General features: G+C 44.6%; 55 protein-coding genes (2 of these 55 running past the window's edge). 28 read left to right on the top strand and 27 right to left on the bottom strand.

Annotated elements, in window-relative coordinates:
- A protein-coding gene (locus DV872_RS02695) for a glycoside hydrolase family 18 protein (protein WP_114628305.1) crosses the window boundary here: on the bottom strand, positions 1-786 show its 5' portion. The gene continues 276 nt to the left of window position 1, outside the view; the window shows 786 of its 1,062 coding nt (coding positions 1-786); it begins with the start codon at positions 784-786; the stop codon falls past the left edge of the window.
- Between the two features lie 130 nt (positions 787-916).
- Between DV872_RS02695 and DV872_RS02700 the strand changes: the two genes are divergently transcribed.
- The 3 genes from DV872_RS02700 to DV872_RS02710 are packed head-to-tail and all read left to right on the top strand — an operon-like array spanning position 917 to position 3,997.
- Positions 917-1,252, top strand: a complete 336-nt coding sequence (locus tag DV872_RS02700; protein ID WP_114628306.1) for an arsenate reductase family protein — start codon at positions 917-919, stop codon at positions 1,250-1,252.
- Positions 1,242-2,036 (top strand): MBL fold metallo-hydrolase, encoded by a 795-nt coding sequence (locus DV872_RS02705; RefSeq protein ID WP_158546799.1) that lies wholly within the window; start codon positions 1,242-1,244, stop codon positions 2,034-2,036. The genes DV872_RS02700 and DV872_RS02705 overlap by 11 nt, the downstream gene beginning before the upstream one ends.
- A gap of 14 nt (positions 2,037-2,050) precedes the next feature.
- A complete protein-coding gene (locus tag DV872_RS02710; protein WP_114628308.1) occupies positions 2,051-3,997 on the top strand; it encodes a hypothetical protein in 1,947 nt (648 codons plus the stop codon).
- On the opposite strand, the gene DV872_RS02715 is transcribed toward DV872_RS02710, so the two are convergent.
- Positions 3,990-4,961: a bifunctional oligoribonuclease/PAP phosphatase NrnA gene (locus DV872_RS02715; protein WP_114628309.1), complete on the bottom strand. Its 972-nt coding sequence runs from the start codon at positions 4,959-4,961 to the stop codon at positions 3,990-3,992. The two genes, DV872_RS02710 and DV872_RS02715, sit on opposite strands and share 8 nt — an antisense overlap.
- Positions 4,962-5,041: 80 nt before the next feature.
- Here DV872_RS02715 and ylqF point away from each other — a divergent pair, with 80 nt between their 5' ends.
- Entirely contained in the window at positions 5,042-5,944 is a 903-nt protein-coding gene (gene ylqF, locus DV872_RS02720) for a ribosome biogenesis GTPase YlqF (RefSeq protein WP_114628310.1), read from the top strand.
- Here ylqF and DV872_RS02725 read toward each other — a convergent pair.
- The 4 genes from DV872_RS02725 to DV872_RS02740 form a co-directional block, all read right to left on the bottom strand.
- Complete coding sequence (locus DV872_RS02725; RefSeq protein ID WP_114628311.1) at positions 5,925-6,938, bottom strand: hypothetical protein; 1,014 nt, start codon at positions 6,936-6,938, stop codon at positions 5,925-5,927. The two genes, ylqF and DV872_RS02725, sit on opposite strands and share 20 nt — an antisense overlap.
- A gap of 142 nt (positions 6,939-7,080) precedes the next feature.
- The gene (gene ilvN / locus DV872_RS02730) at positions 7,081-7,587 is read right to left on the bottom strand and encodes an acetolactate synthase small subunit (RefSeq protein WP_114628312.1); all 507 of its coding nucleotides are present in this window, start codon (positions 7,585-7,587) and stop codon (positions 7,081-7,083) included.
- A complete protein-coding gene (gene ilvB, locus DV872_RS02735; protein ID WP_114628313.1) occupies positions 7,587-9,302 on the bottom strand; it encodes a biosynthetic-type acetolactate synthase large subunit in 1,716 nt (571 codons plus the stop codon). Before ilvB ends, ilvN begins: the two co-directional genes overlap by 1 nt.
- 135 nt (positions 9,303-9,437) lie before the next feature.
- On the bottom strand, positions 9,438-10,775 hold the full coding sequence (locus DV872_RS02740; protein WP_114628314.1) for a glycoside hydrolase family 3 protein: 1,338 nt from the start codon (positions 10,773-10,775) through the stop codon (positions 9,438-9,440).
- Between the two features lie 121 nt (positions 10,776-10,896).
- Here DV872_RS02740 and DV872_RS02745 point away from each other — a divergent pair, with 121 nt between their 5' ends.
- Entirely contained in the window at positions 10,897-11,946 is a 1,050-nt protein-coding gene (locus DV872_RS02745; RefSeq protein ID WP_114628315.1) for a 3-deoxy-7-phosphoheptulonate synthase, read from the top strand.
- 121 nt (positions 11,947-12,067) lie between these two features.
- On the top strand, positions 12,068-13,579 hold the full coding sequence (locus tag DV872_RS02750) for a M23 family metallopeptidase (RefSeq protein ID WP_158546800.1): 1,512 nt from the start codon (positions 12,068-12,070) through the stop codon (positions 13,577-13,579).
- A gap of 58 nt (positions 13,580-13,637) precedes the next feature.
- On the opposite strand, the gene DV872_RS02755 is transcribed toward DV872_RS02750, so the two are convergent.
- The 6 genes from DV872_RS02755 to DV872_RS02780 all read right to left on the bottom strand — a co-directional run bounded on the left by DV872_RS02755 (position 13,638) and on the right by DV872_RS02780 (position 18,772).
- The gene (locus DV872_RS02755) at positions 13,638-14,204 is read right to left on the bottom strand and encodes a YkgJ family cysteine cluster protein (RefSeq protein WP_233516407.1); all 567 of its coding nucleotides are present in this window, start codon (positions 14,202-14,204) and stop codon (positions 13,638-13,640) included.
- Positions 14,137-14,526, bottom strand: a complete 390-nt coding sequence (gene hisI, locus DV872_RS02760) for a phosphoribosyl-AMP cyclohydrolase (protein WP_114628318.1) — start codon at positions 14,524-14,526, stop codon at positions 14,137-14,139. Before hisI ends, DV872_RS02755 begins: the two co-directional genes overlap by 68 nt.
- Positions 14,523-16,046, bottom strand: a complete 1,524-nt coding sequence (locus DV872_RS02765) for a UTP--glucose-1-phosphate uridylyltransferase (RefSeq protein WP_114628319.1) — start codon at positions 16,044-16,046, stop codon at positions 14,523-14,525. The genes hisI and DV872_RS02765 overlap by 4 nt, the downstream gene beginning before the upstream one ends.
- Before the next feature lie 33 nt (positions 16,047-16,079).
- Positions 16,080-16,397, bottom strand: a complete 318-nt coding sequence (locus DV872_RS02770) for a hypothetical protein (protein WP_114628320.1) — start codon at positions 16,395-16,397, stop codon at positions 16,080-16,082.
- Between the two features lie 24 nt (positions 16,398-16,421).
- Positions 16,422-17,513 carry a hypothetical protein gene (locus tag DV872_RS02775; RefSeq protein ID WP_114628321.1) on the bottom strand — a complete coding sequence of 364 codons (1,092 nt, stop codon included), beginning with the start codon at positions 17,511-17,513 and terminating at the stop codon, positions 16,422-16,424.
- Positions 17,514-17,599: 86 nt separating this feature from the next.
- Complete coding sequence (locus DV872_RS02780; RefSeq protein ID WP_114628322.1) at positions 17,600-18,772, bottom strand: HD-GYP domain-containing protein; 1,173 nt, start codon at positions 18,770-18,772, stop codon at positions 17,600-17,602.
- Between the two features lie 77 nt (positions 18,773-18,849).
- On the opposite strand from DV872_RS02780, the gene DV872_RS02785 reads away from it, so the two are divergent.
- The 6 genes from DV872_RS02785 (at position 18,850) to tyrS (ending at position 25,911) form a co-directional block, all read left to right on the top strand.
- Positions 18,850-19,647: a hypothetical protein gene (locus tag DV872_RS02785; RefSeq protein WP_114628323.1), complete on the top strand. Its 798-nt coding sequence runs from the start codon at positions 18,850-18,852 to the stop codon at positions 19,645-19,647.
- Between the two features lie 26 nt (positions 19,648-19,673).
- Positions 19,674-20,888 carry a pyridoxal phosphate-dependent aminotransferase gene (locus DV872_RS02790; RefSeq protein ID WP_114628324.1) on the top strand — a complete coding sequence of 405 codons (1,215 nt, stop codon included), beginning with the start codon at positions 19,674-19,676 and terminating at the stop codon, positions 20,886-20,888.
- A 108-nt stretch (positions 20,889-20,996) separates the two neighbouring features.
- Positions 20,997-21,605 (top strand): hypothetical protein, encoded by a 609-nt coding sequence (locus tag DV872_RS02795; RefSeq protein ID WP_114628325.1) that lies wholly within the window; start codon positions 20,997-20,999, stop codon positions 21,603-21,605.
- A 153-nt stretch (positions 21,606-21,758) separates the two neighbouring features.
- Positions 21,759-23,234 (top strand): glutamate--tRNA ligase, encoded by a 1,476-nt coding sequence (gene gltX / locus DV872_RS02800; RefSeq protein ID WP_114628326.1) that lies wholly within the window; start codon positions 21,759-21,761, stop codon positions 23,232-23,234.
- Positions 23,235-23,237: 3 nt separating this feature from the next.
- Positions 23,238-24,623, top strand: a complete 1,386-nt coding sequence (locus tag DV872_RS02805) for a glycine--tRNA ligase (RefSeq protein WP_114628327.1) — start codon at positions 23,238-23,240, stop codon at positions 24,621-24,623.
- A gap of 40 nt (positions 24,624-24,663) precedes the next feature.
- The gene (gene tyrS / locus DV872_RS02810; protein WP_114628328.1) at positions 24,664-25,911 is read left to right on the top strand and encodes a tyrosine--tRNA ligase; all 1,248 of its coding nucleotides are present in this window, start codon (positions 24,664-24,666) and stop codon (positions 25,909-25,911) included.
- A gap of 8 nt (positions 25,912-25,919) precedes the next feature.
- Here the strand turns inward: tyrS and DV872_RS02815 are convergent, their stop codons facing one another.
- The 4 genes from DV872_RS02815 to lepB are packed head-to-tail and all read right to left on the bottom strand — an operon-like array spanning position 25,920 to position 30,860.
- On the bottom strand, positions 25,920-26,645 hold the full coding sequence (locus tag DV872_RS02815; protein WP_114628329.1) for a lipopolysaccharide assembly protein LapB: 726 nt from the start codon (positions 26,643-26,645) through the stop codon (positions 25,920-25,922).
- 50 nt (positions 26,646-26,695) lie between these two features.
- Positions 26,696-28,486: a motility associated factor glycosyltransferase family protein gene (locus tag DV872_RS02820; RefSeq protein WP_114628330.1), complete on the bottom strand. Its 1,791-nt coding sequence runs from the start codon at positions 28,484-28,486 to the stop codon at positions 26,696-26,698.
- On the bottom strand, positions 28,483-30,366 hold the full coding sequence (locus tag DV872_RS02825; protein WP_114628331.1) for a penicillin-binding protein: 1,884 nt from the start codon (positions 30,364-30,366) through the stop codon (positions 28,483-28,485). Before DV872_RS02825 ends, DV872_RS02820 begins: the two co-directional genes overlap by 4 nt.
- Positions 30,363-30,860: a signal peptidase I gene (lepB, locus tag DV872_RS02830; protein ID WP_114628332.1), complete on the bottom strand. Its 498-nt coding sequence runs from the start codon at positions 30,858-30,860 to the stop codon at positions 30,363-30,365. The genes DV872_RS02825 and lepB overlap by 4 nt, the downstream gene beginning before the upstream one ends.
- 58 nt (positions 30,861-30,918) lie before the next feature.
- Between lepB and DV872_RS02835 the strand changes: the two genes are divergently transcribed.
- Together DV872_RS02835 and DV872_RS27095 are read left to right on the top strand one after the other, a co-directional pair.
- Positions 30,919-31,980 (top strand): peptidoglycan DD-metalloendopeptidase family protein, encoded by a 1,062-nt coding sequence (locus DV872_RS02835; RefSeq protein ID WP_114628333.1) that lies wholly within the window; start codon positions 30,919-30,921, stop codon positions 31,978-31,980.
- A gap of 61 nt (positions 31,981-32,041) precedes the next feature.
- Positions 32,042-32,173 carry a hypothetical protein gene (locus tag DV872_RS27095; protein ID WP_255525772.1) on the top strand — a complete coding sequence of 44 codons (132 nt, stop codon included), beginning with the start codon at positions 32,042-32,044 and terminating at the stop codon, positions 32,171-32,173.
- A 201-nt stretch (positions 32,174-32,374) separates the two neighbouring features.
- Here DV872_RS27095 and secA read toward each other — a convergent pair whose 3' ends face one another.
- Complete coding sequence (gene secA, locus DV872_RS02840) at positions 32,375-35,113, bottom strand: preprotein translocase subunit SecA (protein WP_114628334.1); 2,739 nt, start codon at positions 35,111-35,113, stop codon at positions 32,375-32,377.
- A gap of 89 nt (positions 35,114-35,202) precedes the next feature.
- On the opposite strand from secA, the gene DV872_RS02845 reads away from it, so the two are divergent.
- The 4 genes from DV872_RS02845 (at position 35,203) to DV872_RS02860 (ending at position 37,737) form a co-directional block, all read left to right on the top strand.
- Positions 35,203-36,363 carry a hypothetical protein gene (locus DV872_RS02845; protein WP_114628335.1) on the top strand — a complete coding sequence of 387 codons (1,161 nt, stop codon included), beginning with the start codon at positions 35,203-35,205 and terminating at the stop codon, positions 36,361-36,363.
- The gene (locus DV872_RS02850) at positions 36,296-36,865 is read left to right on the top strand and encodes a hypothetical protein (protein ID WP_147283089.1); all 570 of its coding nucleotides are present in this window, start codon (positions 36,296-36,298) and stop codon (positions 36,863-36,865) included. Before DV872_RS02845 ends, DV872_RS02850 begins: the two co-directional genes overlap by 68 nt.
- Before the next feature lie 69 nt (positions 36,866-36,934).
- On the top strand, positions 36,935-37,342 hold the full coding sequence (locus tag DV872_RS02855; protein ID WP_114628337.1) for a hypothetical protein: 408 nt from the start codon (positions 36,935-36,937) through the stop codon (positions 37,340-37,342).
- Positions 37,342-37,737, top strand: coding sequence for an NUDIX domain-containing protein (locus tag DV872_RS02860; RefSeq protein ID WP_114628338.1), 396 nt, complete (start codon positions 37,342-37,344; stop codon positions 37,735-37,737). The genes DV872_RS02855 and DV872_RS02860 overlap by 1 nt, the downstream gene beginning before the upstream one ends.
- 5 nt (positions 37,738-37,742) lie before the next feature.
- Here DV872_RS02860 and DV872_RS02865 read toward each other — a convergent pair whose 3' ends face one another.
- Together DV872_RS02865 and DV872_RS02870 are read right to left on the bottom strand one after the other, a co-directional pair.
- Complete coding sequence (locus DV872_RS02865) at positions 37,743-38,162, bottom strand: hypothetical protein (RefSeq protein WP_114628339.1); 420 nt, start codon at positions 38,160-38,162, stop codon at positions 37,743-37,745.
- Complete coding sequence (locus DV872_RS02870; RefSeq protein WP_114628340.1) at positions 38,162-39,439, bottom strand: glucose-1-phosphate adenylyltransferase; 1,278 nt, start codon at positions 39,437-39,439, stop codon at positions 38,162-38,164. Before DV872_RS02870 ends, DV872_RS02865 begins: the two co-directional genes overlap by 1 nt.
- Positions 39,440-39,662: 223 nt before the next feature.
- Between DV872_RS02870 and DV872_RS02875 the strand changes: the two genes are divergently transcribed.
- From DV872_RS02875 to DV872_RS02885, 3 genes are read left to right on the top strand one after another with little or no spacing between them, the layout of a single operon-like run.
- A complete protein-coding gene (locus DV872_RS02875) occupies positions 39,663-41,963 on the top strand; it encodes a DEAD/DEAH box helicase (protein ID WP_114628341.1) in 2,301 nt (766 codons plus the stop codon).
- On the top strand, positions 41,960-43,159 hold the full coding sequence (locus DV872_RS02880) for a ribonuclease H-like domain-containing protein (RefSeq protein ID WP_114628342.1): 1,200 nt from the start codon (positions 41,960-41,962) through the stop codon (positions 43,157-43,159). The genes DV872_RS02875 and DV872_RS02880 overlap by 4 nt, the downstream gene beginning before the upstream one ends.
- Positions 43,160-43,163: 4 nt before the next feature.
- Positions 43,164-43,559, top strand: coding sequence for a hypothetical protein (locus DV872_RS02885; RefSeq protein WP_114628343.1), 396 nt, complete (start codon positions 43,164-43,166; stop codon positions 43,557-43,559).
- On the opposite strand, the gene DV872_RS02890 is transcribed toward DV872_RS02885, so the two are convergent.
- Both DV872_RS02890 and DV872_RS02895 read right to left on the bottom strand, forming a co-directional pair.
- Positions 43,556-44,326, bottom strand: a complete 771-nt coding sequence (locus DV872_RS02890; RefSeq protein WP_114628344.1) for an ankyrin repeat domain-containing protein — start codon at positions 44,324-44,326, stop codon at positions 43,556-43,558. The two genes, DV872_RS02885 and DV872_RS02890, sit on opposite strands and share 4 nt — an antisense overlap.
- Before the next feature lie 23 nt (positions 44,327-44,349).
- Complete coding sequence (locus DV872_RS02895) at positions 44,350-44,859, bottom strand: NUDIX domain-containing protein (protein WP_114628345.1); 510 nt, start codon at positions 44,857-44,859, stop codon at positions 44,350-44,352.
- Positions 44,860-44,935: 76 nt separating this feature from the next.
- Here DV872_RS02895 and DV872_RS02900 point away from each other — a divergent pair, with 76 nt between their 5' ends.
- A complete protein-coding gene (locus tag DV872_RS02900; RefSeq protein ID WP_114628346.1) occupies positions 44,936-45,505 on the top strand; it encodes a TIGR00730 family Rossman fold protein in 570 nt (189 codons plus the stop codon).
- 64 nt (positions 45,506-45,569) lie between these two features.
- Here DV872_RS02900 and DV872_RS02905 read toward each other — a convergent pair whose 3' ends face one another.
- Positions 45,570-46,772 carry a class I SAM-dependent RNA methyltransferase gene (locus DV872_RS02905; RefSeq protein ID WP_158546801.1) on the bottom strand — a complete coding sequence of 401 codons (1,203 nt, stop codon included), beginning with the start codon at positions 46,770-46,772 and terminating at the stop codon, positions 45,570-45,572.
- Positions 46,773-46,845: 73 nt separating this feature from the next.
- Here DV872_RS02905 and hrpB point away from each other — a divergent pair, with 73 nt between their 5' ends.
- A complete protein-coding gene (gene hrpB, locus DV872_RS02910; protein ID WP_114628348.1) occupies positions 46,846-49,314 on the top strand; it encodes an ATP-dependent helicase HrpB in 2,469 nt (822 codons plus the stop codon).
- A gap of 17 nt (positions 49,315-49,331) precedes the next feature.
- Here hrpB and DV872_RS02915 read toward each other — a convergent pair whose 3' ends face one another.
- Positions 49,332-49,853, bottom strand: coding sequence for a nitroreductase family protein (locus tag DV872_RS02915; protein WP_114628349.1), 522 nt, complete (start codon positions 49,851-49,853; stop codon positions 49,332-49,334).
- A gap of 190 nt (positions 49,854-50,043) precedes the next feature.
- Between DV872_RS02915 and DV872_RS02920 the strand changes: the two genes are divergently transcribed.
- Entirely contained in the window at positions 50,044-50,253 is a 210-nt protein-coding gene (locus DV872_RS02920; protein ID WP_114628350.1) for a hypothetical protein, read from the top strand.
- A gap of 29 nt (positions 50,254-50,282) precedes the next feature.
- Here the strand turns inward: DV872_RS02920 and DV872_RS02925 are convergent, their stop codons facing one another.
- The gene (locus DV872_RS02925) at positions 50,283-50,885 is read right to left on the bottom strand and encodes a peroxiredoxin (RefSeq protein ID WP_114628351.1); all 603 of its coding nucleotides are present in this window, start codon (positions 50,883-50,885) and stop codon (positions 50,283-50,285) included.
- 159 nt (positions 50,886-51,044) lie between these two features.
- Here DV872_RS02925 and DV872_RS02930 point away from each other — a divergent pair, with 159 nt between their 5' ends.
- Positions 51,045-52,427 (top strand): hypothetical protein, encoded by a 1,383-nt coding sequence (locus DV872_RS02930; RefSeq protein ID WP_114628352.1) that lies wholly within the window; start codon positions 51,045-51,047, stop codon positions 52,425-52,427.
- Complete coding sequence (locus DV872_RS02935) at positions 52,427-52,981, top strand: hypothetical protein (protein WP_114628353.1); 555 nt, start codon at positions 52,427-52,429, stop codon at positions 52,979-52,981. Before DV872_RS02930 ends, DV872_RS02935 begins: the two co-directional genes overlap by 1 nt.
- Here the strand turns inward: DV872_RS02935 and DV872_RS02940 are convergent.
- Together DV872_RS02940 and DV872_RS02945 are read right to left on the bottom strand one after the other, a co-directional pair.
- The gene (locus DV872_RS02940; RefSeq protein WP_114628354.1) at positions 52,962-54,203 is read right to left on the bottom strand and encodes a winged helix-turn-helix domain-containing protein; all 1,242 of its coding nucleotides are present in this window, start codon (positions 54,201-54,203) and stop codon (positions 52,962-52,964) included. The genes DV872_RS02935 and DV872_RS02940 overlap by 20 nt on opposite strands.
- Positions 54,190-55,134, bottom strand: a complete 945-nt coding sequence (locus DV872_RS02945) for an aldo/keto reductase (protein WP_114628355.1) — start codon at positions 55,132-55,134, stop codon at positions 54,190-54,192. The genes DV872_RS02940 and DV872_RS02945 overlap by 14 nt, the downstream gene beginning before the upstream one ends.
- Positions 55,135-55,272: 138 nt before the next feature.
- On the opposite strand from DV872_RS02945, the gene DV872_RS02950 reads away from it, so the two are divergent.
- Both DV872_RS02950 and DV872_RS02955 read left to right on the top strand, forming a co-directional pair.
- Entirely contained in the window at positions 55,273-56,025 is a 753-nt protein-coding gene (locus tag DV872_RS02950; protein ID WP_114628356.1) for a hypothetical protein, read from the top strand.
- Complete coding sequence (locus DV872_RS02955) at positions 56,022-57,257, top strand: aminotransferase class III-fold pyridoxal phosphate-dependent enzyme (RefSeq protein WP_114628357.1); 1,236 nt, start codon at positions 56,022-56,024, stop codon at positions 57,255-57,257. Before DV872_RS02950 ends, DV872_RS02955 begins: the two co-directional genes overlap by 4 nt.
- A gap of 83 nt (positions 57,258-57,340) precedes the next feature.
- Here DV872_RS02955 and DV872_RS02960 read toward each other — a convergent pair whose 3' ends face one another.
- Positions 57,341-57,671, bottom strand: the end of a protein-coding gene (locus DV872_RS02960) for a two-component system response regulator (protein ID WP_114628358.1). It continues 779 nt past the right edge of the window; only the last 331 of its 1,110 coding nucleotides appear in the window; its start codon lies off the right edge, out of view; its stop codon occupies positions 57,341-57,343.

Consider the following 57,671-nt stretch of genomic DNA (forward strand, 5'->3'; position numbering starts at 1 on the left):
CATCAGCAATTTTTCATAGGGAATGTCGTAGCGGGCCGCCATATACTCCAGGGCTTCCCGAGTACTTTCTGCCGTACTGTGGCGACCATAAAAATCATAGCTCATCAGATGAATTTCATCAGGCAGGCTGTAGGTTTCGGGGATAAGAGAACGGAAGCGGCTGACAGCAATAGTCAGTTTGGTTTCCTGTTCATCACATAGTGTCCTCAGCTCTTTTAGAAATTCAAGATAGAATTCCTTTTCAAGTTCATTTCTCGGGAACTCCCAGTCCAGGTCCAGGCCGGAAATAGAATAATCCTTAATCATTCTCTTCAGTTCTTTGTAGAGATAATCCTTTTTGATTTCATCCCGCAGGACAGGGATAAATTCACTGGAAGATCCGCTGATACACAGAGACAGCTTAGTATCTGAATTCTTGAGAATGCGCTGCAGGTAACGAAGATCGCCTTCCTGACTGCTATTTAGAAGTTCATTTGGAAATCCCTCCATATCCATGGAGAAATAGAGGATCTCATCATAATGGGTCAGAATCTTTTCACCTCTTGAATAATCATAAGAAGGGGGGAGGCCCCGTGTATAGGAGGCATCCGGACTCTGTGCATAGGGATGCATGCTGTACCAGGCTGTATTTTCATTAAGATCATGATTAAAAAACTGATGCATCCTATAGGAGGGCAGATAGGCCTTCATTCTGGGGCTGTCAGTTATGGAAGAATTATCAGATGCAACCGCAGATACAGCAGTAAACAGTATAAGTGTAAGAATAAGGCCCTTGAGATACTTCATTAATAATATTCCTCCGCATTCGGATGCATTATAGTACGTCCATTCTTTTCAGGTAAAGCCGTTCTTCCCGATTTACAAAACCCTCAATTTTTCCCATACTTGCAGGCACATTCACAGTCAGGAGAACCCGTTGAATATTCAGATTATCGGCATTAAAAAATGTCAGAGCACCAGGAAAGCCGAACGTTTTTTTAAAGAGAGGGGTTTTAAGTTTCAGAAACTGGATCTTGCTGAAAAAGGCATCAGCCCGGGTGAGCTTAGAAATATACTTGCCAGGGTTTCCGTAGATGATCTGATTGACAGTGGATCAAAGCTGTACAAACAGAAATTTGCCTATATGGATTTTGATCCTATGGAGGAGATTCCTGCCCACCCTGAACTGATCAGGACTCCTGTTATCCGTTGTGACGGAAAAGTCAGCATCGGTTATGATCCGGAAACATGGAAGAAATGGATTGAAGGCTGATAAAACCAGATTTGCCATATTGGGCAGCGGATCTGCTGCCAACGGCTTTATCTTTGAACATAATGGATTTTCAATTCTTATCGATAATGGATATACCCTTACAGAATTCCGCAGGCGTATGAAGCAGCTGGATTTTGAGGAGTCGGGAATATCTTTTATATTTCTGACTCATCACCACAGTGACCATTTTAAGGGTGTTGAGGCCCTGTCACATGCCTTGAATGTTCCGGTTGTCACCCATGGGGGTATGCCCCTTGAAAAACATTGTAAAAAACAGGGACTTCAGCGGCTTGATATCCTTCCGGGTAAAGATTATTCCTTTAAAGGTCTTGAATTCCGCTGTTTTGAAACCTCCCATGATGCTCACAGTTCCATCGGGTTTCATTTTTCATTGGGTGGTCAGGTATTCACTCTCATTACAGATACGGGTGTCATCTCTCAGGAGATGGCTGATCTGGCAGCGAAGTCAGATTACCTCTTTCTTGAATCCAACTATTCTCCGGAGATGCTGCATAACGGTCCCTATCCTGAATTCCTTAAAAAAAGGATACTTTCGAATAAAGGACATCTCTCAAATCTGGATGCCGCTGTTTTTATGTCTAAACTGTCAGATGCTGATAATCCAAGACTGAAAAAAATATTTCTCTGTCATTTATCAGAAAAAAATAATACTGTTGAAAAAGTAAAAGAAGAAGTCGGGCGCATCTACAGTGGTTCCATTCCCTATGGGATCTGTCAGAGGAATGACTGTCTGAGTCAGGATAAGCTGATTCGGAGTGCCTAGTATAAGGAGCATTTATGGAATCACTGAACCAATTCTGGACAAAATCATGGGAGACCCTTCCTGAAGTAAAAGCATTTATGGATGGAGAGAGAAGCAGTCTTTCTGAATCTTCCATAAAACAGATAGAGAGTTTTCTTCGTATTCTTCAATCAGGAAATAGTGATGATCCATCCAATTCTTCATTTATGGCAAAGGCTGCCCAGGCAGTAGTCGGGGAACTTAAAAGCGCTAATGCTTCTGATTTCGTTGGTGCCGCACTCAAATTTGCCTCACAATCAGATAGTGGCAGTGAGAATCTTCTAGAACTTTTCTTTCCGGAGGCCCGTTTCGGTGGTGATACTCCAGAAGAGCAGATTAAATCATTGCGGGCAAAGAGGACTGTCTCTGTTGAGTCCCTGAATCCCGATGCAATAACCGATCCGGCATCCCAGATGATTTTTACAGCCAATGTTCTGCTTACCCTTCCTCCTGATAATTATAAAAAAAGACTGACTCCTTCCATGCTGAAGCGTGTTGAGAGTGTTGAAAATGAAGAACAGAAATACTGGTTTGATCACCCCATTCTTATGGGAGTGGAGACAGAGGCAAATGAGATGGTTTACGGTCTAAAGGGCCTGGCCGATACTTTTGCTTATGAAAAAAACGCCGGAAATGCAGCCGCTGACAGTAAGATGACAGTTCTGCTCTCTCTTTCGGTAACACATAACGGCCTTAAAGCCCTGGCTCAGGAGTATCTGGCTTCTGAACTGGAGGGTTATCCCGGACTTGATGATCTGGAAATATACATATTTACCGAAGAAGATACGGAAGCATTGTCAGCTCTTCTGGCTGCGCTTCTGACAGCGGGGAGCAGCCCTGAAGATACAGCTGCTGATATTGCCCAGGTTTTTGGTGTAGACGGCCGCTATGGAAGGCATTACAGTTTTCTCAAGGCAATTATTCCTCTCTGGTCTATTGCAGTAGATCCCGGTATAAAAGGGACATTCAAGATTGATCTTGATCAGGTATTTCCCCAGAAGGAACTCAAAGCACAGACAGGAAAAACAGCATTTGAACACTTTATGTCAGAACTCTGGGGAGCCCGGGGAAAAGATTCTTCGGGAAGAGATGTGGTATTGGGGATGATTGCCGGTGCTCTGGTCAATGAAAAGGATATTGCAAAATCCCTTTTTACTCCTGATGTGCCTCTACCTCCCGCAGATCTTCAATTAAAAGGGGAGACACAAATCTTTCATAAACAGCTACCTATGGCAGTCTCCACTCTGGCTGAAATGATGACAGACTACAGTTCTCCAGGAATGCCCGATGGAAAAAATACCTGTCTCAGCAGAGTACATGTAACAGGAGGCACCAACGGTATACTCTGTTCAGTACTCAGAAAGAAAAGACCCTTTACTCCAACTTTTATCGGGCGTGCCGAAGATCAGGGGTATCTCCTCTCTGTCCTCTTCGATGAGGAGGGGGGGCTGATGCGCTATGTTCATGAACCGGGCCTGATTATGCGTCATGATAAGGACGCCTTTGCCGGTGAGGCTATTGCTGCTGCAAAACAGGGTACCTGGGTTGCTGATCTTCTTCGTATTCTCTATTTCAGTTATTATGCAGAGTTTCTACAAGGTTCCTGTTCGGCAGTGAAAGAGGAACTTGACCCTTTTACGGGATGTTTTATTTCAACAGCACCCATCACCCGTGTATTTTTACGTCTTATTCTTAAAGTTCTTGAATCACCTGAAGAGGCCGATTCACTTCTTGCGATGGCGGAGCTGCAGCTCTCTCCCTTTATATCAGAAGAGGAGAACAGCGACAGTATCAGAAAAAGATGGGAGTTCGAGAAGAGAGCATGGAATCTCTATTACGATGCCCTGGATAGACTGGAAGAGGGGATTAAGAAGAATGATGCAAGCGGGAAGCAGACTGCAGCCGCTGTAAAAGAACGGCTTTTAAGCTGCCGGATCAGTTAAGCAGCTCTTTCAGTTTCTCAAACCAGATTTCCGGATCGGGAGATTCCTGTTTTTCGATAATACCGCCTGCCATCTCTTTATGTCCGCCCCCGCGGCCTATGCCTGTAGTGAAGCTCTTCATAATACGGGATGCGTCCTTATCGCCCCGGTTATTTCTGAATGATACTGAGACGGCATCACTGTTATTGGCAAAGAGGGCAGCAAAATTGATCTCTTGAAGAGAGAGTATGAAGTCCCCCAGTATTCCCATCAGGTTCTGAGGGCATCCTTCCGGGAGATAACAGACAGCCAATCCCTTGTAAACCATAAGACTCTCAAGTACTTTTCTATAAAAGTCCAGATCACTGAGTTGAATATTATTTCTCAGGATCAAGTTTACAAGATCCAAATCTGAGTATGGAAAAAGAAAAGTTAAAGCCTTGAGATCCATCTCTGTCATACCCCGGGTATAGAGATCAGTGTCTCTGGCAAGCCCTATATGCATGGCCGAAGCAGCCTCTCTTGATGGTATCACTCCGAGTTCCTGGTAGTACTCACATATTATTGTGGAGCATGAGCCGTATTCAGGACGGATATCTATCAGTTCCACATCCTCTGTGGTCAGGCTTTTATGATGATCGATAACAGCTATTTCCTTTCCGGTCAGATCCTCCACATTGGAATTCCCCTTACAGCCGTCCACTATGATAATGCGGTCGGAATCAATCAGCTCATACTGTTTCCAGTGATAGATAGGGATGTGAAGCTGGGCAATCATCTTGATCAGTGCATCTCTCTGCAGTTCTCCGTCATAGATTATTTCCGCATGAATATCCTGACTGTCAAGAAGTCCCTTCAGGCCGAAGGCTGAGGCTACAGCATCAGGATCAGGAAAGTTGTGTGTCTGTATGAAAAGTCTTCCGCTCTCTTTATTAAGATATGTAATTAGATTTTTCGAAAAGATAAGCTTCTCCTGATAGTACAATTATCCCGCTTGGTTTATGATCGTACAGGATTCCGTAACTGTTTATAGTTACAATAGAATCATAATACAGGAGATTAACTATGTCCATTCAATGGTTTCCCGGTCATATGACCAGGACAAAAAAACTTATTCGTGAAAATCTGAAGAAAGTGGATATGGTTATTGAAATTCTCGACGCCCGTGCGCCTCTGGCATCAAGGAATCCCCTCCTGGGAGAACTGACGCAGGGAAAACCGAGACTGATTCTGCTTAATAAAGCAGATCTGGCTGATCCCGTCGTCACCGACGCCTGGATAAGGAAACTTTCAGAAGGGAACAGTATTAAGGCTATAGCCGTTAATTCCCGTAATAAGAGATCCCTCAAATCAATTCCCAAAGAGTGCAAAGGTCTATGTAAAGGGAAGAAATGGGTCAATAGAAGACCTGTCAGGGCAATGATTGTAGGTATCCCGAATGTGGGTAAATCCACCGTCATAAATACTCTGGCCGGTAAGAAAAAGGCCGCAGCCGCCAATAAGCCGGGAGTCACAAAGGATATGCAGCGCGTTCCTATTTCCCAGGAGATACAAATTCTGGATACACCTGGAATCCTTTGGCACAAGTTTGATGATCAGCTGGTTGGATTGAAACTGGCCACTCTGGGGTCCATTAAGGATGCAGTGCTTCTAATCGATGAAATCGCAGTCAGTGCTCTTAGATATTTGAATTCTATATACCCTGAAATTGTCTCCAGTCGTTTCAAGCTTGTTGATGATAAAGGTGAAAAGATGAGCAACGGGGATCTTCAGGTCTCTGATGCTCACATCATTCTTGAGCAGATTGCCAGGAACAGAGGTCTTCTGGTTAGCGGTGGAGAGGCTGACAAAGAAAGAGCCGCCCGTCTCCTTATCAAGGAGCTGCGGGACGGTATCATTGGTAGAATCAGCCTGGAGGACTCAAAAGATCCCTCCAGAGGCTGGGAGTTTACTCGGGAAGAGCAATAATCTTCCACTTTCCCTCTTCTGATTTCAGCATAAATACTAAATTCTCACCTTTCATGAAGTCATTCATACCCGGAAGAACTTCTGTTCCCAGGAAGAGGTAACAGTTTCTGTCGGGAGACCATCGCCTTCCGTCTTCAAACCACTGGGGGAACAGTTCTGCGTATTCATCATAGTTGTAGATATGATAGTGATAGTTCCTCTTGTAATCAGCCAGAGTAAAGCGGCTCAGATCCGTAGCGGGAGGTGCAATTCTGTAACGGCTCTGACTGAATCCGCTTTCAAGAACCTTCAGATTGTCGGAGAGTGATTTGTAGAAAGCCGGCAGATTGCCGTCAATATTATTTTCAATGAAATCTAGGGCGAAATCCCTTGCTTCACTTCTGGTGTTTTGTATCTCTTTTAATCCATCCATGGGAACCATCAGCTCTACAGGTGAGGAGAAAGCCATCTGAAGCCGGGGAGTATCGGTCTCTGTATCATTTCCTTCAGAGGGGAAATCCCATGCTTCCAGTTCAATTCTGTATATCTTGCCGGGAGCCGAACTTCGGGGTGGTGCAATAAGTCTGACAGAGAGGGTGGCATTACCGTCCATAATCATGCCATTACCGCTGAAAGGGATAAACCAGTTGCTGTCTTTTTCCTGCCAGCGGGAGGCTTTTTCTGTCCAGGGGAGGGTGAATACAGCATCCTGAGACTCGAACTGTCCAAGTTTAACCTGCAGTGTACTCTGGCCTATCTGTGCGGATTCATCGATATAGCTTGTTTTAACACGCCACTTTCTCACTGTACCGGGGAGTGGCGGCTGTATGGAATTAAAATCCTCTTTATAGATCTGTCTTATTTCCATCCATCCGCCGTCACTGTTCACCAGAAAAGGCTGGTAGCTGTGGCTGTCATATAGTGTTATGGAACCCGTCAGGGCTTCTGCTGCATCCTGTGCAGTAACTGTAAAAGGAATAAGGGCAATCAGCAGGATTAACATTTTTTTAAGCATTCAATAACCTCCCATGCTGAAGCTCCTGTTTACACAGGGCTTCACTATATGATCGGAAGGTTTATTCCCCTTATCAAGGGTTAAGTGCAAAAAAATACCGGCAGTAAAACTGCCGGCTGATCTGATTTAATAAAGTATGGGCTTACCAGGAAGTTTCTTCCTCTCCCCGAGCTATAAGAACCTTACCGGTTCGAACTACTTCGAGTACTCCGAACTTATCAAGCATTTTTCTCACTGCATCGATCTTTGTGGATCTGCCTGTTACCTGAAAAGTCATTGTTGTATCACTTATATCAACATTCCGGCATTTAAATGCACTGGATATCTGCAGAATTTCAGTACGGGACTCATTATCACAGCGTACCTTTATCAGAGCCAGTTCTTTCTGAATGACGTCTTCATCAGTATATTCCCTTGCATGAATTACATCGACCAGACGGTTCAGCTGCTCCAGCATAAGGTGGAGGGTCTTGCTGTCACCGGTGGCTTCTATATTGATTCTTGAATAACGTGGGTCCTGTGCGGGAGAACCTACGAAACTCTCAAGATTGTAGCCTCTTCTGGCGAAAACAAGAGCGATCCGGATGGTCACACCGGGTTTGTTTTCTACATAAAGGCTGATGTTGTGTTTTTTCTGAGAATCGTCCATCAGGTTCCTCCCTTAGGTTTTTCAAGTTTCTTGCGCGGCATGCTGAGCAGCATTTTATCAAGACCTGCTCCCGAGGGAACCATGGGGAATACATTGTCATATTTTTCAACTTCTGCATCAATGATGCAGGGGCCGTCATTGTATTCAAGAGCTGCATTCAGAACCTTTCGGACATCTGCGCTTCTCTTAACTCTGAAGCCCTTACATCCATAGGCACTTGCCAACTTGATGAAGTCAGGGTTGCCGACAAGATCAACTCCAGAGAGACGGTTGTCGTAAAACATATGCTGCCATTGTCTTACCATACCGAGATAATTATTATTGATCAGAAGAATCTTGATGGGAAGTTTTTCATTAACTGCGGTGGAAAGTTCAGGGAGGGTCATCTGGAATCCTCCGTCGCCTACAACTGCAACAACAGTTTTTCCCGGATTAGCCAACTGAGCTCCGATAGCTGCAGGAAAACCGAATCCCATTGTTCCGGCACCACCGGATGAAAGAAAGTGACGGCTGTGCTCTGTTTTAAAGAACTGTGCGGCCCACATCTGATGCTGACCGACGTCTGTTGTGACAATGGCTTCACCCTTAGTGAGTCGGGACATCTCTTCAATAACATGCTGAGCTCTGAGTTTGCCCTCTTTTTTATATTTAAGAGGATATTCTCTTTTCAATCTGCGGATCAGTTTTACCCAGCGCTGAGTATTTCCCTTTTCCAGATATCCGTAGAGGGAATCCAGAACTGATTTGGCATCACCGATTATGGCGCAATCTACCTTAACAGTTTTATTGATCTCAACGGGATCGATGTCAATATGAATTTTTTTTGCCTGAGGAAGGAAATCACTTGGAGAACCTGCAATCCTGTCATCCCAGCGGGATCCAACAGATATAATCAGATCACTCTCACAGAGCGCCATATTGGCATAGGCTGTTCCATGCATCCCCGGCATTCCCAGGTTCAGATCATGACTTTCAGGAAAACATCCCTTTCCAAGGAGTGTATTACAGACAGGTATCTGCATTTTTTCCACTATGGCCTTCACTTCTCTGGAGGCTCCGGAAATCACAGCACCATGACCTATCAAAAGAATGGGTTTTTCGGCAGAAGAGATCATATCGGCTGCTTCTTTGATGGCCTTGGGATCTCCCTCTTTTCTTATGCTGTAACCCGGCAGTGAAAATTCACCCGATGTGTCTTCATCGATATAAGCACTGGTTACATCTTTGGGCAGATCAACTATTACCGGACCGGGACGGCCGGTACCGGCGATATGGAAGGCCTGATTGATTATTGAAGGAAGTTCTTCCGGGTCTTTTACCAGAAAGGAATGCTTGACTATGGGGTAGGACATCCCGGAAACATCAGCTTCCTGAAAAGTGTCCAGACCAAGGTTTGTAGTCAGTTGCTGACCGCATAAAACTACCAGAGGAACTGAATCCATCATGGCAGTCATAATGCCTGTGAGAGTATTGGTTGCGCCGGGACCTGAGGTTACAAGTGCCACGCCGACTTTTCCGCTTGATCGTGCATATCCATCTGCCATATGAGTAGCGCCCTGTTCATGTCTGGTGAGAACCAGTTTCATATCGGACTGTGCCAAAGCATCAAATATGGGAATAGCGCTCCCTCCGGGAAGTCCGAAGATACACTCTACACCCTGATTTTTTAATATTTCTATTAACTTGGCAGCGGCAGTACATTGTTTTTTGTTCATAATGCCTCCTGAAATTTAGGATTCATCTATAATAGTTTATATCTTTTGGGGGGTCAACATATATGAATATGCTATTTTATCTAAAAAAACGTTAATTCTGCTATGTTGATATGTAAGTCATGCTGTTTTATCGTTTTATTCAGTTTTTAGTCGAGTTTCAAGAACTTCGTGAAGCTTGGTTTTATCAGTAATACTTATTTTTTTTATATAATCATAATTTGAGTTAAACATACCTTTTTGAAATTTGAGCTTAATTATCCTTTTTAAAGATAAATTAAGGCGATCTTCACTAAGCCTGCCGTCCTGAAGAGCTTCTCTTATGGATTGCTGGGCAGATGGGATATGTTCCGGCATCAATATAATGTCTGTTCCGGCCAATATGGCATTAAGTGATGCTTCTTCCGGAGAATAAAGCGATTTAATGGCACCCATATCCATGGCATCTGTGATTATAAGACCCTGAAACCCTAATTGTCCTCTCAGAATCTCTGTCTGAATAACTGGAGACAGGGATGCGGGTGTTGAATCTCCGCTCAATGCAGGAGCAGCAATATGAGCAGTCAGAACAAAATCCGCACCCGCTGCTATGCCTGAACGGAAAGATGTGAATTCCCTCTCCGAAAACTCCTTTGAACTGCTCAGTGATGTCACAGCGCCGTCATGACTGTCGCCGCTGACATTGCCGTGTCCTGGAAAGTGTTTCAGTACCGAAGATATGCCTCCGTCCTGCAGCCCTTTTACAAATGATACTGTCATCTCGGCACTGAGTTCCGGATCTGTTCCGAATGAGCGTGTCCCGATGATATCGTGACTGCCTTTGTGTCTCAGATCAGCCACGGGAGCCATATCCATATTGAAACCCAGGTCTCTCATGTCTGCTGCCAGTACGGATGCGGCAAATTCTGTCAGTTCTGCAGAACCATGAGCAGCCAGTTCAGACGCCGGGGGGAGTGATACAACCTCCATACCCTTTGTCTTTCCCAGTCTGCTGACCTTTCCGCCTTCTTCATCTGTTGTAACAAAGAGGGGATAGGGGCTGTAGTCCTGCAGATCCTGTATCATTGTTCTTGTCTGATCCGGGTTTTTATAATTAATGGAAAAGAGGATAATTCCTCCGGGAAGATAGCGGTCCATAAAAGCTTTTATGTAATCATCTGTCTCATAAGCCGGCTGTCCGTTGGCCGTATGCCTTACTGCCAGGATGAACAGCTGTCCGATCTTCTCATCCCTGTTCATTTTCAATATCATGGAATCAATCAGCTGATTCTGCTGATTCTGACTTAGAATGTTAAAATCAATATTGCTGTTCCGGAACTCTTCCAGGCTGATTATTTTTTCTGTTTTTTCAGGGGGGGCTGATGTAGAAACAGAATCTAAGGGATTTTTATCATTATTATCAGCTGTCTTCACAGTCGTCCGGCAGGATGTGAGAATTATTATTAAAAAACTGATAAAAAGAAAATAACGCTTCAAGGAAACCCCGTATCTCTATTGCTATTTTTGATAATTTAGATCATTTTTATTTTTACTACCATAGATTTACTGTTAAAAGAACATATTTTCCCTTATTAGGGATTAATATACGGAGTCCTTTATGGAAAAACTAAATGATGCAAATATATCTTCAATCAAACCTCTTGTAACACCTGAAATTCTTAAAGAAGAATTTCCTGTCAGTGATACACTGAAAGATCAGATTATATCCTATAGAAAGGAAGTTCGGGATATCCTTGAGAAGAGGGATGAAAGAATGCTGGCGATTGTCGGACCCTGTTCCATCCATGATCCTGAAGCAGCACTGGAGTATGCCCGAAAGCTTGTTGAGCTGAAAGAGCGTTACAAAGACAGTCTGTGTATTATTATGAGGGTATACTTTGAGAAACCCCGAACCGCACTGGGTTGGAGAGGACTTATCCTCGATCCCGATCTGGACGGTTCATATAAACTGGAAAAGGGACTTCGTCAGGCGAGAAAACTACTTCTGGAAATTAACTCTATGGGTCTTCCCTGCGGTTCTGAAATCCTTGATCCCATTGTTCCCCAGTATATATCCGATCTTATTTCATGGGCGGCCATCGGAGCCAGAACCACTGAATCCCAGACTCACAGAGAGTTGACCAGCGGTCTCTCTATGCCCGTAGGATTTAAGAATGGAACAGACGGAAGCATGGATGTGGCTATTAACGGCATTAAGTCTGCACAGCATCCCCATAGCTTCATAGGCATAGACAGAAAGGGACAGACCTGTGTTCTCAGTACTGCAGGAAATAAAACCGGCCATCCAATACTCAGAGGCGGAAAGAACGGTCCCAACTACTATGAAGAGATTATTGAAGATACCGAAGAGCTTCTGATCAAGGAAGGTCTGCAGCCTGCTCTGATGATAGACTGCAGTCATGAAAACTCCGGTAAGAAATACTTCAGACAGGAGAGAGTTATCAATTCTATAATGGATCAGCGCCGTAGAGGACGTAATTCTATTGTCGGATTTATGCTTGAGAGTAATCTGCATGAAGGAAATCAGCCTATCCCTGAAGACAAGAGTCAGCTGGCCTACGGTATCTCAATCACCGATGCCTGTATCTCTTTTGAATCTACTTCAGAACTTCTTTATTCTGCACACAAGATTCTCAATGTTCAGTAGTTTATGAAAATCTGAATCAGGAAAGTGGTACAACTCTCATTTTTGTATACATTTATTCAAAATTTGAGCTTATTACTTCTTGATGGAAAACATAAGAAATTCTATTCTTTTCACCGCAGTTATGAAATCAGAAATCTCAAATAATAAAAAAAATCCCGTTTATAACGGTGGTTCATCTACAGTTTCGATACTCTCAAAAATATGTCAGTTGGGCCGGCTCCTTCTGCAGGACAGGGATAACTGTCTTATAAGGCTTGAAAACCAGCCTCTTATCAACGGAGAGTCCTCAGCGTATACTCTTTCTCTCTCTTTCATAGATGATATGGTATTTGTTCTTGATGAGCAGATCAGATCTCTGAAGAGACAGCAGCTGACTCATTACCACTGGGTTCTTCATTTGGACAGCGCTGAGGATGCTATGTGGAAAGTGAAAAGCTGTTCCAGAAATTCAATGCCTCTCCAAACTGAACTGATACAGCTTGAACTGATTGAACTCCATGAAAGGGTCGATGGTGTTCATAAGGGTCAACTGCCTGCACTTGATGTTCCCGCAGCATTTCAGCAGAATACTGATCCCGGTCAGATGTCGGGACTTTTAAAAAACAGGTCCTCCAGGGTCTTTACACTGGCAGCTGCCGCTCTGGTGATGTCAGGACTGTTTCTGACCGTATTTATCAGCACCATGCAGTATGGACGTATGCTGAAGACTGTTCTCACTTTAAGTGAGAGTATTTCAGACAGTTCCGAATCCAGTACCATGAGTCTTTCACGCCTCAGTGATGAAGTGAGCAGGATTAACAGGGAAGTATTTGAATTGAAACAGGAGGTCTTTCAGGAAGAAGAGGCCTTTGTCTTTAATAAAAAGCAGACCAGCATGAATCTACGATGGCTGGCATCGCGCTTTCCCAGGTCAAGCAGTTCAAGAGCACATGCCTATCACTATCTGGCAGATCAGATCGACAGTGCTGTGAGTTATGGAGAGATGGTTTATCAACTTACCCGTCTGCCCGAGAATAACGATCAGGCAGAGACCCTCATGGCCACAGACAAGGATAATCCCATGTCCATGAAATATTTTACCCCTGTGTTTCCTGAGATAGGGCTTCCTGTAATATCAGAAAGTGAAGCAGGAGATAGTGCAGACTTTATGATTTCCAGCGGATATATAAACAGAAGACTCTCTCCTCTCGGATACGGAGGGGTCAAACCTCATTTCGCTGTGGACCTGATAAATCTGGATAATATAGTCAAAATATCTGAAGATAATGAAATTATCAGAGACCACAGCAGAGCCGGACATGTACAGGCTGTGTATGAGGGTACGGTTCAGTCAAAGGGCTACGACTGGGTATACGGCTGGAATATGGAGCTGAAGCATCCTCTCCTGCCTGAGGTAAAAAAAATGTATCCCGCTGCGCTTTTCTGGACATCATTTTATGCGCATATGGAATCTACAGACTCTATTGAGACTGGAGCCTATCTGAAAAAGGGTGAGACCTTCGCCTTTATCGGAAGCTCAGGAAAGTCTACAGGGCCGCATCTCCATTATGAGATCAGGATATATCATCCCGGCGGAAAGGATTCTAATTCCTTTGGAAGCTTTGACAGGATAAATCCTTATCTAAGTGAGTAGTCCTGTAATTTATATCAGGACTAATCAAAGTATCCAGAGGAACATCACAAGCTGCTAATCAAAGAGGGAGCTCTTCCTTCATTTTTTCAAAGACAAGAAACACAGCCGGACAAATCCTGGTATTTTCAAGCATCTGAGAACTGTATTTTTTAAATGAGATACAGTCGGTGTGGGGATAATCTCTGCAGGCTCCCGGACGGTCAGAATAGACCATACAGCAGTTGTCATTCAGAATGAAGGGGCAGGGCATTGAGCTGAATACATAATCTCCCTCCTCATCAGTTCTGAGATAGGTTTCGGTAAATTTTCCGGGTTTTATTTTCAGGTTTTTAGAGAGACGGCTGATATCCCTTTCACGAATCAGAGGACCGGTGCCGCGGCAGCAGTTGCTGCATAAGAGGCAGTCAATTTTTTCAAAGACCTCATCATGAAGGCGGCGCATAAGAGGATCAACCAGGCCTGATTTCTGTTTTTTAAGCTTTTTGAAATACTGGCGGTTCTCTTTGTGTTTTCGGGCTGCTCTGTTCAGCAGGACCCGGTATTCAGGGCAGGTATTATCAGTGATCTTTGCCATAAACTTCATGGGGATCAAACAGAGCTTCATCAGTTTCTGTGAAATTTTCATTTTCCCATATACGGTAGTAACAGCTTCTGTGACCCGTATGACACGCGGCTCCACCGATCTGTTCCACAAGAAAAATTACCGAATCATTGTCACAGTCAACTCTGACTTCCTTCAGAATCTGTACATTCCCCGAGGATTCTCCCTTTCTCCATAGTTTCTGACGGCTTCTTGAGAAGTAGACACCCCTGGATGTTCTGATTGATTCATCCCAGGCTTCCTTGTTTATATAGGCCTGCATTAATATTTCTTTGCTATCAAAATCCTGTGCAATGACAGGAATCAGTCCGCCGCTTTTTTCAAAATCAAGTGGGCAGTCGCTCATTTTTTTAATCCTTCGGATTCCTCGGGAATCCATCTGTTGTTCTGAAGTTTCAAACCATACTTTGTTTTCAGTATCTCCATCAATCCCCGGTGCAGCTTCCCGGCTGTTTCCCTGATTCCGCCGCTCTCATTATCAGATGGAAAGGCAGGATCATTCAGTTTGTATCCCGAGGTCATCATGTTTTCCAGAAGTATTTTAGCTGCCAGAAAGCGGTCATATTTATCAACCGCAAAAATAAGAGGATTCTCGATCATGGCAATAACTTCCCAGGTAACCTGTTCAGCCTGGGAGTATATCCCCGCATCTTTGTTCTGGTCACTGAAACGGAGGGGCAGGTCTCTTATGATTCTGTCAATATTTTCAAGCAGCCATTTCAGGTTGAATAGACCCGAACCGCAGTTAAAGAGGATTTTCTTACCCGACGCTTCGAGAGACTCTGCCTCATCGAATGATATCCCGACTCCCAGATCAACACAGTTCAGCCTTTCTTCACCATCAATAACCAGGATTCCACCCTTGATATCAACTGCTGTCTTATAGGATTCATCAAACCCGGCGGGCCTGTTTCTGATAGCCAGCAGTGCCAGCTCCACAGTATCCAGGGTGTAGCCAAGGTTGTCGATATTTCCGAGTGATATAAAACGTATGCCCTGATCATAGAGATTCTGCCATGTCTCCTTCAGGACACGGAAACATTGACCGTGGCCTCCGGGGATAGTAATAAAAGGTCTAAAGAGTTCCTTTTTCTTTCCCTGAGAACTGTGAGTGTAGGCTGTCACAAGGGGCTGAATGGATGTGTAGCCCAGCCAGGAAGAGAGGTCCATGGATTCAGCCAGAGGCTTCAGCCAGGGGCTTTCCATATAGTGGCTCAACGCATTCTGAACATCAGGGTCATTGGATACAGAGGTCATCTGAAAGAAGGGGATATTGGCAGCTTTTTTGCCGGTCAGTTCTGTATAGGATTTCATCATGAGCAGAAGAGCTCTCAATTTCAACTCCATATAAGAGGGGCCGGCTTCTCCGGAAGGTTGAAGAAATCCCGGGGTCACACCCTTGGGCTTCCCCTTTGAGTCTGATGCCAGCTTTTCAAATTCAGATTCGTAGAGTTGAAAAAGTTCTTCATTAAAACCTTTATTCTTCTTTCTATCACCGTAGGATGTGGCTGAGCCGCCGTTAAGGAAGCCGTATGAAAACATAGGAAGAAGTGCTGTTCCGATATTTTGAAGTTCATCCCGGCTTACATTTCCGGCTTCAGTCTGATTCAGATAGGATGCAGCTTCGGGATAGGCAGAACAGAATTTCTCTCTCTCCTCCAAGGTGATGCTGAAAGAAGATGAAGCTCTCATATCTATGATGGTTTCACCGTCAATATCGGGGACGCCCGAAGGGATAACGGCTGCCGTATTCCCCGCAACGCCGTTATTGAAGTCATCCAGTATGGAGAGGGAGAGTTTTAGATCCACACCTTTTTTCTCAAGTATCTCAATTTCTTCTTTGCTGAGCCTTTCAATATTATTCATGGACGCCTCCCGGAATCTTTTAGTGCGGAATGTTTATTTACTGTCCTGAACTTCCAGAACCTTTTTCAGACTGCTGTACCAGATTCCCGGCCCCGAGTAACGGGATCTTAAAGGCATCTGATCCTGAATTTCATCCAGTGATTCAGGAATACCGGGTGAGAGCAGCATAAGACGGGCACGGTCTTCGGCTGATGCAATCATCTTATAGGCAAGATGCACCTTGTCTCTATTTCGTCCGGTGGATGATTTATCTCTCCAGGCATTCTCAATCTCCCGGTCTTCTGCCTCTCTGGAAATTTCCAGAACAGCCCAGGGATCTATTTTACTATCAATAATATCCATTGCGTTCATATATTTCTCCTGAATTTCTATACCCTAAAATGCAAACAGTTCAAGTTGAACTGCGGTGGGTTTTACTTCCCGTACCTTGCGCTGAACCGGAGGCTGTTGTTTTTTACTACAGAGTTGAGCGATTGCAGCGAAGGGATCCTCCGGGAGATCTCTGCTTCCCGGAAAATCGGGATAGATATGAAGAACTCTTTCCGAAAGATCCGAAACAAGGCTGCTCATCAGCTGAACATATTCATTGCTCAATTCAAATTCCAGTTGTACTGTATCGGAAATATCCTTGAGAATGCTCAAAAAAGCTTTGACTGTCACCTTTGATGTATCCCGTTCATTCAGATAAGCAAGCAGGGAGTGGAGCCAGTAGACCAGAGATCTGTCGGGATCAAAAGAGAGTGAGGCCAGTGCCGAAAGACGATAGCCGTCCTGTTCTCCAAAAAGATATCTTGCCTTGGTTACGGCTTTATCTGAAAGGACATCAGATAGCTGCAGTCTGTCAAAGCACCAGAGAATAATTTTCTGAGCTGATTTCCTGTCTTCCTTGATAATATCTCTGATAAGAAGACCCGCGCTTTCCAGGAGGAGATCCTCCATTTCGACTGATTCCTGAATCAGCTCAAGAGAATCTTCTATCATTCTGCTGCTCTCTAATACAGATTCTTTCAGCTTTTCCAAATGTGCTTCCATCACTATGTCTGAGTCTTTATCCAGGAGTGCTTCAAAAAAGAATCTGAATGCTCCAGGAGCTGAATCTTCAGGAATCTTTTTTATGAGATTTTGACTCTTTTTATGATCACCGGCATAAAAGGAGTGAACAGCTTTAGTAAAACTGCACCAGGGATAGAGGAGAGACTCCTCTGGAACGCTGTCAATTTTATCAAGTGCAGCTTCATCAATCATACCGTTTGTAAGTGATTCAAAGGCGTCTGACAGAATCAGAGCCTCTTTCATAAGACTATTATCAGCAGGGATGAAATTGCAGGAGACAATCAATGCGGGTGAATATATTTTTTTATACAATTCATTGAATATATCTTTCTTATCCTGATGATCATCGGGCATCATACAGTACTGATTCAGTAATTTAACAAGATTCTTATCCATAGATTTTTTCTGGGACACGTCTTTCTCTCTTATAAAAAATTCCGGGTTTCACATTGCCGGGAACTAAAAAAAATAATGGTCTTGGATTAATCTGTCAAGGACATTCAGCTTTGATTATGGAGGAGCGCTTTGATACCGGATATCTCCGTATTGTTCAGAACAGAGACAATACGCATTTCACCACTCTCACTGGTCTGGACAACAGGCTGATCCTGAAGGGCATTCCTGTTTTTATCAAGAAGTATCTTGACCGTAGGATGGCGGAAGTCGGCTGCATTTGTTTCTGTGACAATTCCGGTATAGCCGTTTGCCAGAGTAACATAGCTGCCCAGAGGGTAGATGGAAAGCAGAGTCAGCAGAGCCTTCATCACATCCTCATCGTAATGAGAGCGCATTTCTCTCAGCATTCCTGTGAGGCTTGTATGTGCATCTCTTCCTGAACGGAAGGGGCGGTTGGATATTTGAGCATCGTAGGAACAGGCTACAGCAATGATTTTTCCAAACTGGGATATCCTGGCACTTGAGAGACCCTGGGGATATCCTGAGCCGTCATTGCGCTCATGATGCTCCAGGACACCAAGCAGAATGTCTCTGGGCAGAGAGAAGTCCCGGAGTGATCTGAAACCTAAAAGGGTATGTGCATTTATAACCTTTTTTTCAGCCTCTGTAAGGGCTCCCTCTTTTTCATATATTTTGCTGGGAATCTGCAGCATTCCGATCTCATGGATAAGAGAAGCTATTCCCAGTTCTATCAGTTTGTGATTGGGCATTTTCAATTTGTCACCGATTGAAAGAGCCAGAATCGTAGATTTAACTGCATGGTTGTACATATATTCACTGCCCTCGGGAGGAACAATCTCCTGGAAACGGAGTACATATTTATCATCTTCCCGGATCATGGCTATGGCTTTCTTAACCTCTTCGGTGAGTACATTGAGGTTTAGAATACTATCATCTTTAAAACGGGTCATAACTTTTGTGGTGAATTCCAGCATTTCACTGAAAAACTTACGGGCCCGGGTCAAACCTTCTTTTTCCTTGATATTCTGATCCAGAGTTGCTGTCTGCACGTTATTTGAAGGACCCTGTGAGGGAGTTTCTCTGCCAATGGGTGAACCATCTGTCTGGAGTATGGAAAAGCCCCATTTTGCCAGATTTTTAATCAGAATTTCAGTGACAGGAGTTTCCGGAGTGAGGAGTACGAAATCATTATCTAGATAAACCGTGGATTCAAAGTACATTCCCTGTTTGAGACTTTTGCTCTCAATGTTGTTCATCGTCTGCTCATTTTCCAACTCAGTTGACCCCACTATGGATATAATTTACACTATTTTTCATTATAGGAGCAACATTGATGAAATTTAAAACCATTTTTTTCCTCTTTAACGGAATAATCCTATTTTCCTTTCTTTTCATTGCACTTATGCCACTTTTTGTTCTCGGTGGTGAATATACACGTATCTTCTGGGAGGAAAACTGGTTCCTTGCTCTTATTTTTATAGTCTTTATATCGGTTCTTGACGGCTATTTCATTATCAACTGGAAGATGTTTTCTCTTCTGGAGAGGGAAGACTGGCCCGGTTTGACGGCCTATCTGGAAAATGAAGTCTATGAAAAGAATAAATTAAACTCCCGAAATATAAAAATGATGGTGAATACATCACTTACAATTTCCAATCTGGATAAGATAAGCCGTCTGGAAAAAGAGGTTAGTGAAAAGAAACCCGCTATGCTGTCTCAGCACGGTATACTTCTGGGTATCCCTTTTCTTCTGAACCAGAACAGAGATGAGGGGAAGGCCTTCTATGAGCGCTGCATAGATGGAGGATCAAAGAAGGATCTCCCCTGGCTGCAGTGGTGTTCTGCCTTTCTTCTCCTTTCCGGTCAGGAACTTGATGAGGCCCGACCCTTACTTACTGATCTCTCTGCCTCAGCGGGAGAACCAATACTGAAACTCCTGTCTATCTATCTCTTGTCAACCATAACTCCCGAAGAGGATGAAGTTCTGAAATCTTCCAGATCATCCTTTCTTGAGACATATCCTGACAGAAAGAGTCTGGAGAAACATGTTGCCCGCAGTAAAGCCAATAATGTTGTGGTTCTTCTGCTATCAAGCATTCTGGATGACAGTCAGAACTGGATCTATGCATAAAGATTTTCGATTAAAGGATTGAATGAATGTCTGTAAAAAAATCTCATAAACTGGATGATGTCTGCTACGACATCCGCGGTCCTGTATTGAAAGAAGCCGTACGCCTGGAAGAGGAGGGGTATAAAATCCTGAAACTCAATACAGGTAACCCTGCAGCTTTCGGTTTTGATGCACCCGATGAAATTCGCCATGATATTATTCTGAACCTGCTGAAAGCTCAGGGCTATTCAGACTCCAAGGGGGTTTTCTCTGCCAGGAAGGCGGTTATGCATGAGTGTCAGAGACTGGGGATAGAGGGTGTTGATACAGAACTGATCTATCTTGGAAACGGTGTGAGCGAACTTATTGCCATCGCCATGCAGGGGCTTCTGAATAACGGAGACGAGATTCTGATTCCCATGCCCGATTATCCTCTCTGGACTGCCTCTTCGGTTCTTGCCGGAGGAAAAGCGGTACACTACCGATGTGATGAGGAATCAGACTGGTACCCCGATCTTGATGATATAAGAAGCAAGGTTTCTAAAAAAACCAAGGGTATTGTTGTTATCAATCCTAACAATCCTACGGGAGCCGTCTATCCCAGAGAGATACTTGAAGGCATTGTCGAGATCGCCAGGGAAAATAAACTGGTTATTTACTCAGATGAGATCTATGACAAAATACTTTATGATGATGCCTCTCATATTCCAATGGCCACACTGGCCGATGATGTCCTGATGGTAACCTTTAACGGTTTAAGCAAGTCTTACAGAGCCGCCGGATTCCGTGCGGGCTGGATGATACTCAGTGGAGATACTAAGGGAGCCTCTGATTATATAGAGGGGCTGAATATTCTCTCCAATATGAGACTCTGCAGCAATGTACCGGCCCAGCTGGGAATCCAGACTGCATTGGGTGGATATCAGAGTATCAACGATCTGGTAGCACCGGGTGGAAGACTTCGCTCTCAGCGTGATGTCTTTTATGAAAAGCTGATTTCCATTCCCGGAGTCAGCTGTGTAAAACCCAGGGGTGCTCTTTATATGTTTCCTAAAGTGGATATAAAGAAGTTCAATATCAAAGATGATGAGAAGCTTATCTATGACATTCTGACAGAGACAAGAACTCTTCTTGTACAGGGAACCGGATTCAACTGGGACAGGCCCGACCACTTCAGAATGGTATTCCTTCCTGATCTTGAGGTTCTATCTCTTGTAGGGAATAGGCTTGAAACATTTTTTGCCGGGTACAAACAGTCTTAATTTGTTCTTTTTGATCTTGTAAGTAAGAGTGCTCTTCATTATACTTTTTCTCGATTCCAAAAGTAATTACAAAAAGTATAGAGAATAATTATCAGGAGATAAAAAATAATGCAGAAATCTAGTTTAATCCTTATGTTTATGATTATGGTAAGTGGTCTGGCCTTTGCTCAGAGAGCGCCTGAAGCAGTAGACATCCCCACAGCCCAGGCTGAAATTGATTCACTCAACGCTTCAAATCAGAAAATGTCAGATGAGAATGAAGGGTATGAGCAGAATAACAGCACACTTCGGAATGAAGTTGAAGCCATGGAAGCCCTTAAACGAGATATTTCTGTCACACAGGGTAAGATCAGCAGCCAGGCTGGAGAACTTTATTCCGTAATGCAGACAGTCAATGATGCCGAAATGAAATCCAGACTGAATGCACAGATCTCTACAAACAGAGCTCAGAGATATGCCTTGGAACAGAAAAACTCCGAGCTGAACGGTCAGATTGAAGATCATACTTTTTCTATTGAAAAGAATATCCGCTGGATTAATAGAAACATTATTCAGACAAAGAAGAACAATGCAAGAATTGCTCATCTGAATGCCAGTATCGCGTTCACTCAGGACGAAGGTCAGGGGATGGATGATGCTATTGAAAAATCACAGACAATACAGAATGAAGTTGATTCTCTGTTGAACCAGAATCCTGCACCAAGTGCGGGTGAATAATAAAAAATATTCCCGTAGTTTATAGTAAGGCCTGCCGTCCCTGAGGGGATTGGACGGGCCTTTTTTTGTCTATATCGATCTGATGAAAGGCTCTGGTCATTGATGTAGAATCCCTATATAATTCTTTCAACTCTAAGGCTAAGGAAAATATACATGTCAGTGCGTGTTCGCTATGCACCGTCTCCCACCGGCTTACAGCATATCGGTGGTGTCAGAACGGCCCTATTCAATTACTTTTACGCCAAAGCCAACGGCGGCTCATTTATACTCCGTATTGAAGATACAGACAGGGAGCGTTACAGCGACGAATCTCTTCAGGATCTCTACGATACTTTGAACTGGCTGGATATCCCCTGGGATGAAGGTCCCGGGAAAGGTGATTTCGGTCCCTATCAGCAATCCCAGCGATTTGATCTCTATCAGGAATATGCTCAGAAACTTATTGATGATGGAAAGGCTTATTACTGCTTCTGCAGTACTGAACGTCTTGATCAGGTCAGGGAAGAGCAGAAAAAAAATAAATCCAAAAGTCAGGGTTACGACAGACACTGTCGTGACATTGATCCCGCGGAAGCTCTGAAACGAAAGGACGCAGGTGAATCCTGTGTAATCCGTCTCAAAGTTCCTCTGGAAGGGAAAACTACATTTCATGATGAAGTGATGGGTGATATCTCCAGAAAGAATGCCGATGTCAGTCCAGATCCGATTATTGTAAAAACCGATGGTTTTCCCACATATCATCTGGCTAATGTGATTGACGATCATATGATGGAGATTACCCATATAATGAGAGCCCAGGAGTGGATTCCTTCAGGCCCTCTCCATGTGGTTCTCTATGAGGCCTTTGGATGGACTCCTCCAAAATACTGTCACCTTCCCCTGGTAATGGGTAAGGACGGTTCCAAGCTCTCCAAGAGACACGGTTCCACATCTTTGGTGGACTTCAGGAATTCAGGATATCTCCCCGAAGCTATTATCAATTATATCTCCCTTCTTGGATGGTCTTTTGATGATTCAAGGGAGTTCTTTACCAGGGAAGATCTTGAAAAACTCTTCTCCATGGAAAAGATCAATAAGGCTCCCGCAGTTTTTGATTACAAAAAACTGGAGTGGTTTAACGGTCAGTACATCCGTAAGAGAAGCAAAGAGTCACTGTTGGAACTTCTGATTCCCATTCTGCAGAAAGACGGCGTCGTTTCAGACCCTATGACTGCTGATGAAACCGCAATTCTGGACGGAGCATTTCCTCTGGTTCAGGAGCGTCTGAAGTTTACAACGGATGTCTCAGAAACCATCAGTTTCCTCTATAAGGACATCGAAAGCTATAATAGTGAAGATGCTCTTCCCAAGAAAGTGGAACTGTCACAGATTCCTGCCATACTTGATGCAGCAGCAGAAGTTCTTGCAGATTTCAGCAGCCGTACTCAGGAGGAAAATGAACAGGCCTTCTACGACAAGTCTCAGGAGATGGGACTGAAAATGGGGCAGGTAATGCAGCCTGTCCGTGTAGCCGTTACGGGTACAAAAATATCTCCCCCTTTGTTTGAGTCCATCGGACTTCTAGGTGTGGAGAAAGCAATACAGCGAATAGAGGCTCTTAAAGAGCAGATTGTTAAGGAGTTAGGATAGATCATGGCCAAAGAAAAGAAAGCAAATCAGATCAGCAACAAATTCGGTGCGTCCATGGAGAAAATTGTCTCCCTCGCCAAGAGGAGAGGTTTTGTTTATCCCTCCAGTGAAATATATGGTGGACTCTCTGCAACCTGGGATTACGGTCCCCTTGGTGTTGAGCTGAAAAAAAACATACAGGAAATCTGGTGGCGGGAAATGACTCGACTTCAGGATAATATTGTAGGACTGGATGCAGCCATCATGATGCACCCCCGTACCTGGGAAGCCTCAGGTCACGTTGAAAACTTCTCTGATCCTCTTGTTGACTGTAAACAGTGTAAGACAAGGTTCCGGGAAGATAAACTGACTCCCGAAGTAATCGCAAGCAAGAAATGTCCCGAATGCGGTGGAGAACTGACTGAACCCAGACAGTTCAACCTGATGTTCAGCACACATCTGGGACCCGTTGCCGACTCCGGCTCTATTGTTTACCTCAGACCGGAAACAGCCCAGGGTATTTTTGTAAACTTTAGAAACGTTGTGGATACAAGCCGGGTTACCGTTCCCTTCGGAATAGCTCAGGTGGGAAAAGCCTTCAGAAACGAAATTACCACTAAAAACTTTATCTTCAGAACCTGCGAGTTCGAACAGATGGAAATGCAGTTCTTTGTAAAACCAGGTACAGACGATGAATGGTTCGAGTACTGGAAAGAACAGAGAATGAAATACTATACCGAGCAGCTGGGAGTTCTTCCCGAGAATCTCCATTTTCATCAACACGGTCCCGATGAGCTGGCTCACTATGCCAAGGATGCCTATGATGTAGAGTATCAGTATCCCTTTGGATGGGAAGAGCAGGAAGGTGTTCATAACAGAACCGATTTCGACCTGGGACGTCATGCTGAATTCAGTGGTAAAAAGATCAATTATCTTGATCCCCATACCAACGAACGCTATGTACCTTATGTAATTGAAACCTCAGCCGGACTGACCAGATCAGTACTGGTTTGTCTCATGGATGCCTATCATGAACAGACGATCGGAACAGACAAGAATGGTAACCCCGATGTCAGAACCGTTCTTCACCTGCATCCCAATGTGGCGCCTGTAAAGGCTGCCGTACTTCCTCTTGTAAAAAAGGACGGCCTCGCCGATCTTGCCAAGGAAATCCAGAAAGAACTGTCTGAAGACTTTAATGCTTTCTATGATCAATCCGGTGCGATCGGCCGTCGTTATCGCCGTCAGGATGAAATTGGTACTCCTTTCTGTATCACAGTTGACTACGACAGCAAGGAAAACAATGACGTGACAATCCGTTTCCGTGACTCCATGGAGCAGATCCGCGTCCCGAGAGAAGGTCTGGCTGCCAGACTTAAAGAAGAAATTAAGAAATACAAAAGGGTATAGTAACCCCGGGGGCCCCGGGCCCCTGAATTACGGAGACAATATGAATCAGGCACTTGCCACTCTGAAAGAGAGAGGCTTTTTTAAACAATGTACAGATGAAGAAATGCTGAATAAAAAAATGGATGACGGCCCTATACGGATCTACGTCGGTGTAGACCCTACAGGTCCCTCCATGCATATCGGCCATATGGTTCCTCTGTTTGCAATGCACCACCTGCAGGAAGCAGGACACCTTCCCATCATTCTGGTGGGTGGCGGTACAGCCCGTATCGGTGACCCTTCGGGTAAAAGTGATATGCGCATGATGCAGACAGTTGAGGACATTCAGGGCAATGCTGAAAAGCTTAAGGCTCAGATTTCCCGTTTTATCAGCTTTGAAGAGGGTGGAGCCAAACTGGTTGATAATGCCGACTGGCTTGCACCATTGAACTACATCGAGTTTTTAAGAGATATCGGAAAGCACTTTTCTGTTAACAGAATGCTGACCTTTGAAGCCTATAAAATGAGACTTGAGAAGGGACTCTCTTTTATCGAGTTCAACTACCAGCTCCTCCAGTCTTATGACTTCCTGGAACTTTACCGCCGTGAGGACTGTGTCCTTCAGATTGGTGGTGATGATCAGTGGGGTAATATCGTAGCCGGGATGGAACTGATCCGCCGTGTCGAGAGTGGAGAATCCATGGGACTCACATTTCCCCTGGTTACCCGTTCTGATGGTAAGAAGATGGGGAAGACCGAGAAGGGCGCTATTTTTCTTGATCCCTCAATGACATCTGTATATGAATTTTTCCAGTACTGGAGAAATGTTGCGGATGCTGATGTTGAAAAGTTCCTGCTGATGTACACATTCCTCCCTGTGGAAGAGTGTAAACGTCTGGGAGCACTCAAGGATCAGGATATCAATGCTGCCAAGGAGATCCTTGCCTACGAACAGACAAAGATCATCCACGGTCAGGACGAGGCCGACAAGGCGAGAGAAGCTGCAAAGGCGGCCTTCAGTGCCGGCGGCGCTTCCCAGGATAAGTCGGGAATGCCCACATCCGATCTTTCAGCAGCGGAGCTGGAAGAGGGGATCAATGTGATGGATCTCTTTGTAAAATCCGGACTCAGCAGCTCCAAGAGTGAAGCAAGACGTCTTGTAAGCCAGAACGGTGCAGCCGTAAACGGTGATAAAATCACGGATGTTGATGCTGTTATCGCTACTTCTTTCATTGTGGAAGAAGACGGTGAAAAGGAAATTATCCTGAAAGCCGGAAAGAAGCGTTTCTTCCGTTTTGTGATTAAATAATTCAATAATCAGTTTAAAAAACTGTTTTTCGGCCCGTCTGTTTCAGGACGGGCCTTTTTTTTCTCATGAAGTGTTGTATTCAGTCTCTCCATTGATCTCCTCAGGGGATGCCCCTCCTCAAGAATGTTCAGATATTGATCCACAAGTCTTCCAGCCTCTGTATCAAGACCATAACTGCTGTAGAGGGCTGCCAGTTCCAGGGGAATCTCAATCTGCCTCTCCATCAGTGTACAGGCGGCTGTCAGCAGTGCCAGAGCCTCTTCTGTATCATCAGATGCAATTCGACAGCGGGCTGTCAGATAGAGCAGCTCAGGGTCTTCTGATGAGTATTTCATTGCTCCGATCACCACGGCCTCGGCTTTTGCTGTCTCTCCCAGTCTCAGATAACAGCGGGCCAGTATTTTTGCACTGTCAATATTCACAGTGTTCTGCAGAACTTTTTCCAGGCAGTGCGCAGCTTCAGAATACTGCTCAGAGTAGAAGAGAGCTCTACCATAGAAGAGTGAAGATTCAGTGAACCGGGGATAGACTCTGTGGAGCTTCTCAAAACGGACCAGGGCTTCCTTGTTTTCACCCTTCATATAAAGCTGTACCGCACGGGTATAATCAGTATAGGCAGACCTGGGAATTGACGCATTGCAGGAGAGCAGGCTGCATAGGCAGAAGATGAGAGCAATTCCAGGGGACCATCGATGTGCCGGAGTGAGCATTGGATTCAGGAGTATTATTTTCATAATTATATTCACGATGAAAAAGGCCCTGCTGCATCAAGGGCTGGTAAAAATTAAAGCAGGATCTGAGATATTTTTTCTTTGTGGAAGAAAAGGCTCTGCTTCAATTCGGTATATAGGCTTCTGGAATTTTCGAGGATATCCTTCCGGCTGACGGCCTTACTGTTCATATGCTCTTCAAGGATCGGAGCAAGAATGAATCCTGCCATCTCCCGGCTCTCCCTGTTGAGTATGGCTGAATCAATGTCGTTAAGCCTGGTCAGCATAATCTGACTCTCGTCGGGATCTGCTGTATCCATCAGTTTTCCGCTTAGATTCGCTGCCTCCCCCGCCAGGATGATCAGTTCATCAAGTTCGGCCAGCAGTTCGGTATGAGCTGCTTTCAATTCCATTTCAGTGGTACCGCTCTGCACTCTATGCAGCTCGGCCAATCTGCTGTCAATATCTTCTCTGCATTCAGGGAGCTCAAGTAATGGGTTGATCTCCTGCCATTCCATACCCTCGATGACTATTCCTTCAGAAGAGAGCTGAACAGTCCTGATTTCAGGGTGCAGACGCATCTGCTCTTCAAACCAGTGAATATAAATCTTCATCCTCTGATCGCTGATTACAGTACCGCCCTTCCGGTTCTCCCCCTTAAAGGGATTACCTCCCAGCAGTGCCAGCCAGCTGGATGTTTCGATGCTGCATGTTCTGCTGCTCAGGCTGTGAAGTCTCTCTTCAAAAGTACTGCCTCTGTAATGGGTCTCACCCTCGGGGAACGAGAGATCAAGTCCGCTGCAGTAGATTACATCTGCACCGCACTGACGGATAAAATCCCAGGCGGCAGTGGCTACAGAGCCGCCTGATTTCAATTTCCCTTTGATCTCTGTTCTGGATTCAAAGAACTGTCCCAGAGGAAAGGGTGTTGAGCAGAAAAAAGTTTTGCCGGGGTTGATCCTGAGTGCCGCCGGGTAGGTGGATACATCAGAAATCAGTATACAGTCAGAAATTCTGCATCTGTCCAGATGCCGGGAGTTCCAGTACTGCGGATCTGTGAGTATAAGAAAATCCGGCTCCATATTTATGCGCAGACATGCCTTCAATGCTGTATCCACACAGACCAGCAGCATCCTCTTTTTCAGCTCTGGAAGAAGGGGGAGTATACGGCTCAGGGAGGGACCGGCGGCCAGCAGTAAAACAGGTTTTTCTGTAAAAGTGCCCTGCAGAGTCTCTACTCCCGGACAGCTTATGTTTAGAGGCAGATTTTTACAGATGTTACTTACCCAGAGCCGGCTGAATTTGTTAAGAGTGTGAACATTGATCTCTTTACGAGCCAGAAATTCTTTAATAACTTTTTCAACGCTTTCGAAGTATTCTTTATTGTTATTGACCGCAGGCCGCAGCATACATATCTGAATATCCTTTCCTGTTGCATTTTCCAGTAAAGCCGGCATTGCATCTGCCGGGGTTGAGAGGGCAAAGGAGAAGCTGGGGTTCATGAAAATATCTTTAAAATCCCGTATATCCAGACATGCATTGAATAGAGCGGCATCGGGTTCTATGACTGCAAAAGGAACTCCCGGATGTTTTCGTGTAAATTCTTCAAGATGATAGGCAAGTCCGAATCCGTAGAATAGGCAGTAGGGGCAATCCATTGGAATGCTGTTCTCAATAAGCCGCTCAGCTTCTTTTAGAGGAGCATGACGGGAGTGAAGCCAGTTTCCGCTGTAGCGCATTGTAATTTGTCCGTCACGGCTCTCGGATATTTCTGCATTGTCCACAGGATCGGCTGTATCCAGCTTAGTGCTGATTCCCGGAAAACGCCGTTCCAGAATATCTCTGTTCTCACTGTATAAACTCATCTGAATTCCAGGTACATGGTGGTCTGGTCGTCAATGCGCTCACCCGCAGGGGGGAATTGAAAGACTACCCAGCCCTCGCCTTTGATGGTGAGGGGCATAGTACTGCCTTCCAGAGCTGCCATGACTTCTCTTTTAGACAGTCCGGTAAAGTCGGGAAGTTCAGTCCCCACTTTAATGTCCTTTCCTGCAGGTAGTTTTATACGGCCGTCATGTTCAACAATGGTATTACCCTGAATGGGTATTCCGTAATAGGGGCTGAGTCTTTCTGCCAGTTCCTTGACTATGGGTGAGGCGATACGGCCGCCGTAGATACTCTCCCCTTTGGGTACCTGGAGCATGACATATACAATCAGTTTGGGATCTTCAGTCGGGAAGAGTGCCAGGACGGAGGACATGAAGTCACTATCTGAATAAGTTCCTGTTTCAGGATCAATTCTCTGTGCAGTACCCGATTTACCGGAAATCCGTAATCCGGGAACCTGGGCTCTTCTTACGGTTCCCACAGGAGAGGCTACGACCTGTTCCATCATCAGGAGCACTGACTCTGCAACTTCGGGTGAAAGAACTTCTCTGACAGCCTCTCTGTTGTATTCCTTGACGATTTCTCCCGAGGGAGCTACCACCTTACTGACGATTCTCGGTTTAAGCAGTTCTCCGCTGTTGGCAAAGACTGTGGCTGCAGAGATCATCTGAATGGCAGACACACCGATCTCCTGACCCATGGCAATAGTCGGTTTGGACCGGACCGACCATTTCTCGGGGCGGTTAAGTATTCCGTTTGATTCTCCCGGAAGGGGAATGCCTGTCTTTCCTCCGAAGCCGAAGTTTTTAAGCATATTGTAATAATCCTGCCGGGACACAGTATCAGAAGCCAGGGCAGTACCTACATTGCTTGAATGTATAAGAATTCCTGTTGTATCCAGGGTTCCATAGGCTCCAAGGTCGGTTATGGGAGGAATCTTGTATTTCTGAAACAGTTCAGGATTATATCCTCCACGGGTATCAAAGATATCATCAGGTCTGATCCCCCCCAGTTCCATAAAGCTGGCAATTGAAAAAATCTTCATTACCGAACCAGGTTCGTAGGTCAGAGTAACCGGAAGGTTGTTCCTCTGTGCTGCTGAGTACTGAGAAAAGGTATTGGGATTGAATGAGGGGAGGGATACAATGCTGAATAACTCTCCCGTATCCGCACCCATAACCATAATCATCAGTCCATCGGGCTTATGTTTTTCCATAGCCTTTCTGGCAATCTGCTCCGTAATATACTGGGTATTCAGATCAATGGTGAGAAAAACATCATTTCCATAGAGAATCTTATTTCCGTTGGTGCTTATTTCAGGAGGAGCGAGAATCTGATTAAAGGTATACTCTATTCCATCCAGCCCAATATTGTCAGTTCCCACATAACCGATAATATGGGCTGCAAGATCCTTCTCAGGATAATTTCGTCCCATTTCCGGTTCCAGACGGATACCGGGGAGTGAACCTGACTGTATCATCTCATTTACAATTTTACTTTCGGTAGGGGTTATCTGTCTTTTTATATACTGAAATCCCTGCCTGTCGGGATCTTTGAATTTCAGATTGAGTTCATCCCTGTCCATATCCAGAGCATCTGTCAGAAGAGAAGCCGTTTTCTCTTTATCTATTATTTCCGGCACCCAGGCCGTTACTGAATCCAGACGTGTCTGAATAGCCATGAGTTTACCGTTTCTGTCATAGATGGCTCCCCTCTGAAGATCGGGAAAGCTCGGTGTATCCAGAGGACTGGAAGAAGGTGTAAACAGCATGATGCGGGCATACTGAATAATCAGAATCCCCGTTACCGATATAAGGATAAAAAAGAATATCCGGAAACGCTTATTTGCTTTATTCAATTTCCGGCTCCTGAATTATGAATGACTTTGCCTCTTATTCTCTCAATGGATATAAAACCGTAATCTCTTGAATCCACAGAGTGAAAGGGGTTATCCCCCAGTACCATAACTGTATTTTCAGGGACAGTCTCTATTCCTGTTAATCTATCGCGCTGTCTTGCTGTCAGAAAATAACGCTCCTCCTCAATAATCAGCCATCCCTGGGAATTCACAATAACCGAATCTCCGGGAAGAAGCTTACATCTTTTTACGACCAACTGATGATCATAGGGATTGTTGAAAACAATAATATCATTTTGTGAGGGAATATGCTTGTTAAAAATTGGAAAACGATAGGCAATCTTATTTACAATGATGGTCTGTCCCGGTCTGAGTTCGGGCACCATGGATATCTCCTGAACCTGAAGGATATCAAAACAGGAGAATAATAATGCAGTGGCTGTCAGAACAGCTGCTGCTATTCCTCCGTAGTGAAGAAGTATTTTGTGATTCATATCTCAAGTTATATTAATATACCCCTCCTGTTTTGTCGATATATTCGAGTATAGAAATATGATTGTCACAGCCAAACGGCAGGAGATAGACGCTTCCCTGCTGAAAAAGAAAAAACAACTATCCTCAGTGAGCCTGTCCGAAACAGGACGGGTCCGCTCTGTCAATCCATTCCTGACAGTATATATGCTATCCCTCTGTTTGTTTTTTGTATTGCTGGGTACTGAGTTGCCATATAAGCAGTTTCTTCCGCCCAGGGGGTTGAGTAACCTGACAATGCCCGGGGAATTTGCTCTCCAGCAGGTGGAGATAAAAACCCTCCGTGCCGAGACTCCGGTATTAATTCCACAGCCTCAGGATTCTGATTTTCAAGTCAGATTGTGGGATGTCCCGCATCAGAGATACAGAATGAAAGAGGGAGAGAGACTCTCATCAGTCAGTCAGCGTTACGGCAGGAGCATCAGTACTCTTATCAGTTTTAACAGGCTTGAGAGCATCAGCGGAGTTCATAAGGATGATATTCTTCTTATTCCGTCTGTAGATGGAATAGTTTATAAAACAACCAGGAATGATAATCTGGAAAATCTGATTTTCAGGTACGGTCTGGAGAAGAGAGATCTTGTACTCTATAATCCCCATATTCAAATCAGGGATAAGAAACTGGAGATTTTTCCAGGGCAGGAGCTCTTTCTACCAGATGTAAGCCTTACGGATGATCAGTTGAGAGACCGGACAGGACAGCTGTATGTATTCCCTGTTCAGGGGCGGATTCTCACTACATACGGCAGTATACGGGACAATGTTACACAGATTGAATCCTTTCATAACGGTATTGATATCAAGGGTGATCTGGGTGATCCGGTGGTCGCCGCATTGGACGGAACAATTATTTCCGCCGGGTTTAATAATTCATATGGTAATTTCATTGTTGTTGATCATAGAAACGGATATAAAACCCTCTATGCTCATTTGAATTCAATTTCTGTCAGACGGAATGATAAAGTCTTGCAGGGAGAGATTATAGCTGAAGTTGGGAAGAGTGGTTTTGCGCCCAGTGCTCATCTCCATTTTTCGTTGTTTAAAGGTAAAAAAAGTGTTGATCCTTTGGACTTTCTGCACTAAGATAGACAAAATTGATATACAATTTGTCCACAGGTTATCCACTTTCGGAGGTTCTTTTTACATGAGGAAACTGGTGTTTTTTATCATTGCTCTGATGGCATTATTCAATTTGTTCAGGGCGTTTGCAACTTATAATACACAGGATATTCCGGTTGAAACCCTGGAAGATTTTGAGGAAATTCCTGAATCCTGAATCCACAATTCAAAAAGCTTTTACTCTGTTGATTAAAATAATCTTTTACTCTGCTGATCAAAATAATATAGATACTCCAAATTTTTAATAAATAATATCAGAGCTGATTCAATGGGATCGGACAAAAAAAAGGAAGCCGAACATACAGTTCTATGGCTTCCTTTTTTTTTATGACCCGGGGCTGGCAGGTATCAATTATATTTATGCCCCGTGACAGTTCTTGTATTTTTTACCACTGCCGCAGGGACACATATCGTTACGTCCAACCTTGGGAGCTGTTCTTCTTACCTGCATCTTCTGGGAGTTCGCCTCAGAGCGTTCTTCCATCTTACCTGAATTGAAGCTGTTCACGGCACTGTGAGATGCCTTGATATTTCCCTGATTACCATTATAGGCTCTCTCAGGAGCTTTACGGACGATGACTCTGAAGATCTTTCTAGCCAGGGCAATACGCATATCATCCATCAGGCTGTCAAACATCTCAAAACCTTCGTTCTTATACTCCACAAGTGGATTTTTCTGAGCATAGGAACGCAGATATACTGCTTCTCTCAGGGCTTCCAGTGCTTCCAGGTGTTCCTGCCAGCGGTTATCCAGATTCCGTAGATACTCATAGCGGATAAACTGATTGAACTCTTTCTCTCCAACAAGATTTTTCTTGTCGGCCAGATCGCTCAGAAGATAATTTTTCAGTTTTTTCTCTGCTTCTTCCATGGTCAGGGAGGGCCAGTCTGATGCATCATCAAGGCTGTAGTTGAAGTTTTCCTTCAGTCTTTCCATAAGACGGGCCAGTGCCTCGATCTCATTGGTTTTTTTGTCGTCCTTGTAATCTTCCAGAAGAATTCTGACAATCTCTTCCCCTGTATCCATGATCTTAAGAGTGAGATCTTCCTGAGAGAGAATATCATCCCTCTGTGAATAGATGGATGTTCTCTGTTTGCTCAGTACGTCATCGTAGTCCAGAAGATGTTTTCTTATCTCATAGTTTCTGTCTTCAACCCTTTTCTGGGCTCTTTCAAGAGAATTATTAAGAAGCTTATGGTGGAGAGGTTCATCACCTTCCATACCGAGACGGCTCATTGTTTTTTTGAAGTTCTCACCACCGAAAAGACGCATCAGGTCGTCATCAAGTGAAATATAGAACTGTGAATAACCGGGGTCACCCTGACGACCGGAACGTCCACGGAGCTGATTATCAATACGTCTGGATTCATGCCGTTCAGAGCCTATTACATAAAGACCACCCAGCCTGCGGACCTCTTCATTCTGATCACGCCATCTAGCGTATTCGATAGCCATGTGTCTATCAATCTCTTCTGCTGTAGCATCCGTACCGGCGGCTCTTCTGGCTCTGTAGTCGGGATTTCCTCCCAGTTTGATGTCAGTACCACGCCCTGCCATATTGGTAGCAATGGTGACTGAACCCTTGGCTCCGGCTTCGGCGATGATAAGAGCTTCTCTGTGGTGATTCTTCGCATTAAGAATCTCAAACTTGACACCTTTCTTTCTCAGATAGTCTGCAAGTTTTTCTGATTTATTAACGGACACAGTACCTACAAGAATAGGCTGGCCTGTTTTAGTGATCTTTGATATATCATCACAGATAGCATTAAATTTATAATCTTCATTAAGATAGATAACATCATCTTCATCCTGCCTGTTAACCGGGCGGTTGGTGGGGATGACTACTACTTCCAGTCCGTAAATTTTTCCAAACTCACGGGCCTCTGTATCTGCAGTACCGGTCATACCGGATATCTTGTCATACATTCTGAAGAAATTCTGGAAAGTAATACTGGCGAGAGTCCGGTTTTTCCGGGCAATCTTGATCCCTTCTTTGGCTTCAATTGCCTGATGCAGACCATCTGAGTATCGGCGTCCTGAAAGGATACGTCCTGTGAACTCATCTACAATCTGAACCTGTCCTTCCTGAAGGACATAGTCAACATCGTTATGAAAGAGCTTATAAGCCTTCAGGGCCTGGGTGAAATAATGTATATACTCAAAGTTTTCTTCATCAAAGAGTGAAGTTTGTATGATCTTTCTGCTGAGCAGCAGTTCTTCAATCCGATTCATACCTTCGTCGGTAAAGACTACTTTTTTACTCTTTTCATCCAGTTTAAAGTCACCCTTGGGCTGAACACCGGTTATGGGGTCTTCAATCGGATAATCTCCGGTAGCAGGATCTTTCTCGCATTCAGTAAGGAACTTTACAAGCTGATCCACAGTGGAAAACTTTGAAGTATCCTCCTGTACAGGACCGGAGATGATCAGAGGTGTTCTAGCCTCATCGATCAGGATGGAGTCAATTTCATCAATAATACAGAATGGATGATTTTGCTGGGATTTTTTATCCAGACTCCAGCGCATATTATCACGAAGGTAGTCAAACCCGAATTCATTGTTGGTACCGAAGGTTATCTCTTTCGCGTACTCAAGCTGTCTGGTTTCAGGGTCCATATCCGAAAGGATAACTCCCACAGAAACACCCAGATAGTCGTATACCGGCTTCATCCAGGCCGCATCACGTGATGCCAGGTAATCATTGACTGTAATTATATGTACACCCTTTCCGGCAAGGGCATTCAGATAAGCGGAAGCAACACTGGAGAGTGTTTTACCTTCACCGGTCTTCATTTCCATTATCTTTCCCTGGTGCAGGACAATGCCTCCAAGGAGCTGTACATCGTAGGGGCGTTCCCCCAGGGTTCTTCTCGCCGCTTCTCTTACAATTGCAAAAGCCTCAGGGAGAATATCATCAAGTGATTCTCCGGAGGACAGTCGCTCTTTGAATTCCACCGTTTTAGCCAGGAAGGCCTCAGGAGGTAGAGCTATTGCCCACTGTTCTTTTGCATTGATCTTGTGAAGTGTAGGAAGCAGTAGTTTTAGGTCTTTATCCTGTTTTGAACCCAGGACAAGAGATAATATCTTATTCGCCATGGATCAAATGTACGTGTTTTCGGGACAGTCGTCAAGATTGACATTATAAAGTGTCAATTGTAGGATGTCATGACGAAGGAGTACATCATTTGAACAGAAAAAACCTGTGGTTCTTACTGGCTCTTTTACCTTTATTTACATTCTCCTGCCGTTCCGAGAACAAAATTCTGGAACAGGAAGACCTTTTCATTCTGCCCATGGGTTATATGGCGGATGAACTCAACTATTTTATCAAGCCCAATTCACAACTTCCCGGTTCCAGCGACCTCTTTATATATGAGGGCCGTGTCTTTTTAAGCAGCAGCAATGCAGGTAAAATCATGGAGCTCAACTCCTATGGAGATCTCCTGGGGTTTTACTATAATCCAACAATTAATCCGGAGCCCGCTCAGTATATGAGTGACGATAGTGAAAACCCAGTGGTGGTCCGTAAATGGAATTTCAGGGGAATCGAACATCTTGCGGTCACTGAAGACTATATTCTTGTAGCCGACAGGGTTGAAGATAGTCAGAGTGAACTTGAGGGCCGTATTCTTCATAACAGAATCATCCTGAGATTTGACCGGAAGGGTGAATTTATCGATTATCTGGGGCGTGACGGTATTCAGAGCTCTCCCTTTGCATTTATTCAGGATCTGGAAGTGACTAGCAGCGGAGAAACCGTTGTCTTTACTAAACAGGGTAGTAATCAGCAGGTCTTCTGGTTTTCCAAAGAGGGTAACCTTCTTTATAAGGTTATTCTGGATCAGGAGCATCTTCCGGCAATGGAAGAAGAGAGCTGGCGCCCGGGAATCCCTGAAAGCATCAAACCCGATAGAAAAGAACATAAACTGTATATTAAAATGGATTATTTTCCTTTGATGGATTCAGTGGATCTTAAATCTGTCAGCCGTCTATATACCCTGGATCTTAAAGAAGAGTTATATACCAATTATTTTGAAATCGGCAGCCTTGATGTTGAGATCAACGGACAGACTCTGGATGGAGTGTATGAATATCTCGGTCCTACCAAAACAGGTCTGCAGCTCTTTCTGGGTTCAGATTTCAGCGGCCGATACCATCTGAGTATCATGAACTCAGAGGGAGCCGTTAAATCAAACAGAATTATGTATATTCAGGACAGTGAGATTCTTTTCAGACGTTTTTTTCTTTCAGAAGATGGTTTGCTTGCAGGAATCTTCTATGAAGAGAAAGGTGCCAGAGTCTCCTGGTGGCGGACAGACAAACTGGCCGATAAGTATGCCGAATAGAATCAATAAGGGTCCTGAAATTTATGATCCTGATGCTCTCAGGGTTGAATACACGCGGAGTGAACGGGAAAATATGACCCGTTTTGTAAGTGGAAGGAACAATCAGGGGACAAGAAAATTTTCTCTGAGAATCCTGCTGCTGGATATTCTTCTTCTCTGTATTATCGGGGGTGTTATTTATCCCTTTATTGTAGGCAGTAATAAAACCGGTAAACTGGACGGAATCAGCTGTGATCTTTCACTGCGTTCCGATGATGAGACACTCTATATCTCTTTAACAATGGAGAACCCTGCTGATGGTACAGTTCCAGAAGCAGTGGAAGTTGAATTTTTTATAAACGGACAGTCCGTGGAAAAAATATCTGATTTAACACCAAATCCGGGTGAATACCGTACTATCCGCTTCAAAATGAAGCGGGACGGGGAGAAAATCGGAGTAAATGTAATCATGAATAAGGGTGAAGAGAGTCTGAAACTGAATGCTGCAGCTGCGGCAATATAATTTCATCATAAATAAGTTGACGTCCTTTGACGCTTTACTTATGCTTTGGTTAATAAGGAGTGAGTACACATGCAGATTTACTTTTTAGTCGTTATTACACACATACTGGCCGGCCTGGTGCTGGGTTCTCATTTTCTGGAAGAGAAGTTTGAATCTTTCTCAGCCTGTACTGCAGTTCTGAATAATCGCAGGTTCAAGATTATTCTAGGGGCGCTTATGGTACTGTCATCCCTTTTTACTCTATTAAAAGTTGTTCCCGATGATGTTCTTATCATTGGAGATCTACTACCTGCAATAACCGGATTTCTATTTGGTGCTTATTTTATACTGGGATACTTTTATGAGAGTCTGGAAGAGAGTCGAAGCTGGATGAAGAGTTTTGTTGACCTCCTGGAAGACAAGGGTCATATCTTTGGAGTTATATCTCTTGTTGTCGGACTGCTTCACTTTCTGGTTCCCACAGCACTTATTCTCTGATGTCAGGAAGATCAATCGCCGGCCTTGCGGAGCGTCAGGGACGGTATTTCCTCGCTAAAAGAAAACCTGGAGGAGATCTGGGTAATAAGTGGGAGCTTCCCGGCGGAAAGCTTGAAGAGGGTGAGAGCCCTCAGGAAGCCATGGTCCGTGAGTGGATGGAAGAGCTGGAACTTAAAGTTGAAACAGCCGATCTTCTGGGTAGCGGTACCTTTACGCATAAGGGTAAGGAGTATCTCCTGGAGATGTACTCGGTCAGTTTTGACGATGAGCCGCAGGTCTTTCATGAACATGTGGAGACGGGCTGGTTTACAGCCGAAGAGATTGATGCTCTTGATCTGGCGGGTTCAGACAGAATTGTTCTTTCAGCCTATATGAAGGAAGTTCAGGCTCCCTGAACTGATTAGACCTTCCTCACCTTAAGCAGATCTTTCTCAAATACCATAATTTCATCATAGCGTCCTGAATTTTCGGAACCCGTAAGATAGTTCATCACATCCTGCATATCCGTAATGGATGTAAAGATTGAGTAGCGCACAAAGCACTGTTCATTTTCAATAATATCCTTATAGGGATTATGTCCCATATAAAGGGGATCAATCATCTCTCTGACCCGGTTTCTCAGACCGCCGTAATGGCTCAATTCAGTATGAATCAGATGAAGCTGACCCTTTCTGTTTACATATACCTGAAAGATTCCTCCTTCCGAAGGAACAATGCCGTGTACAAGATAGCGGTCCATCTCCACATAGGGTGACCAGTTGAGTGTATAGCGGCAGATATTTCCGGAGACCTGTTTATATGTCTGGTGAGGGTTCTGCATCAGATTATAGTCCCGTCGGGTATTATTGCCTTTTTTGGTATTATGATAATTCCATCTCTTATAAAGTAGTTGGGTCCGTCAAAGTCTGCATGATAAGTCTTATCCATACCTATGCGGCAGTCCTGTCCAATTCGGACACTCTTGTCGATAATTGCCTTCTTCACCCCGGTACCGGGGCCTATACCAAGATCGGGACGTCCCATGGCCTTATTTATTTCCTTATCTCTGAGGGTTTCATATATATCTGTTCCCATTGTGTATACATGGTCCAGAGTGGCACCTCTGTGGATTACTGTTCTAACTCCTACAAGAGAGTCCACGACAGATTCACCGTTGATAATTGATCCCTCCGAAGCCAGAGCCCTGTGGAAATGGCAGGAATTGATCTTTGAGGGGGGAAGGTCCCGTCTGTGAGTATAGATGGGATACTCCATATCATAGAGATTGAAGAAGGGGCGGGGAGTAGCCAGATTTATATTTGATTCGAAGAAATTACGGATAGTACCGATATCCTCCCAGTATCCTTTGTAAACATGTGCCCGAACCTTTGCTTTTTCAATCATTGCCGGAATGACCTCTTTACCAAAGTCAGTAAAATCATTATCCAGTCCCTTATCCATGGCATCTGCATTGAAAATATAGATACCCATGGAGGCAAGATAGTCCTTATGCTCAGGGATGCCCTCGGTGGTCTTTTTAAGGGCGGGCATACGGTATTCATCAATATTTTTATCGGGCCCCGGTTTTTCAAGAAAGCTGTTGATAAATCCCCGGTTGTCCAGCTGCAGGATTCCCAGCTGATCCGCATCCCTGCGTGAAACAGGAGTAGCCGCAATCGTGACATCCGCACCACTGGCCATATGCTGTTTGAAGAAATCCTTCAGGTCCATTCTGTAGAGCTGATCTCCCGAAAGAATGATATAATGCGTCGGTTCCTGGGAATGAAAATGGAACTGATTTTTCCTTACTGCATCGGCAGTACCCATATACCAGCTTTCATTGTCAAAAGTTTGCTCTGCTGCCAGTACCTCTACAAATCCACCGGAAAATGTGTCAAAGCGGTAAGTGCTGCTGATGTGAAAATGAAGAGATGCAGTATTAAACTGTGTAAGGATGAATATATCTCTGAGTCCGGAATTGATACAGTTTGAAATAGGGATATCAACCAGGCGGAATTTTCCGCCGAAAGGGACTGCAGGTTTGGCCCGTTCTTTAGTGAGAGGGTAGAGGCGAGTTCCTTTACCTCCTCCAAGAATGATGCTCAATGGTTTTGTCATAAAAAATTATCTCCGGGTTTTGCTGGAACGCTTATAATCCGTTTACGGTTTCTTTTCATTATAGGCCTTCAAATCCTGAGGTCAAGAAACTTCGCAAAGCTCTCATATTTCTCATTGATTTTTAACAAAGAATAATAAGGCATAGACCGTGTTTTGCATACACTTAAGGGGGAATTAAGATCAAAATAGATGCAAACTCCTAAAATTATGTTAAGCTGTATTTATGAGTGATTTAAGACCTTTTTTGAATGAACTTAAAAATAATCCATCTTTCATGGATAACGTTACCCGATGGGAAATTCTTAACTCAAAAGAGGGGCATTATAAGCCCATTCCTGACTCTCTTCCCCCTCTTGTCAGAGGGGCCCTTGAATCCAGAGGCATAACAAAACTTTACAGCCATCAGGCTGAATGCTACGCTGCCGCAGAGAGGGGTGAAGACCTTTGTGTTGTCACACCAACGGCATCAGGAAAGACCCTCTGTTATAATCTTCCCGTTCTTAAGACTCTGCTTGAGGAGAAGGAATCCAGGGCACTTTATCTTTTTCCAACCAAGGCTCTCAGTCAGGATCAGCAGTCCGCTCTAAATGATATTGTTCTGGGAGATGATATTCCAGTTAAAATATGCACCTATGATGGAGATACACCCGGCTCACTTCGTATGTCCGCCAGACAGGCGGGGCGCATCATAATATCCAACCCGGATATGCTTCACTCCGGCATACTCCCCAATCATCCCAAATGGATAGATTTTTTTAAATCACTCCGTTATATCGTACTGGATGAGGTTCATACCTACAGGGGAGTATTCGGCTCCCATATGTGTAATTTATTAAGACGCCTGAAGCGTATTGCCGCTTTTTACGGCAGTGATCCCCAGTTTATCTGCTGCAGTGCCACCATAGGGAATCCCGCTGATCTGACCCAGGCTATTATCGAAAGGCCAGTCACTCTGGTGGATATTAACGGTGCCCCCTCAGGAGAAAAACATCTTGTTTTTTACAATCCTCCACTGGTGGATCCTGTGCAGGGAATCCGTAAGGGCGTTGTTCACAGTTCTCAGCAGATGGCAGTCCGTCTTCTGAAAAGCGGAATCAAGACCATCGTATTCACCCGGTCCAGGGTCAAGACAGAACTTGTTGCTTCCTATATCAATAAAAGGCTGCAGAATATCTATAATGATAATTCGCGTATTAAAGTCGAATCCTACAGGGGGGGATATCTTCCCGGTGAACGGAGAAAAATTGAGAAGGGCCTTCGTGAAGGGGATATTCAGGGAGTCGTCTCTACAAATGCCCTTGAGCTTGGCATCGATATCGGGGGGCTGGATGCCGCTGTTCTGGCAGGATTTCCCGGTTCTATTTCCTCCTCCTGGCAGCAGGCAGGACGTGCAGGGCGCAGTTCGGATCTTTCGGCCGCTTTTTTCATAGCTTCAAGCTCTCCGGTGGATCAGTATCTGGTTCAGACACCCGAATATTTTTTCGGTTCCAATCCGGAATCCGGTTTTATTGATCCGGATAACCTCTTTATTCTTCTGGATCATCTAAAGTGCGCCGCCTTTGAGATTCCCTTCCGCAAGGGAGAGGGATTCCCCGGTGATATATCTGCCCTGTTATCTTATCTGGAAGAGAACGGCGTTCTCCGTTATACAGGGGAGAGCTGGTACTGGGCCGACCGCTCCTATCCTTCAGAGCAGATATCCCTGCGTACCGGAGCTTCTGAAAATGTTGTAATCATTGATATCACCAAGGGTCGGTATAATGTTATCGGTGAGATGGACAGTCACTCAGCCAGAGAGCTTATTTTCAATGAAGCCATCTACCTGCACAGGGGAGAACAGTACATTGTCAAAAAACTTGACCTTGAAAATCATCTCTGTACTGTGGAAGAGTCAGATGTTAACTACTATACCGACTCCATTCTGAAATCTGATATCAAGGTTCTGGAGGAGGATGGTGAATCAAGTGCGGAAGGACAGCCTGTAAAACACTGTGACATACTCCTGAGAAACGAAGTCTCCAAATACAAGAAGATCAAATTCCAGACCCATGAAAATATTGGTTACGGCGAAATCCACCTGCCTGAAGAGGAGATCCATACAAGATCTGTTTTTCTCTCTCTCACAGAAGATACACCCGGGGGAGAGGCATTTGCCATGATCCCCGATCTGATGCAGGCTCCGGTTCTTTCAAGGGTAGCTACACTCATCAGAAATACGGCTCCTCTGTTCCTCCTCTGCCGTGGAACGGATATTGGAGTTTCCGGAAGGGTGAGAGACCCCCATTTTGAGTGTCCCGGAGTTTTTATCTATGATACATATCCCGGAGGAATCGGGCTTGCTGATAATTTCACTGCGAAAATGACAGAGATCTTCAAGGCCAGTCTGGATCTTGTGGCTGACTGCAGCTGCGCAGAGGGATGTCCCTCCTGTGTCGGTCCTCCTGATCAGCAGGATCAGTTCGAATCCAACCCCCGGCTGCTTACCAGAGATTTTTTAAGAGTCTGGCTCGGAGAAAGAACATGAAACCCGGCCTTTCCGATCGCCTGTCGAGGCTGAAGAAAGCACAGAAGGCAGCCCGGAAGGAGACTGTTCATCCGGGCGGTAGAATAGCTGCTGCTTCACCGGGTTCTAAAATAGATGACGGGTCTATACTTCCATCGCTGACGGGCGAGTGGAGTTCTCCTGCCCCTGACCTCTGGGTGAAAAAAAGAGTCTGCCCTTCTCCGTTGAAAAACTTCAGGAGCAGCTCCCTTCTCAATGCCGCCTATCCTGATCAGGAAGAATGGCTATTTTACGATACTGAAACTACCGGACTTTCCGGAGGGGCAGGTAGTATTGCCTTTCTGGTTGGTGTCGGCAGACCCGTTGGAGATGAGTTTCATATCACCCAGTATTTTCTCAAGGATTATCCGGGAGAGCCTGCTATGCTGAATTTTCTTGATGAGGAAATCCGGAAAAGCTCTCTTTTTATCTCATACAACGGTAAGTCATTTGATAAACCACTGCTGGAAACCAGATTTCTCATGAACAGATTTCACTGCCCTATGGGAGATCAACTGGATCTTCTGTATCCCGTAAGATCTCTTTTTAAGAACAGGATGCCCAACTGCCGCCTGGGGACTGTGGAGAAAGAGTTGCTGGATATTCATCGAACAGACGATATCCCGGGTGCGGAAATTCCCGATATCTGGTTCTCCTTTCTGAGAAATGGTGATCATCCCGATATGAACAGGGTGATGGAACACAATGACATGGATATTCTCTCACTTGCTGTTCTCTTAAAGGAGTTGGAAGATTTTCTGATAAATCCCGACAGCCTTTCATTCAGAGATTCCTGCGCCCTGGGGCGCTTTCTTCTGGACAGGAATGATAAGAGAGGGGTTGGATATCTTGAAGAGGCTGTGAGGCATTCTGATCCCGCCGGGGAGGTCTTTCTTTCTCTCTACCTGAAACGCAGGGGAGAGTGGGAGAAGGCCTCTGAGTTATGGGAGTCCGTTCTCAAAAGAAGACTATCTCCCTTTGCCGCCGTGGAGATGGCCAAGTATCTGGAACATAGAAAAAAAGATCTTCAGGGCGCTTTGACACTGATTGATACCCTGCTTCGAGAACTCCCTTCACAGAACCCTCAGCAACACGATGCACTGCTGCATAGAAGAAAAAGGTTATTAAAGAAAATTGAAAGGGGTATTGATGCTGCCCCCGGGGAAAACCTAGAATAGAAGTATGAAGTTCCGGCCGGCTATGAATATATTTATTACTCTAATAATTCTCACTTCCTGTTCTCAAAGAAGGGATACCGAGAGGGCGCTGGCAAGTAAGGCCATTATCGATTCTGAAATGAATGAAATGATTGAGGTTGAACAGCTTGAAATTGTAGAAACATTGCTTAATCTGGACGAAACTCTTTATGAACTTGATATGGCACTTAATGGTGAGGCTGGAAAAATTACCGAGAGTTTTGCAGCTACAAATCATAAACTCACAGAAGCGAAACAGAAACTCAATAAGCTAGAAGGGGATTTATACAATCAGGCTGATGCCCTGAAAATCCTGAGACTTAATACTATCGAGCCCATTGTGGAAGATGCCATGAAGAAATATGAGGCTGCTGAAAATTAGCTATGTAAAGGCCATCGTTTGAGGACCCGTTTCCAGCGGGGTGATTCTTCCAGATTAACAAAAAGACCGCTCTCAACCATGCCTTCCCTGGGGATGGTAGTCCAGTGTCTTCTTTGAATCAATTCCAGAATATCAAGAGATTCCTCAAGTTTGCCTGAGCTGGCCAGTATGGAGGCATAGGGGAATGCTCCGACCCTGGGATCAAGCTGATAGGCCTTGCAGAACAGTCTGATGACTTTCTCGGGGTGTTCTTCACCAACCCACCAGACATAGGCTCTGTCGATGCAGGAGAGAGCAAGAGCTCTTCTGTCACGGGCTTCAGCCGGTTTTTTTCGTTCTTCCTCTATTGTTTTCAGTGCTTCAATAAGAATTCCTGCATGTTTCATTCTTATTTTATAGAGGCGGTCATTAAATAGATTCACCGTAGACTCATTACGTTCCTTCTGAGCTATGTAGACCGCTGATTCTCCCTGATCCGAGCGTGTATGGATCATCACATTCTGATAAAGAAGATAGTCAATGGCTTCATGGTTATTGTAGTAGGTCGCATGCATTAGAGGAGTCCAGGATTCCTGATCCCGTCCGTTGATATCCGCACCCATATCTATGGCCTGAAGCATCAGAGGAACAGAGTTGGTCTGGCATCCCAGCACCAGCAGTCGAAATGCGGAGATACCCCTGCGGATCATTCTGTTTATTTCACCGTCGGGCATATCCATACATGCCAGTTTTATTTCTTCTTTCATTTCATGTGTTAATGAAAGCATATTGTCTCCTTGTATTCCCTAAATCATTCCCGGGAAATTTTATGCAGCTGCTCATCTAATAAGATTCTGATAGATTCAAAGGCAAACTGTTCTATGTCTATCTCCTTCCTGTCCAGAAGGAGTATCTCGTCAATCTCATCTTCCTGCCGGACAAAGTTTTTATCCATGCATTCTGCTATAAAAAACATATCACAGGTATGATAGGTTACATCTTTATAGGGATAAATATTCGGATGGCTTGAAATATAGCGAAGATTTGAGATCTCCACCCCAAGCTCTTCCTTTATTTCTCTGCGGCAGCTGTCTTCTGCCGATTCTCCCGGATCGATAAATCCGCCCGGTAGATCCAGCATACCCTTGCCGGGTTCACGGCCCCTTCTCAAAATTATATAGCGCTTTTCAACTTTTACAAGAACAGCAACCGCTGCTGCCGTATTCTGATATATGGTAAAGCCGCAATCCGGGCAGGATATTTTTTTATTATCTATAAAATCCGGAGAGGGTCTCCGGCATTTTGGGCAGTAGTTAAACATTGAAACTCCTTCAGGCTGTGAAAAATCAGCAAAGTACAGAGTTGAGTCGATTTTAAAATACAGCTATAGTTCAAGAATGAACAGTATATGCGTTTTTTGCGGATCAAGTACAGGATTTTCTGAAGTTTATCAGAATGCAGCTGCGGAGCTGGGACAGGAGCTCTGCAGAAGAAATATCCACCTGGTTTACGGTGGTGGAAATGTCGGACTCATGGGTATTCTGGCTCAAAGCGTTTTAGACGAAGGAGGCCGGGTCACTGGTATAATTCCTGAGGCTATTCACAAAAAAGTAGCTCCTCTCAGGGGTGTTGAGACTGTAGTCGTCCCTGATATGCATATCAGAAAACAGAAAATGCACGAGCTTTCTGAAGGTTTTATCGCACTGCCCGGGGGGATAGGTACCTTTGAAGAGATCCTGGAAGCCTTTACCTGGAGTCAGCTCGGGTTTCATACAAAACCCGTCGCGCTGCTCAATATTTCAGGATTTTATCAGCCCCTGCTGGATCAGTTTTCTCATACTGTAAAAGAGGGTTTTCTCAAGGAGAGTCACAGCAGAACACTTCTTATCGAAGATTCTCCAAAGCCCCTGATTGATGCAATGGAAGCATACAGTCCTCTCCTTGAGGATAAGTGGGTAAAGAAATAAACGGTCTCAGTACAGCCGGGTTCTACTCTTTTTCATATGTATTATCCGGCTGCATCGGGACTCTCTAAGAGCATCCGATGATGAAACTCACAGGAAATCCGCCGTTTTTAAACAGATATTTCTTCTTCCATTTAAGTTCCAGCGCTTTTTCACATTCCAGACCGGGGACAATAATACCCCAGTCCATTCCTTTGTATTCAGTCTTCAGCATTTTTCCAATATTTCTGAAAAACTCCAACTGATCCTTTAAGGCGAGACGCTTTCCATAGGGTGGATTTATAATCAAAAGTGATGAATCTTTGTTATTCAGTACCGAGTCGGAGGCAATGAAAAAGTCTTTTGTCTCAATTCTGCAGCCTGAAGTATCAAGTCCAGACTGTTTCTCCAGGAGGCTCAGGTTCATTCGGGCTGCTTCAAGACTCTTTTCATCAATATCGCTAGCCAGTACTTCAATTGCCTTATTTTCGGCCTCTTTTAACTGTTTGATAAGCCAGTCGTATCGTACGGGGCGGAAGGAGGGCCAGTATTCAAAGGGATAATGACGCTTTGTTGATGTCAGGCATCCTGCTGTCATACTCAGGGCTTCCAAAGAGAAGGTTCCACTGCCGCACATGGGGTCAATTATCAGGGATTTCTGTTCTATTCCAGCGAGAATAAGGAGAGCCGAGGCAATATTCTCCTTAAGGGGTGCTTCATTTATATTCTGCCTGTAGCCCCGCTCATAAAGAGCTCCGCCACCGGCGTCAAGGCTGATTGTGAAGTGATCATCCACAGCTCTGATGACAACTGTCTGAATTGTGGGGTCTTTCTCTTTACTCTCTGTCAGTCTGGGAGACCGCCCCTCCAGGGCGATGAAATGCTCAGACATGGAGTGGTGCAGAGCCTTGATTATTTTATCATGTACATGGAGCCGGGAGTGTGTTGTTGTTATTCGGACTCTATATTCACAGCCTTCATTTAAGTAAAGTTCCCAGGGAATGGACTCAATTTTCTTCTTGAGTTCCTTGAATCCTTCGGCTTTAAATTCTTTGAGCCTCAGATAGATCCTTGAAAAACTTCTTCCGGTCAGGACAAGGCGCCACAGATCTTCCAGTTTTGCTGTGGATGTGAGGCTTCCAGGTTCTATTTCTCTTTTAACATCGAGATTCATTTTTTGAAGTTCAATTTCACCAGCCTCTTCTAGGCCGGGCTGTATTGCCATGAAGATTTTATTCTCTGTGGCGATGATATGCCGCTTTATTTTACGGTCAAGTGCTTTATTATTCATTGGAGCAAGCATAGCACGGGAGAAGATAAATATGAATTCCCATAAACCCCCGTATAAGATACTCTAGTTTCAGATGACAAAGGCTGATTTTTCTACATATCCAGTATCTGCTCTCTTCCCTGATTTGAAAAAAAACTGGGCTGAGAACAGGACAATAGTTCTTCAGGCCGATCCCGGAGCAGGTAAGTCCACGGTTCTTCCCCTTTTTCTTATGGAGGAGAAGCTCTGTACCGGGAAAATCATAATACTGGAACCCAGGCGTCTGGCCGCCCGTTCTCTTGCAAGATATATGTCCTCTCTCTGCGGAAGAAGGACAGGGGACCTTATCGGTTACAGGGTCAAAGGGGATGTTAAGTGTTCAGAGGATGCCAAAATTGAACTGGTGACCGAGGGTGTCTTTGTCCGAATGATTCAGGATGATCCATTTCTTGAAGGAATCTCTCTGGTCATAATGGATGAGTTTCATGAAAGAAATCTTTTCACAGACCTTTCCGCTGCCTTTCTTCAGGATGTTCAGACCAATCTGCGTCCAGATCTGAAAATTATGATTATGTCGGCGACTCCTGAGACCGGGGTCCTTAAAAAAGTTTTTGGAGATTTCCTCTATCTTGAGAGTGAAGGGCGAATGTTTCCAGTCAGTATAAAACGGGATGACCAGCCCCTGGGCATAAGACCTGAGAATAAAAGAATTCTCAGGGCCGTTCTTGAAGGTCTTGAACAGAGTACGGGTAATATTCTTATCTTTCTCCCGGGGGAGAGGGAAATCCAGTCAGTTCTCGGTGATCTGCGACACCATATAGGTATCCCCTCAAACCTGGACCTATTGCCTTTGTACGGACGCCTCAGCCCCTCTGAGCAGGATCGTGTGCTGAATCCCGGAGAAAGGCGTATGATCGTAGCCGCCACTTCAATTGCCGAAACCAGTCTGACAATTCCGGGTATAAGCTGTGTTATTGATACAGGGCTGGAACGTAAACCGGCTTTTGATCCCAATGCCGGTCTGACCCGTCTTAAAACCGGAGCTGTATCAAAGGCTTCTGCTGCTCAGCGGGCAGGTAGAGCCGGTCGACTCAGAGAGGGGATGTGTATCCGCCTCTGGTCGGAAAATGATGAGCGTCTGATGGATGACTTTACTTCCCCTGAAATATTTAATGCCGATCTGGCTCCTCTTATTATGGAGATTCTTCTGTGGGGAGCAAAGAATCCGGAGGATCTTAAATGGATTGATGATCCCCCCCCCGCCCATTACTACCAGGCCAAAGAGCTTCTGAATCTGCTTGAGATAACAGGCCGCAACGGACAACTGAGTGAAGAGGGGAAAAAACTAAGCCGTTATGCCGTACATCCCCGGCTGGCACATATGCTGGAACGTTTTCGGGATACAGATCTTGAACAGACTGCCTGTGCCCTGGCGGCACTGCTTACTGAGGGTGACTGGCTATCTTCCAGAAAGGGATCAGATATCAGACTTCGCCTGGAATACCTGAAATCAGGGAGAGACGGATCTAATAAACGGGTTAATTCAATTGTAAGGAGCTGGAAGAGTTTTTTGAGCAGAGGAGCCGTAAGGCGTGAGGCCCTGGAGCCAGATGCATCTGCCGAGCTGCTCTGTCACTCATATCCCGACAGAATCGCAAAAATCAGGGGTGAAAGAGTCTATCAGCTCTCCGGCGGCAGTAACTGCCGGCTCCTCCCCGAAGATCCTCTGCAGTCCGAGGATTATCTGATCGCTCCCCTTGTAGGAGGGGGAGCCCAGATACCTGCCTGCTTTCTGGCAGTCCCACTTAGCGAAACTCTTATATTTCAGGAACTCTCTGCTCTTATTACAGACAAAAAAGAGTGGTCCTGGGATGAGCAGAAACAGAGGCTGAGCTGCCGGAATATCAGCTGCATAGCCTCACTGGCTTTAAAGTCAAAGAGTATTCCTGTTGACAGCAGTGATGCTGAACTGCCTGCCATTCTCCCTGAGCTGTTCCGAAAAAAGGGACTCTTCAATCTACCCTGGAGCAAAGAGGATCATGCCTGTCTTAACAGACTCCGTTTTGCGGGAAATCTGAAAAGATGTCCCGAAGGCTGGCCTGCATTGGGAGAGGATGATCTTCTTCTCACTCTTGAAAGATGGTTTTTACCCCTTCTGGTAAAGGGGAGACTCGAGGGAAAGCTGAAAGACGGCATTGTCTCACTGCTGGACTGGGAGCAGATCCAGTTTCTGGACCGCCATATTCCTGAGCGCTTTCAGGTCCCCTCGGGAAGCCGAATCCGCATCGACTACTCAGATCCTGCTTCTCCTGCACTTGATGTCAGGCTTCAGGAAGTCTTCGGCCTGACAGAGACACCTCTGCTTGCCGGAGAAATCCCCCTGCTGTTCAGACTGCTCAATCCGGCACAAAGACCGATTCAGATGACAAAGGATCTAAAAAGTTTCTGGGATAATACATACGGGGAGGTGCGCAAGGAACTCAGAGGCCGCTATCCAAAACATTACTGGCCCGAGAACCCCTATGAGGGTGAAGCCACTTCCCGTGTTAGACCCGGTAAGTAAGTTCACAATTATATTGATCAGACTATACTGACTCTCTCATCAAATCCCTTTTTAAGGGGTCTTTTCTGTTCCATCACAGCATTTCCTATGGGAATGAGTATTCTGATGATCCGCTCTGAATCAAGTGAGCAGAGTTTTCCTATCTCTTCGGCTCTGCCGTCAACACGGAGCCATCCGTCAATCCAGACAGTTGAATAACCGAGGGCAGTGGCTGCAAGAAGAATATTTTCTACGGCTGCTGCACAGTCTTCAAAGTCAAAAAAGTGCCCTGAATAGGTTGCAACAGGCTTTTTATTTATATGAGCAGCTATATAGGCCGGTGCAGTAGCCATAGAACCGTTTGCACCTGTCATGACCTTGATGCTCTCTACAACATGGGGGTCCTGAATAATAATAAATCTTGTAGTCTGTTCATTTTTTCCGGAAGGTGCATCAAGACCTGCCTGAACTATCTTTTTCAGATCTTCCAGGGGGACAGGAGTTGAGTCGAGACTCTTCCTGTAACTGAAACGTCTGGCTACAACGTCAAAAAAATCCATAAATATAATCCTTAATTATTTATTCTAATACTACTGTAAATCAGTATAGTCGAATCTGAATCTTTCGGTCAAAGAGGTATACGAATTCATACTGATTAATTTGACAAAGACCGCTGGTATGCTAAATTTAAAGTATGCACTGCTGATTGTTGCTTCGAGTGATTTCGCATGAGCGGCCAGGAGGGTAATTATGGTACAGAGGTTCTACTTTATAGAAGAGAATGAAGAAATTGCCGGTGTCTATATGGACAGAGAAATAGCCAGAGAAGAGGCGGTTTACCTCAAGGAAGATCATCCGCTGGATCATTTCAAACTATATAGCCTGACAATGGCGGAGTTGGAAAATTATCCTGATGAATTTGATTTTGCAGAGGATGCCGGCCTTGTCCAGCATATTTGAGGGCCCCCTTGAGGACCCTCAGACAGTAATTAAAGATTATCTCCATTATCCGCAAGGTAGGAAGCTACTCCTTCAGGTGAGGCATTCATTCCTTTATCACCCTTTCTCCAGTTTACAGGACACACTTCTCCGTGTTCCTCGGTAAATTGAACTGCATCAATCAGTCTTAGTAACTCTTCTATATTTCTTCCCAAAGGGAGATCATTGACTATCTGAGAACGTACAATCCCTTCCTTATCGATAATAAAAGCACCCCTGAATGCCATTCCGCCCTCAGATTCTACACCATAGGCCCTGGCAATCTCATGATTCATATCTGCAGCCATAGTGTATTTAACAGCACCGATACCACCTTCATTAACAGGAGTGTTTCTCCATGCAAAGTGTGTGTAGTGACTATCTATAGATACTGAGACAACTTCTACATTCCGCTCAGTGAATTCCTTCATTTTATGATCAAGAGCTATAAGCTCAGAAGGGCAGACAAAGGTGAAATCAAGGGGATAGAAAAAGACAAGGCCATATCTTCCCTTCAATGCCTCAGAGAGAGTGAACTCATCAACAAGTACACCCTTGCCGCTGACGGCGGGTACAGTAAAATCTGGTGCTTTCTTTCCAACTAATATGCTCATTATAACCTCCAAATGTTATTAGCCATAGCTAATATATGGCAATAGTAATTATTACTATGTGAAATGTCAACAAGATATATTGAAAAATCGGCTGCAAAGGAAGAATCTATGATGTGGGGAGTGTATAATAGTTATTATTAAATGTGTTGTGAGGATAATATGAAAAGAATTTTAATACTCTTGATGGTTGCGGCGGTTCTGTTACTGTCCTGTAAAGATGAATCAAGTTATATAAATTATACCTGGGATGACAGTACGGTTGATGCTGATTCAGATGGTATTCCCGATATAGCGGAAGTGGATGGGACCAGTTTTTTTGGATACCCACTTTTTGAATATGGTGCCAGACCCGGAATCCCTGACCTTTTTGTCCATGTTGCACTGATGAATCCTACAACTACTGATGCAGGAATGATGCTACAGGAAAAAGCTCTGGACAGGGTTGTTGCCAGGTTTTTAGAGAATGGTATCGCCTTGCATTTTGATGTTGGAAATACTGGTTTGTATAAGGAATATACCGAAGTCGGTACACGCGGGGTTACTCGTTATAATTTAAGTAACAGGAGCCATATTTTTGCATATAACAAATCTATTTTTCTTGCTGAGAATGTTTTAGATGGCTCCCCAACAGGGTATGTATTTGTTGATGAGATTAAAGCAGCTAAGATGCCGAATAATAAAGATGAAATCTTCTACTTTATGGTCATGGGTTCATCTCAGCAGAGTGATGGAGGAAATGGTTCATCGGGTGTCGCATGGAATAGACCCGGAGAAGGTGGAAATGAGTTTCTGATAACACTTGCTAACTGGGGTCTAGGATTCGGAACTAATTCCACTTTGGGATTAAGTCAGGAAAATTTTGAAAATTATGTTGTCAATAAACAGGCTTCTACTATTATGCATGAGTTCGGTCATAATCTGGGTTTGAATCATGGTGGTAATGAAACTCTGAATTATAAGCCTAATTATTACAGTATCATGAATTATCTATACCAGCTAAGTGGGCTGCCGAGAATCGGTACAAATGAGTGGGACCGGTATTACTATGAAAGATTTTATAAAAGCTCCGGTGACATGAAATGGGCAGATCTGATGGTTAAATCCTACCCTGCAAATTATTATGATGAAACTGATCCTGATTATGGGTATGGTGAACTGACATTATTACCAATTGATTTTATAGATGGTCCTTTCAGCAGTACATACAATATGGATTATTCCTATGGAGCTGGCGGTTCACTAAATGAAAACTCTTTGGATGAATCCTTGGGACTCAGACAATCTGCTTCTGGTGATGTTAACTGGAATGGTGATGTTGACTTGAATGGTGATGAAATCATTGATTCATCTGTAAGTGAAAATATAAACCCAAGCAATGACACTGTTCTGGGGACTCATAATGACTATAATGACTGGGCCAATCTGATCTTTTATTATGATGCCACTGCCCCTTCCGGCCGCTCATTAAATTATCTTGAGAAAGTAATTTTTGTTGAAGAAGAGAGAAATATTACCAGTATACCTTTTGAGAGGAGCCACTGATGTCCAGATACTCCTTAATACTGTTACTTGTTTTCATCCCTTTAGTCTCATGTAAGAGTCTTCCTCAGAGTGAGCAACCCCCGCAGAATGAGGTTTTTATACCAAGGGTTTCAGGTGAGATTTCATCCCTTGAAATTATAGACGGTCAGTTGATTATCCAATCCGATGGTGAAATACGTATTGCATATACTCTGGATACAGAAAAAAGTAGATTTCAACTCGAAAATGCTGAATCCTATAGATACAATCATATGAAAAGACCCGATGGTCCTATCAGTGATTTAACACTGTATAAAGGGGAAGAACAGATTGCATGGATATCTGAAGGATTAAGAGAAGGTGCGGCACTTGATGGACTCTCAGTCCTTCCGGCAGCAGACACAGATTCCATCATCCTGAAATCTAAAGACCAAGAATGGCCCATCCCTGCAGATACCGAAACTGTTGTGAACTGGGGGGACGGGGATTATATCGCCTATGCTTCTCAGATAAGCAAAGGGAAGATGGAGGACCAGCCTCCCTTCCGTGTTAATCTTATATTGCTGAAGAGGTAATTCCTTTAAAGGCCGTACGGTAAGTGCGGCCTAAAGCAGGGATTGTCACCATTTTGTCAGCACCAAGAAAACGGCAGAACTCAGCAAACATCAAACGCAGTGCACCAATTATATCGTCATCCAATTCAATCCCCTCCTGCAGCCAGAATCCCTTTAAGAGGAGTCTGTTTGTCTTGCGTTCAAGATAGGGTTCGCATCGCCCGATCAATCTTCCTTTGTAAAGAATGGGCAGCACATAGTAGCCGTATTCTCTCTTGATCGCGGGGGTGTAGACCTCCCATCTGTATTTGAAATCAAAAATATCTTCAATCAGTTCTCTGTTCCACATGATATTATCCAGAGCAGCAAGGATAACTGCTTTATCACCGTAGCCGTGATTGTCGTAGGACGAGAAAAAATCATCCATGTTCCGGGAAGGGGCATACCACTCTCTGCTGCTGTTTTCTATAACGACTCTTCTGATCAGGCCTTCATCCTGCAGCAGCTTTATTTTTTGTCGGATACATTTCATGCTGCATCCTGAAATCCCATACCAGAAATCTCTTGAAGTAAAACCGACAATACCGGCAGAACTGATTCTTCTGATTATATGGGCTTTATGGTATTCATCCTCACTATTAAAAGGGTCAGGCATATTACGGATCGACTCGGGCAGCAGGCGCTCTGTGAGATCATAGACGCGTCTTGAATGCTCTCTGTGATGTATTGAGAGTTTACCTTCGAAGAAGAGTCCCTCCAGAGCCGCCTTGGCAACACGGGAGCTTCCCCAGGCCCAATTAACCTTTTTATCATTCTTGAAATAGAGGGAGGAGAGGGGTCCATGCTTGCTGATCTCTTCCAGATAGTAGGAGAGATGTTCTTCTACTCCCTTATAGCGGCCCAGGTAGGAAGAGTACATCTCTTTTCTACGCCTGCCCAGGAGTGGCCAGTCACCGGCGCTTGAGATTGCCATCATCTTGTCCCAGCCGTCTATCAGCGTACGATCTTCATACAGAGATTCATTGAGCCAGTTCTGACTGTAATCCCTGATACGGGATTGAAGTACCAGGTCCGGATTACGGCCGCAGACATTCAGGGGATCAAACTGTATGCATCCCACTTTCCTGATATACGAGAGAACAGATTCTTTACCCTGCAGACTCTTAGGATGATCAAGATGATGATAGTTCAGCAGAAAGGCTGCAGCCTCTTTCCGGGAAAGTTCAGTATCAGGCTGAGGCATCCGCTATCCGCTTGAGCTCATCACTGCTTAGCTCTACTTCACCGGCATGAATAACACCATCCACCTGAGAAGGCGCTCTCATTCCTACAATGGCTCCAGTTATTGCAGGATTATGAAGGGTCCAGGCAATGGCTACTTCTCCGGCTGTGCAGTTATGGTTTGTTCCAATATCTGCAAGCAGATCGGCCAGGGCAAGATTCTTACTCAGCTTTGGTTCTTTGAAGTGCTCACTCTTTTTCCGCCAGTCGGTATCGTCCATGGCTGTAATTCTCTCTTTTGACATCTTGCCGGATAAGAGTCCCGAAGCCATGGGGGAATAGTTGATGACTCCAATATTATGTTTGCTGCAGTAGGGGAGTATCTCTTTTTCAACTTCTGGAAATATAAGGGAGTAGGGAGGCTGTACTGTGGTGATGGGGGCAATTTGAGAAACCAGTTCCATCTGCTCTACTGAAAAGTTGGATACACCCAATGCCCGTATTTTTCCCTGTTTCAGGTAATCCGCCATCAGAGTCCAGGCACCTTCCAGATTCTTCTCGTCTGTGGGCCAGTGAACCTGGTAAAGATCTATGGTTTCCAGTTTCATCCGTCTCAGTGAATTTTCAAACTCACCGGCAATAAATTTCGGTTCCAGGCAGATGTCTGTCTCTCCCTTCTCATTCCATCTGATACCGCATTTTGTAAAAATATAGGGATCGTAGGAAGATTCTCTGATGGCCCTGGCGGTAATAATTTCAGAATTACCCAGGCCGTAGGCAGGAGCCGTGTCGACCCAGTTGATTCCTTTTTCAAGAGCGGCATGGATGGTTTTGATGGAGGCTTCATCTTCCTGTTCTCCCCATCCCCAGGCCCAGCTTCCGCCTATGGCCCAGGTTCCCAGTCCTATGGGAGTGATTTTAATATCTGAATTTCCAAGAAATTTCTTTTTCATTATCTTACCTTTTCTTAATGATTCTACTGGATTTAATATTAGAGAAAAAGCGATGAATAAACAAATAAAAAAATGATAGACAAACTATTACAATTGCCATCTAGAGCTCCTTTGTGATAATCTGCCTCCGGAGGATATATGAGTAATATTCGTAAGCCCTATGCCCAGACCGTTGCCGCGGTGCGCAGCGGGGTAGTAGCAAGTTTAATACAGGCTCTGATTTCACTTGATTCAGAGTTAAAAAATAGTCTGCCTGCCGGACAGTACGCCATGAAGCTGAAAGCCCCCGAAGGTATTGAGAATCTTATCTCCTTTAATGGAGGAACCAGGGGTGCTGTTCTTAAGTTTGTAAGTTGTGAAGCCATGTCAGATACCCTCAGTGGTTCCAGGGGGGCCTTTATTCCCTATCCCACAGGGGGAGGATTTTCTAAGGCTCTTAAGGCTTTCCAGAGCTGTGCCGGCGCTGTGAGCAAGGCAATGAGCTTTGTTCCTGAAAAAGATGATAAAGAAGGGATTGAGAAGAAAACCCGTCTATTACTGACTGCGGCACTCAGGGGAGTCAGCGAAATATATAATTATGATCATTGGGTAAAGGTGAAATCTGCAGCTATTCCCGCAGGCACAATTGCTGTGTTAATTGTCGAAAATCCTGAAATCTCCGGTACCATCACAATTGAGAATAAAAAAATGACCTTTACTCCCGGAGCGGATCTTAAAACAGCCAATGCTGTTCTTGAATTTGCCAGTATTGATACATGTTATGGAGTCCTTACTGGTCAGGTCGCTGCCATGGCCGAGCTTGGAAGCGGAAAAGTAATGCTTAAAGGTAGACTTCCCATGATTCAGGGATTGTTTCCTCTTCTGGACCGATTTGGAGAATTGATGAAATGAGTGCAAACGAAAGATACAGCAAGAGTCAGTCCATATTTGAAAGGGCTGTTAAAGTTATTCCCGGCGGAATCTACGGTTCAAAGAGTCCCGGATTCACGGTTCCGGGAGAGTTTCCCTATTTCTTTACCGAAGGAGAGGGCTGCCGTGTAAAGGATGCCGACGGTAATTCATATATCGACTACCTTTGTGGTTTTGGTTCAATGATTCTGGGCTTCGGTAATCCTGTTGTGGATACTCCCGCTATTGAACAGCTTAAGAAGGGTGACCTCTTAAACTGTCCCTCTCCCGTCTTTGTAGACCTTGCAGAACGCCTGACGGGTCTGATCGATGGTATGGGCTGGTCAGTATTTGCAAAGAACGGTACAGATGCCACTACGCTGGCTGTCACCGCCAGCCGTGTACATACAGGAAAAAGAAGGGTCCTTATGGCCGGCGGTGCTTACCATGGATCTGCCAACTGGTGTTCAACAAACAAGTTTCCCGTTCTTGATGAGCAGGATTATGTGCATACCTTTCCTTACGGGGATGAAGAAGCTCTGAAGGAACTCTTTGAAACCTACAAGGATGAAATCGCCTGTATTATTCTGACTCCCTACCATCATCCCACATACATAGACCAGGTAATGCCTGAGAAGAGCTGGTATCCTCTTGTGGAATCTCTCTGTGATAAGGAAGGTTCACTCTTTATCATGGATGATATCAGAGCCAACTTCCGGCTCTCCATAAAAGGTTCTCACAGTTACTTCGGTGCTCATCCTCATATGGTCACCATGGGTAAATCCCTGGCAAACGGTTATCCCATTGCCGCTCTGATGGGGACTCCCGAGTTAAAGAAGGCCGCAGGCAGCCTATTTATCACAGGTACCTTCTGGACATCCTCAGTGCCCATGGTTGCCGCCATGCATTGTCTGAATGAGATGGAGAAACTGGATGTACAGAAACATATGTTTGAAGTGGGTAAGATGCTTAAAGACGGATTGAGGGATGCCGCTGCCGCTGAGGGATTTAAAGTGAATCTCACGGGTCCCGATTCCATCCCTTTTATGACATTTCCTGATGATCCTGATATGTATCATAACCAGGCTTTTTCATCTGCCATGGCTAAAAGAGGTGTTTACCTTCATCCTCACCACAACTGGTTTCTCTCATATGCTCATAAGAGAGAGGATATACAGGAAACAATTGAGAAAGCATCAGAAAGTTTTAAAGAGATAAAACCACTTTTTAACTGATCCTGTAAGGTCTCAATATTGAGATTGATCTTGAAATTATATCTGAAACGGTCCTCCTCATGGGGGGACTTTTTTGTTTCAGTCTACCGAGCCAGAGCCTCTTTTACTTCATCAGATTCAGCCAGCTCCAGAGCAATTGATCTGAAATCTTCGTGAATTTGAAGGAACAGTGTACAGAGTTCAGGTTCAAAATGTGTCCCATGTCCCTCTTCTATGATACTCACGGCCTTACTGTGGGTAAATGGCGCTTTGTATACTCGTTTTGATATGAGTGCGTCATAAACATCGGCAATGGCCATGATTCTGCCGGACATGGGTATCTTTTCGCCTTTGAGGCCATTGGGATAACCTGAGCCGTCCCATTTTTCATGATGATTAAGGGCTATCTCCCGTGCAAGATTTAAGAATGAAGAT

Source organism: Oceanispirochaeta sp. M1 (assembly GCF_003346715.1).
GTDB lineage: Bacteria > Spirochaetota > Spirochaetia > DSM-2461 > DSM-2461 > Oceanispirochaeta.

What these genes read in the sequence shown, in the direction of transcription:
- ylqF (WP_114628310.1), top strand. Translation starts at nt 5,042, where the DNA reads ATGTCCATTCAATGGTTTCCCGGTCATATGACCAGGACAAAAAAACTT.
- DV872_RS02940 (WP_114628354.1), bottom strand. Translation starts at nt 54,203, where the DNA reads ATGCCTCAGCCTGATACTGAACTTTCCCGGAAAGAGGCTGCAGCCTTT.
- DV872_RS02905 (WP_158546801.1), bottom strand. Translation starts at nt 46,772, where the DNA reads ATGAATAATAAAGCACTTGACCGTAAAATAAAGCGGCATATCATCGCC.
- DV872_RS02925 (WP_114628351.1), bottom strand. Translation starts at nt 50,885, where the DNA reads ATGAGCATATTAGTTGGAAAGAAAGCACCAGATTTTACTGTACCCGCC.
- DV872_RS02900 (WP_114628346.1), top strand. Translation starts at nt 44,936, where the DNA reads ATGAACAGTATATGCGTTTTTTGCGGATCAAGTACAGGATTTTCTGAA.
- DV872_RS27095 (WP_255525772.1), top strand. Translation starts at nt 32,042, where the DNA reads ATGAGGAAACTGGTGTTTTTTATCATTGCTCTGATGGCATTATTCAAT.
- DV872_RS02770 (WP_114628320.1), bottom strand. Translation starts at nt 16,397, where the DNA reads ATGAACGCAATGGATATTATTGATAGTAAAATAGATCCCTGGGCTGTT.
- hisI (WP_114628318.1), bottom strand. Translation starts at nt 14,526, where the DNA reads ATGAGCGACTGCCCACTTGATTTTGAAAAAAGCGGCGGACTGATTCCT.
- DV872_RS02865 (WP_114628339.1), bottom strand. Translation starts at nt 38,162, where the DNA reads ATGCAGAACCCTCACCAGACATATAAACAGGTCTCCGGAAATATCTGC.
- DV872_RS02935 (WP_114628353.1), top strand. Translation starts at nt 52,427, where the DNA reads ATGTCCAGATACTCCTTAATACTGTTACTTGTTTTCATCCCTTTAGTC.
- DV872_RS02895 (WP_114628345.1), bottom strand. Translation starts at nt 44,859, where the DNA reads ATGTTTAACTACTGCCCAAAATGCCGGAGACCCTCTCCGGATTTTATA.
- DV872_RS02820 (WP_114628330.1), bottom strand. Translation starts at nt 28,486, where the DNA reads ATGAGTTTATACAGTGAGAACAGAGATATTCTGGAACGGCGTTTTCCG.
- tyrS (WP_114628328.1), top strand. Translation starts at nt 24,664, where the DNA reads ATGAATCAGGCACTTGCCACTCTGAAAGAGAGAGGCTTTTTTAAACAA.
- DV872_RS02945 (WP_114628355.1), bottom strand. Translation starts at nt 55,134, where the DNA reads ATGAAAAAGAAATTTCTTGGAAATTCAGATATTAAAATCACTCCCATA.
- DV872_RS02790 (WP_114628324.1), top strand. Translation starts at nt 19,674, where the DNA reads ATGTCTGTAAAAAAATCTCATAAACTGGATGATGTCTGCTACGACATC.
- DV872_RS02915 (WP_114628349.1), bottom strand. Translation starts at nt 49,853, where the DNA reads ATGGATTTTTTTGACGTTGTAGCCAGACGTTTCAGTTACAGGAAGAGT.
- DV872_RS02795 (WP_114628325.1), top strand. Translation starts at nt 20,997, where the DNA reads ATGCAGAAATCTAGTTTAATCCTTATGTTTATGATTATGGTAAGTGGT.
- DV872_RS02755 (WP_233516407.1), bottom strand. Translation starts at nt 14,204, where the DNA reads ATGAAAATTTCACAGAAACTGATGAAGCTCTGTTTGATCCCCATGAAG.
- DV872_RS02785 (WP_114628323.1), top strand. Translation starts at nt 18,850, where the DNA reads ATGAAATTTAAAACCATTTTTTTCCTCTTTAACGGAATAATCCTATTT.
- DV872_RS02930 (WP_114628352.1), top strand. Translation starts at nt 51,045, where the DNA reads ATGAAAAGAATTTTAATACTCTTGATGGTTGCGGCGGTTCTGTTACTG.
- DV872_RS02880 (WP_114628342.1), top strand. Translation starts at nt 41,960, where the DNA reads ATGAAACCCGGCCTTTCCGATCGCCTGTCGAGGCTGAAGAAAGCACAG.
- DV872_RS02890 (WP_114628344.1), bottom strand. Translation starts at nt 44,326, where the DNA reads ATGCTTTCATTAACACATGAAATGAAAGAAGAAATAAAACTGGCATGT.
- DV872_RS02950 (WP_114628356.1), top strand. Translation starts at nt 55,273, where the DNA reads ATGAGTAATATTCGTAAGCCCTATGCCCAGACCGTTGCCGCGGTGCGC.
- DV872_RS02710 (WP_114628308.1), top strand. Translation starts at nt 2,051, where the DNA reads ATGGAATCACTGAACCAATTCTGGACAAAATCATGGGAGACCCTTCCT.
- hrpB (WP_114628348.1), top strand. Translation starts at nt 46,846, where the DNA reads ATGACAAAGGCTGATTTTTCTACATATCCAGTATCTGCTCTCTTCCCT.
- DV872_RS02725 (WP_114628311.1), bottom strand. Translation starts at nt 6,938, where the DNA reads ATGCTTAAAAAAATGTTAATCCTGCTGATTGCCCTTATTCCTTTTACA.
- DV872_RS02955 (WP_114628357.1), top strand. Translation starts at nt 56,022, where the DNA reads ATGAGTGCAAACGAAAGATACAGCAAGAGTCAGTCCATATTTGAAAGG.
- DV872_RS02920 (WP_114628350.1), top strand. Translation starts at nt 50,044, where the DNA reads ATGGTACAGAGGTTCTACTTTATAGAAGAGAATGAAGAAATTGCCGGT.
- secA (WP_114628334.1), bottom strand. Translation starts at nt 35,113, where the DNA reads ATGGCGAATAAGATATTATCTCTTGTCCTGGGTTCAAAACAGGATAAA.
- DV872_RS02835 (WP_114628333.1), top strand. Translation starts at nt 30,919, where the DNA reads ATGATTGTCACAGCCAAACGGCAGGAGATAGACGCTTCCCTGCTGAAA.
- DV872_RS02780 (WP_114628322.1), bottom strand. Translation starts at nt 18,772, where the DNA reads ATGAACAACATTGAGAGCAAAAGTCTCAAACAGGGAATGTACTTTGAA.
- DV872_RS02875 (WP_114628341.1), top strand. Translation starts at nt 39,663, where the DNA reads ATGAGTGATTTAAGACCTTTTTTGAATGAACTTAAAAATAATCCATCT.
- DV872_RS02805 (WP_114628327.1), top strand. Translation starts at nt 23,238, where the DNA reads ATGGCCAAAGAAAAGAAAGCAAATCAGATCAGCAACAAATTCGGTGCG.
- DV872_RS02765 (WP_114628319.1), bottom strand. Translation starts at nt 16,046, where the DNA reads ATGAATAATATTGAAAGGCTCAGCAAAGAAGAAATTGAGATACTTGAG.
- lepB (WP_114628332.1), bottom strand. Translation starts at nt 30,860, where the DNA reads ATGAATCACAAAATACTTCTTCACTACGGAGGAATAGCAGCAGCTGTT.
- DV872_RS02860 (WP_114628338.1), top strand. Translation starts at nt 37,342, where the DNA reads ATGTCAGGAAGATCAATCGCCGGCCTTGCGGAGCGTCAGGGACGGTAT.
- DV872_RS02750 (WP_158546800.1), top strand. Translation starts at nt 12,068, where the DNA reads ATGAAATCAGAAATCTCAAATAATAAAAAAAATCCCGTTTATAACGGT.
- DV872_RS02745 (WP_114628315.1), top strand. Translation starts at nt 10,897, where the DNA reads ATGGAAAAACTAAATGATGCAAATATATCTTCAATCAAACCTCTTGTA.
- DV872_RS02855 (WP_114628337.1), top strand. Translation starts at nt 36,935, where the DNA reads ATGCAGATTTACTTTTTAGTCGTTATTACACACATACTGGCCGGCCTG.
- DV872_RS02850 (WP_147283089.1), top strand. Translation starts at nt 36,296, where the DNA reads ATGAAGAGAAAGGTGCCAGAGTCTCCTGGTGGCGGACAGACAAACTGG.
- DV872_RS02870 (WP_114628340.1), bottom strand. Translation starts at nt 39,439, where the DNA reads ATGACAAAACCATTGAGCATCATTCTTGGAGGAGGTAAAGGAACTCGC.
- gltX (WP_114628326.1), top strand. Translation starts at nt 21,759, where the DNA reads ATGTCAGTGCGTGTTCGCTATGCACCGTCTCCCACCGGCTTACAGCAT.
- DV872_RS02885 (WP_114628343.1), top strand. Translation starts at nt 43,164, where the DNA reads ATGAAGTTCCGGCCGGCTATGAATATATTTATTACTCTAATAATTCTC.
- DV872_RS02815 (WP_114628329.1), bottom strand. Translation starts at nt 26,645, where the DNA reads ATGAAAATAATACTCCTGAATCCAATGCTCACTCCGGCACATCGATGG.
- ilvN (WP_114628312.1), bottom strand. Translation starts at nt 7,587, where the DNA reads ATGGACGATTCTCAGAAAAAACACAACATCAGCCTTTATGTAGAAAAC.
- ilvB (WP_114628313.1), bottom strand. Translation starts at nt 9,302, where the DNA reads ATGAACAAAAAACAATGTACTGCCGCTGCCAAGTTAATAGAAATATTA.